Source organism: Pseudomonas sp. LB3P58 (assembly GCF_054897895.1).
Window position 1 is genome coordinate 5786898 of the sequence record NZ_JBUBVE010000001.1, and the last position, 57173, is coordinate 5844070.

At 59.9% G+C, this 57173-nt stretch carries 54 protein-coding genes (2 of these 54 cut by a window edge); 34 read left to right on the forward strand and 20 right to left on the reverse strand.

The window, feature by feature from the left end; genetic code table 11:
- Window positions 1-181: the 5' portion of a glutathione S-transferase family protein gene (locus tag ACYZTZ_RS27025; protein WP_462000191.1), read on the reverse strand. The gene continues 479 nt to the left of window position 1, outside the view; 181 of the gene's 660 nt are visible here — the first part of the coding sequence; it begins with the start codon at window positions 179-181; its stop codon lies off the left edge, out of view.
- 124 nt (window positions 182-305) lie between these two features.
- On the opposite strand from ACYZTZ_RS27025, the gene ACYZTZ_RS27030 reads away from it, so the two are divergent.
- From ACYZTZ_RS27030 to ACYZTZ_RS27040, 3 genes are all read left to right on the forward strand, one after another.
- Window positions 306-602: a hypothetical protein gene (locus ACYZTZ_RS27030; protein WP_046045090.1), complete on the forward strand. Its 297-nt coding sequence runs from the start codon at window positions 306-308 to the stop codon at window positions 600-602.
- A gap of 215 nt (window positions 603-817) precedes the next feature.
- Entirely contained in the window at window positions 818-1063 is a 246-nt protein-coding gene (locus tag ACYZTZ_RS27035; RefSeq protein WP_008150272.1) for a TIGR02647 family protein, read from the forward strand.
- Window positions 1064-1268: 205 nt separating this feature from the next.
- Window positions 1269-4115 carry a class I adenylate cyclase gene (locus ACYZTZ_RS27040; protein ID WP_462000192.1) on the forward strand — a complete coding sequence of 949 codons (2847 nt, stop codon included), beginning with the start codon at window positions 1269-1271 and terminating at the stop codon, window positions 4113-4115.
- Between the two features lie 5 nt (window positions 4116-4120).
- Here ACYZTZ_RS27040 and rnk read toward each other — a convergent pair whose 3' ends face one another.
- From rnk to cyaY, 3 genes are all read right to left on the reverse strand, one after another.
- A complete protein-coding gene (gene rnk / locus ACYZTZ_RS27045; RefSeq protein WP_046045088.1) occupies window positions 4121-4531 on the reverse strand; it encodes a nucleoside diphosphate kinase regulator in 411 nt (136 codons plus the stop codon).
- 126 nt (window positions 4532-4657) lie between these two features.
- Window positions 4658-4882, reverse strand: coding sequence for a DUF1289 domain-containing protein (locus ACYZTZ_RS27050; protein WP_082555745.1), 225 nt, complete (start codon window positions 4880-4882; stop codon window positions 4658-4660).
- Window positions 4883-4886: 4 nt separating this feature from the next.
- Window positions 4887-5219, reverse strand: a complete 333-nt coding sequence (gene cyaY, locus ACYZTZ_RS27055) for an iron donor protein CyaY (RefSeq protein WP_046045086.1) — start codon at window positions 5217-5219, stop codon at window positions 4887-4889.
- A gap of 239 nt (window positions 5220-5458) precedes the next feature.
- On the opposite strand from cyaY, the gene lptM reads away from it, so the two are divergent.
- The 6 genes from lptM to ACYZTZ_RS27085 are packed head-to-tail and all read left to right on the forward strand — an operon-like array spanning window position 5459 to window position 10075.
- A complete protein-coding gene (gene lptM, locus ACYZTZ_RS27060; protein ID WP_046045085.1) occupies window positions 5459-5641 on the forward strand; it encodes an LPS translocon maturation chaperone LptM in 183 nt (60 codons plus the stop codon).
- 9 nt (window positions 5642-5650) lie between these two features.
- The gene (gene lysA, locus ACYZTZ_RS27065) at window positions 5651-6898 is read left to right on the forward strand and encodes a diaminopimelate decarboxylase (protein ID WP_461962080.1); all 1248 of its coding nucleotides are present in this window, start codon (window positions 5651-5653) and stop codon (window positions 6896-6898) included.
- Between the two features lie 4 nt (window positions 6899-6902).
- Window positions 6903-7733, forward strand: coding sequence for a diaminopimelate epimerase (gene dapF / locus ACYZTZ_RS27070; RefSeq protein WP_046045083.1), 831 nt, complete (start codon window positions 6903-6905; stop codon window positions 7731-7733).
- A gap of 13 nt (window positions 7734-7746) precedes the next feature.
- Window positions 7747-8472 (forward strand): DUF484 family protein, encoded by a 726-nt coding sequence (locus ACYZTZ_RS27075; protein ID WP_046045082.1) that lies wholly within the window; start codon window positions 7747-7749, stop codon window positions 8470-8472.
- A gap of 2 nt (window positions 8473-8474) precedes the next feature.
- Window positions 8475-9374: a tyrosine recombinase XerC gene (gene xerC, locus ACYZTZ_RS27080; RefSeq protein ID WP_008150257.1), complete on the forward strand. Its 900-nt coding sequence runs from the start codon at window positions 8475-8477 to the stop codon at window positions 9372-9374.
- Entirely contained in the window at window positions 9371-10075 is a 705-nt protein-coding gene (locus ACYZTZ_RS27085; RefSeq protein WP_056738731.1) for an HAD family hydrolase, read from the forward strand. The genes xerC and ACYZTZ_RS27085 overlap by 4 nt, the downstream gene beginning before the upstream one ends.
- Window positions 10076-10276: 201 nt before the next feature.
- Here the strand turns inward: ACYZTZ_RS27085 and sutA are convergent, their stop codons facing one another.
- The 4 genes from sutA to glnK all read right to left on the reverse strand — a co-directional run bounded on the left by sutA (window position 10277) and on the right by glnK (window position 13055).
- Window positions 10277-10600 (reverse strand): transcriptional regulator SutA, encoded by a 324-nt coding sequence (sutA, locus tag ACYZTZ_RS27090; protein WP_046045079.1) that lies wholly within the window; start codon window positions 10598-10600, stop codon window positions 10277-10279.
- Between the two features lie 102 nt (window positions 10601-10702).
- Window positions 10703-11128 (reverse strand): secondary thiamine-phosphate synthase enzyme YjbQ, encoded by a 426-nt coding sequence (locus tag ACYZTZ_RS27095; RefSeq protein ID WP_008030499.1) that lies wholly within the window; start codon window positions 11126-11128, stop codon window positions 10703-10705.
- 215 nt (window positions 11129-11343) lie between these two features.
- Window positions 11344-12681, reverse strand: coding sequence for an ammonium transporter (locus ACYZTZ_RS27100; RefSeq protein ID WP_462000193.1), 1338 nt, complete (start codon window positions 12679-12681; stop codon window positions 11344-11346).
- Between the two features lie 35 nt (window positions 12682-12716).
- Window positions 12717-13055 carry a P-II family nitrogen regulator gene (glnK, locus tag ACYZTZ_RS27105; protein ID WP_002555808.1) on the reverse strand — a complete coding sequence of 113 codons (339 nt, stop codon included), beginning with the start codon at window positions 13053-13055 and terminating at the stop codon, window positions 12717-12719.
- A 418-nt stretch (window positions 13056-13473) separates the two neighbouring features.
- On the opposite strand from glnK, the gene ACYZTZ_RS27110 reads away from it, so the two are divergent.
- The 7 genes from ACYZTZ_RS27110 (at window position 13474) to ACYZTZ_RS27140 (ending at window position 18466) form a co-directional block, all read left to right on the forward strand.
- Window positions 13474-13734, forward strand: coding sequence for an accessory factor UbiK family protein (locus ACYZTZ_RS27110; protein ID WP_283182164.1), 261 nt, complete (start codon window positions 13474-13476; stop codon window positions 13732-13734).
- A 439-nt stretch (window positions 13735-14173) separates the two neighbouring features.
- On the forward strand, window positions 14174-14695 hold the full coding sequence (locus tag ACYZTZ_RS27115) for a BRO-N domain-containing protein (protein ID WP_462000194.1): 522 nt from the start codon (window positions 14174-14176) through the stop codon (window positions 14693-14695).
- Between the two features lie 282 nt (window positions 14696-14977).
- Complete coding sequence (locus ACYZTZ_RS27120) at window positions 14978-15436, forward strand: N-acetyltransferase (RefSeq protein WP_462000195.1); 459 nt, start codon at window positions 14978-14980, stop codon at window positions 15434-15436.
- 34 nt (window positions 15437-15470) lie between these two features.
- The gene (locus ACYZTZ_RS27125; RefSeq protein ID WP_462000196.1) at window positions 15471-15641 is read left to right on the forward strand and encodes a hypothetical protein; all 171 of its coding nucleotides are present in this window, start codon (window positions 15471-15473) and stop codon (window positions 15639-15641) included.
- A gap of 402 nt (window positions 15642-16043) precedes the next feature.
- On the forward strand, window positions 16044-17537 hold the full coding sequence (locus tag ACYZTZ_RS27130; protein ID WP_462000197.1) for a YifB family Mg chelatase-like AAA ATPase: 1494 nt from the start codon (window positions 16044-16046) through the stop codon (window positions 17535-17537).
- 61 nt (window positions 17538-17598) lie between these two features.
- Window positions 17599-18177 (forward strand): hypothetical protein, encoded by a 579-nt coding sequence (locus ACYZTZ_RS27135; RefSeq protein ID WP_462000198.1) that lies wholly within the window; start codon window positions 17599-17601, stop codon window positions 18175-18177.
- Complete coding sequence (locus ACYZTZ_RS27140) at window positions 18164-18466, forward strand: hypothetical protein (RefSeq protein WP_462000199.1); 303 nt, start codon at window positions 18164-18166, stop codon at window positions 18464-18466. The genes ACYZTZ_RS27135 and ACYZTZ_RS27140 overlap by 14 nt, the downstream gene beginning before the upstream one ends.
- 76 nt (window positions 18467-18542) lie before the next feature.
- Here the strand turns inward: ACYZTZ_RS27140 and ACYZTZ_RS27145 are convergent, their stop codons facing one another.
- Window positions 18543-19757, reverse strand: coding sequence for an aldose 1-epimerase family protein (locus ACYZTZ_RS27145; RefSeq protein ID WP_462000200.1), 1215 nt, complete (start codon window positions 19755-19757; stop codon window positions 18543-18545).
- 266 nt (window positions 19758-20023) lie between these two features.
- Here ACYZTZ_RS27145 and ACYZTZ_RS27150 point away from each other — a divergent pair, with 266 nt between their 5' ends.
- Genes ACYZTZ_RS27150 through ACYZTZ_RS27200 form a run of 11 tightly spaced genes read left to right on the forward strand, consistent with a single transcriptional unit; the run spans window position 20024 to window position 36459 of the window.
- On the forward strand, window positions 20024-21415 hold the full coding sequence (locus ACYZTZ_RS27150) for an SrfA family protein (protein WP_462000201.1): 1392 nt from the start codon (window positions 20024-20026) through the stop codon (window positions 21413-21415).
- Between the two features lie 17 nt (window positions 21416-21432).
- Window positions 21433-24498 (forward strand): virulence factor SrfB, encoded by a 3066-nt coding sequence (locus tag ACYZTZ_RS27155; protein WP_462000202.1) that lies wholly within the window; start codon window positions 21433-21435, stop codon window positions 24496-24498.
- Window positions 24495-27206 carry a putative virulence factor gene (locus ACYZTZ_RS27160; protein ID WP_462000203.1) on the forward strand — a complete coding sequence of 904 codons (2712 nt, stop codon included), beginning with the start codon at window positions 24495-24497 and terminating at the stop codon, window positions 27204-27206. Before ACYZTZ_RS27155 ends, ACYZTZ_RS27160 begins: the two co-directional genes overlap by 4 nt.
- Before the next feature lie 3 nt (window positions 27207-27209).
- Complete coding sequence (locus ACYZTZ_RS27165; protein ID WP_462000204.1) at window positions 27210-28232, forward strand: hypothetical protein; 1023 nt, start codon at window positions 27210-27212, stop codon at window positions 28230-28232.
- Window positions 28232-30223, forward strand: a complete 1992-nt coding sequence (locus ACYZTZ_RS27170) for a vWA domain-containing protein (RefSeq protein WP_462000205.1) — start codon at window positions 28232-28234, stop codon at window positions 30221-30223. The genes ACYZTZ_RS27165 and ACYZTZ_RS27170 overlap by 1 nt, the downstream gene beginning before the upstream one ends.
- A gap of 10 nt (window positions 30224-30233) precedes the next feature.
- Window positions 30234-30935, forward strand: coding sequence for an ABC transporter ATP-binding protein (locus ACYZTZ_RS27175; protein WP_095126942.1), 702 nt, complete (start codon window positions 30234-30236; stop codon window positions 30933-30935).
- Entirely contained in the window at window positions 30919-32142 is a 1224-nt protein-coding gene (locus ACYZTZ_RS27180) for an ABC transporter permease (RefSeq protein WP_462000206.1), read from the forward strand. Before ACYZTZ_RS27175 ends, ACYZTZ_RS27180 begins: the two co-directional genes overlap by 17 nt.
- Window positions 32132-33676: an SUMF1/EgtB/PvdO family nonheme iron enzyme gene (locus tag ACYZTZ_RS27185; protein WP_462000207.1), complete on the forward strand. Its 1545-nt coding sequence runs from the start codon at window positions 32132-32134 to the stop codon at window positions 33674-33676. Before ACYZTZ_RS27180 ends, ACYZTZ_RS27185 begins: the two co-directional genes overlap by 11 nt.
- 34 nt (window positions 33677-33710) lie before the next feature.
- On the forward strand, window positions 33711-34445 hold the full coding sequence (locus ACYZTZ_RS27190; RefSeq protein WP_462000208.1) for a hypothetical protein: 735 nt from the start codon (window positions 33711-33713) through the stop codon (window positions 34443-34445).
- 4 nt (window positions 34446-34449) lie between these two features.
- Window positions 34450-34953, forward strand: a complete 504-nt coding sequence (locus ACYZTZ_RS27195; RefSeq protein ID WP_462000209.1) for a hypothetical protein — start codon at window positions 34450-34452, stop codon at window positions 34951-34953.
- Window positions 34954-35010: 57 nt separating this feature from the next.
- Complete coding sequence (locus tag ACYZTZ_RS27200; RefSeq protein ID WP_462000210.1) at window positions 35011-36459, forward strand: vWA domain-containing protein; 1449 nt, start codon at window positions 35011-35013, stop codon at window positions 36457-36459.
- A 142-nt stretch (window positions 36460-36601) separates the two neighbouring features.
- On the opposite strand, the gene ACYZTZ_RS27205 is transcribed toward ACYZTZ_RS27200, so the two are convergent.
- Together ACYZTZ_RS27205 and ACYZTZ_RS27210 are read right to left on the reverse strand one after the other, a co-directional pair.
- The gene (locus tag ACYZTZ_RS27205; protein WP_462000211.1) at window positions 36602-38578 is read right to left on the reverse strand and encodes a methyl-accepting chemotaxis protein; all 1977 of its coding nucleotides are present in this window, start codon (window positions 38576-38578) and stop codon (window positions 36602-36604) included.
- 180 nt (window positions 38579-38758) lie between these two features.
- Complete coding sequence (locus ACYZTZ_RS27210) at window positions 38759-39679, reverse strand: LysR substrate-binding domain-containing protein (RefSeq protein WP_462000212.1); 921 nt, start codon at window positions 39677-39679, stop codon at window positions 38759-38761.
- 159 nt (window positions 39680-39838) lie between these two features.
- Between ACYZTZ_RS27210 and ACYZTZ_RS27215 the strand changes: the two genes are divergently transcribed.
- The gene (locus ACYZTZ_RS27215) at window positions 39839-41236 is read left to right on the forward strand and encodes a NorM family multidrug efflux MATE transporter (protein WP_462000213.1); all 1398 of its coding nucleotides are present in this window, start codon (window positions 39839-39841) and stop codon (window positions 41234-41236) included.
- A gap of 123 nt (window positions 41237-41359) precedes the next feature.
- Here the strand turns inward: ACYZTZ_RS27215 and ACYZTZ_RS27220 are convergent, their stop codons facing one another.
- Window positions 41360-43033, reverse strand: coding sequence for a putative bifunctional diguanylate cyclase/phosphodiesterase (locus ACYZTZ_RS27220; protein ID WP_462000214.1), 1674 nt, complete (start codon window positions 43031-43033; stop codon window positions 41360-41362).
- 262 nt (window positions 43034-43295) lie between these two features.
- On the opposite strand from ACYZTZ_RS27220, the gene rep reads away from it, so the two are divergent.
- Together rep and ACYZTZ_RS27230 are read left to right on the forward strand one after the other, a co-directional pair.
- Window positions 43296-45305 (forward strand): DNA helicase Rep, encoded by a 2010-nt coding sequence (rep, locus tag ACYZTZ_RS27225; RefSeq protein WP_056738697.1) that lies wholly within the window; start codon window positions 43296-43298, stop codon window positions 45303-45305.
- A gap of 56 nt (window positions 45306-45361) precedes the next feature.
- A complete protein-coding gene (locus ACYZTZ_RS27230; protein WP_020799401.1) occupies window positions 45362-45934 on the forward strand; it encodes a xanthine phosphoribosyltransferase in 573 nt (190 codons plus the stop codon).
- A gap of 128 nt (window positions 45935-46062) precedes the next feature.
- Here ACYZTZ_RS27230 and ACYZTZ_RS27235 read toward each other — a convergent pair whose 3' ends face one another.
- From ACYZTZ_RS27235 to dadA, 6 genes are all read right to left on the reverse strand, one after another.
- Window positions 46063-47985, reverse strand: coding sequence for an acetyl-CoA hydrolase/transferase C-terminal domain-containing protein (locus tag ACYZTZ_RS27235; protein WP_462000215.1), 1923 nt, complete (start codon window positions 47983-47985; stop codon window positions 46063-46065).
- Between the two features lie 134 nt (window positions 47986-48119).
- Window positions 48120-48536, reverse strand: coding sequence for a c-type cytochrome (locus ACYZTZ_RS27240; protein WP_033053381.1), 417 nt, complete (start codon window positions 48534-48536; stop codon window positions 48120-48122).
- Between the two features lie 181 nt (window positions 48537-48717).
- Window positions 48718-49266, reverse strand: a complete 549-nt coding sequence (locus tag ACYZTZ_RS27245; RefSeq protein WP_008150195.1) for a cupin domain-containing protein — start codon at window positions 49264-49266, stop codon at window positions 48718-48720.
- A gap of 127 nt (window positions 49267-49393) precedes the next feature.
- The gene (gene alr, locus ACYZTZ_RS27250; RefSeq protein WP_129440017.1) at window positions 49394-50467 is read right to left on the reverse strand and encodes an alanine racemase; all 1074 of its coding nucleotides are present in this window, start codon (window positions 50465-50467) and stop codon (window positions 49394-49396) included.
- 96 nt (window positions 50468-50563) lie between these two features.
- Window positions 50564-50917 carry a RidA family protein gene (locus tag ACYZTZ_RS27255; RefSeq protein WP_429511588.1) on the reverse strand — a complete coding sequence of 118 codons (354 nt, stop codon included), beginning with the start codon at window positions 50915-50917 and terminating at the stop codon, window positions 50564-50566.
- Window positions 50889-52193, reverse strand: a complete 1305-nt coding sequence (gene dadA / locus ACYZTZ_RS27260; protein ID WP_046053837.1) for a D-amino acid dehydrogenase — start codon at window positions 52191-52193, stop codon at window positions 50889-50891. The genes ACYZTZ_RS27255 and dadA overlap by 29 nt, the downstream gene beginning before the upstream one ends.
- 157 nt (window positions 52194-52350) lie before the next feature.
- Between dadA and ACYZTZ_RS27265 the strand changes: the two genes are divergently transcribed.
- Window positions 52351-52839 (forward strand): Lrp/AsnC ligand binding domain-containing protein, encoded by a 489-nt coding sequence (locus ACYZTZ_RS27265; RefSeq protein WP_003206849.1) that lies wholly within the window; start codon window positions 52351-52353, stop codon window positions 52837-52839.
- A 137-nt stretch (window positions 52840-52976) separates the two neighbouring features.
- Here the strand turns inward: ACYZTZ_RS27265 and ACYZTZ_RS27270 are convergent, their stop codons facing one another.
- Window positions 52977-53330 carry a YkgJ family cysteine cluster protein gene (locus ACYZTZ_RS27270; RefSeq protein WP_007947437.1) on the reverse strand — a complete coding sequence of 118 codons (354 nt, stop codon included), beginning with the start codon at window positions 53328-53330 and terminating at the stop codon, window positions 52977-52979.
- Window positions 53331-53477: 147 nt separating this feature from the next.
- Between ACYZTZ_RS27270 and ACYZTZ_RS27275 the strand changes: the two genes are divergently transcribed.
- Complete coding sequence (locus ACYZTZ_RS27275; RefSeq protein ID WP_462000216.1) at window positions 53478-54791, forward strand: NAD(P)/FAD-dependent oxidoreductase; 1314 nt, start codon at window positions 53478-53480, stop codon at window positions 54789-54791.
- 159 nt (window positions 54792-54950) lie between these two features.
- Here the strand turns inward: ACYZTZ_RS27275 and ACYZTZ_RS27280 are convergent, their stop codons facing one another.
- Window positions 54951-55196, reverse strand: a complete 246-nt coding sequence (locus tag ACYZTZ_RS27280) for a DUF1127 domain-containing protein (protein WP_415772229.1) — start codon at window positions 55194-55196, stop codon at window positions 54951-54953.
- A 179-nt stretch (window positions 55197-55375) separates the two neighbouring features.
- Between ACYZTZ_RS27280 and ACYZTZ_RS27285 the strand changes: the two genes are divergently transcribed.
- A complete protein-coding gene (locus ACYZTZ_RS27285; RefSeq protein ID WP_462000217.1) occupies window positions 55376-56809 on the forward strand; it encodes an aminotransferase-like domain-containing protein in 1434 nt (477 codons plus the stop codon).
- A 60-nt stretch (window positions 56810-56869) separates the two neighbouring features.
- Window positions 56870-57173 carry the start of a phospholipase D family protein gene (locus ACYZTZ_RS27290; protein ID WP_462000218.1) on the forward strand. It continues 1265 nt past the right edge of the window, so the window shows 304 of its 1569 coding nt (coding positions 1-304); it begins with the start codon at window positions 56870-56872; the stop codon falls past the right edge of the window.

Genomic DNA, 57173 nt, shown 5'->3' on the forward strand with positions numbered 1-57173 from the left:
CGTTGATGAAACCCTGTTCGACGCCCAGCACCGGTATCTTCCCACGCGGGCTGATGGCTAATGCCTCGGGGCTCGGCCCCGGGTAAAACAGTACCTCTTCAAACGGCAGTCCCTTCTCGAGCAGCGCCAGCTTGACCATGTTGTAGTAGTTGCTGACGGAGAATCCATAAAGCTTGAGCATCACATAGCCTCCAGGCCGTGCGGGGTTGGCAGGTGCCTTTTATAGAACGCCGCGACGTTTCTTGCCAGCAGCATCACAGCGTTGAATGCAGGTAAACTGGCCGCCTTAACTTGAGGAGCCTGCCATGAGCGAGCCAACCCCCGGCATCAACAACGACGACATCGACGAAGAAGAGTTCGCCGAAAACACCCTGGTCGAAGCCATCGAAAACCAGATCGAAAGCGACAACCCGCCTGCCGCCAAGGCGACCTTCAACAAGCTGACCCTGGTGGGTTACGAGCGTGAAGAAATCCTCAATCTGATGGCCCACGTTCTGGCGGTGGAAATCGACGCGATCCTCGAAGAAGACCGCGCGTTCAACACCGAATGGTACGAAGCTGCGTTGCGTGCATTGCCAGAGTTGCCGCCGGAAAAGAAATAAAATCAAAGATCGCACCTGTCGAAGGTTGCGATCTTTTTCATTTCAGACAACCGTTTCTCAGACCCTGACTACACTGTATCCACCCCGCTGCCGCACCACCCACCGGGGAATGCTTCCCAAGGTGAAAAAACCCTGTTGCGAGCACTGGACATGCCGCCCGAGTGGGATCACCTTAGGGACGCTGTCGTCCAATTCCTAGAAAGTCTGGAGTCCTTATGTCGCTTACCCCTGAGTTGGTTGCCGAACTGGAAATCCTCGCACTCTTCAACCTGGACAGTTCCCAGGAAGGTTTGAAAATTCATCAGACCGCTGCCCCGAAAGCCATTGCCGCCGCCCAACGCCTGTTCGACAAAGAACTGATCACTCAGCCCGATGGCGGTTATCTGACCAGCCTGGGTCGTGATGCAGCGCAAAATGTGCAAACCGTTCTGACCATTCTCAACGTCCGGGAAACTGCCTGAGCATTACCGTAGCGCCCACGGAAACCCCTGCTACGGGATTTCCGCGGGCACATTTCGTTACTTGCCCTGTTGCCTGCCGTCGCCCCGCGATAAAAATCTGACGCCAGAAAAACAAAATCAGCTTAAAAGTCCTGGAGCCGAGGCGCTAAACTGCCCTCATCCGCAGACACCCACGTCTGAGCCCCGCGAGCCGGTTTGAGCTGACATGACCCGCCACCATGAAATCCGCCCCGATCTGGACGAGGGAATCGACCGCAAGGTGCTCAGCCAGCTGCGCGCACGGTTTCTGAAGCTCAACGAAGGCCGTATGGCCCGCGCCATGGAAGGGTTGTCGACCCGCCAGCAAGCGGTGCTGACCCTGTTGCCGCTGTTTTTCCACGTCAATCATCCGCTGTTGCCGGGGTACGCTTCGGGCAGCACGCCGGCCGGGCTGTCGAATTACGAACCCGACGCCAACACGCTCGCCGAAGCCCAGCGCCTGACCCGCTCGTTTTCCTATAAGCCCCGCCATGGCAGCAATCCGCCGCGACCGATTCACGGCCTGTTCCTGATGGGCAGCCTCGGCACCCTCGCCCAGGCCGACCAGAGCGACATGGACGTGTGGGTCTGTCATGGGCCGGACTTGAGCGAAAGCGAGCTCGCCGAGCTGCGCAAAAAATGCCAGCTCCTCGAAGTCTGGGCCGCCAGCCAGGGCGCCGAGGCGCATTTCTTCCTGATCGACCCGACCCGTTTCGTACGCGGCGAACGTGATACGCAACTGAGTTCGGAAGACTGCGGCACCACCCAGCACTATCTGCTGCTGGACGAGTTTTATCGCACCGCGATCTGGCTGGCCGGACGCACACCCATCTGGTGGCTGGTGCCGGTCTATGAAGAAGCGAGCTACGACCGTTACACCCACACGCTGATGTCCAAGCGCTTCATCCGTGCCGACGAAACCCTGGACCTGGGGCATCTGGCCTATATCCCGCCTGGCGAATACATCGGTGCCGGACTCTGGCAGTTGTTCAAAGGTATCGAGTCGCCGTACAAATCGGTACTCAAACTGCTGCTGACCGAGGTCTATGCCAGCGAACACCCCAAGGTTCATTGCCTGAGCCTGCGCTTCAAGCAAGCGGTGTTTGCCAATCGGCTCGACCTTGATGAGCTGGACCCGTACGTCGTGGTCTACCGACGCATCGAGGAATACCTGACCGCCCGTGGCGAGCCGGAACGCCTGGAGCTGGTACGCCGGGCGTTGTACCTGAAGGTCAATCGCAAACTCACCGGCAGCAACAGTCGCACTCAGAGCTGGCAGCGTTCGTTGCTCAAACGCCTGGCCCACGAATGGCAGTGGGATCATCGTCAACTGGCCCTGCTCGATAGCCGCAGCCAGTGGAAAGTCCGTCAGGTCGGCTCTGAACGCAGGGCCTTGGTCAACGAGCTCAATTACAGCTATCGCTTCCTGACCCAGTTCGCCCGCAACGAACAGACCGTCAGCCTGATCAACAAGCGCGACCTCAACGTGCTGGGGCGACGGCTGTACGCGGCCTTCGAGCGCAAGGCCGACAAGGTCGAGTTCATCAACCCTGGCATCGCCCCGGATCTGGCCGAAGACACCCTCACGCTGGTGCATGCGCCGAACAAAAAAGAATCGGGTCAAACTCAGTGGGGTTTGTACAACGGCAGCCTGACGGCCCTCGAATGGGAGCATTTCGCACCGATCAAGCGCAGCCGTCAATTGCTGGAACTGCTGACCTGGTGCCACCGCAACGGCGTGATCGACAGCAGCACCCGCCTGGCCTTGCATCCCGGCAGCAGCGACCTGAGCGAGTTCGAACTGTTCAACCTGCTCGGCAGCCTGCAACAGAGCATTGTCCTGCCGCTGACGACCGTCGCCGAAGAGCCGTTACTGCGCGCCAGTGAGCCGAGCGAAGTGCTGATTTTGGTAAACGTCGGCGTCGATCCACTCAAGCACCACCGCGACCTGAACATCCTGATGACCACCGAGCGCACCGATTCCCTCAGTTACGCCGGCGTCCGGGAAAACCTGGTGCTGACCCTGGATCAGGTCACGCTCAATAGCTGGAACGAAGTGTTGGTCAGTCGCTTCGACGGCCCTCACGCGCTGCTCGACTGCGTGCGTGATTACCTCAACAACCTGCCCGGCGGGCTACAACAACCCACGTTGCGGGTTCGGTGCTTCTGCCACAACCGCGCACAGTTTATTGCCCGGCGGGTCGAAGAGATCCTCGACACCGCGCAGAACCTGCTGTTGAGCAAACTCAATCATCGCTACCTGATTCAGGTCCAGCAGCACTACCACGTGCTGGAGCTGGTGCCCGGCCAGGTCAATCATGTCGCCCTCGCCACGCTGCCGGCGCTAGTCGATTACCTGGGCGAAGAGCGGCCAAGCTACAGCCCGCTACACCTGGACCCGATGGCACTGGAAGACCACGATCTGGCGCTGGTCCTGCCGATGGGCCAGCCCGATTGCATTCAGGTGTTCTACCGGATCAACGAATACCACGCCGATCTGTACGTGCTGGATGAATTCAATGCCTTATGGCAGCAGCGCTTGCCCTACCACGACGAGCAAAGCCTGCTGGTGCCGCTGCAACGTTTCCTGCAATCGATCCAGTACCGGCGCGACGCCTTGCTGCCGATGGACGTCGCCCAGCCGCTGAGCCTGGACACCTTGTATTACCAACTGCTGCCCTCTGGTCCCGTGCGGGCGCGTCGGGTCGAAGCTCGGCCAGCGCCGCAAACCCCGGTCAACAAACCGTTCTACGACGTGCAGGCGATTGTCGGCAAAGCCGCACCGGGACAGGTGCAGGTCACGTTGTATTGCAATCAGCGGGAGTTTTCAGAGCTGGAACATGGCGACCAACTGTTCAGCGTGGTCGCCCGGGAAATCGTCGAGCAGCGCCGTGAAACCGAACGCTATCGCTGCTACATCACCGACCTGGATCTGTCGGGCCTGCTCGGTGATGGTCAGAGTTCAAGCATTTTGTATTTGCGCTACAAGGCTGACCTGGAACGCGCATTGAACGAGGCGCTCGAGCAGGTCTGAGGGGGTTATTCCGGAAAGTGGCCGCCCTCGGCCGGCTGCGATTCGACTTCCAGCAGGGTCAGTTTGAGCGTCTTGCCGCCCGGAGCCGGCCAGTCGATGTGCTGACCAACCTTAAGGCCGAGCAGCGCGCTGCCCACTGGCGCCAGAATGGAAATCTTGCCTTCGTCGGCATTGGCGTCTTTGGGGTAAACCAGCGTCAGGTGATAGTCCTTGCCGCTGCCTTCTTCGCGGCAATGCACACGGGAATTCATGGTCACGACATCGGCGGGTACTTCATCGTGACCGACCAGGGTATCGGCGCGGTCCAGTTCGGTTTGCAGCGCGATAACGCCCGGCAGCGTGTCATCCAGGCTGTCGATCAGGCGTTCCAGACGTTGCACGTCCAGACGGGTAAGGGTGATTGAAGGTGCGGTCATGATTTGGGCAGACTCCTTTCTTCTGCACAGAAAAAGCAAAACCCCGCCAGAAAAAGGCGGGGTTTTCACGAGCCTCGATGGGTTGAGGCGTTTCTCGACACTATCACAGCTCAATAAATATACAAGTCAGGCCCCGCCGACCTGTTTGCGCTGTGCAGCCTGGGCGCAGATCACCCGCCGCCGATCGTCATCGGCCGAGCGCCATTCGCGGATGTCTTCGACATGGCGAAAACACCCAAGGCAGACCTTCTGCTCATCCAGCCGACACACACCGCTGCACGGCGAAGCCACCGCCGGGCTGACATTGCTGTAGAGCGGTTTTGGCGGACGAACGGGCGCAGGCTGGGTCACGATTTCACAGACCTTCGAAATCGAGCTCGGCGTCAGCTTGCTGCTTGACGATGCGCTCAAGCATTTCGCCCAGCTGTTCTTCGCTCTTGTCGCACATCCAGCGCTCGCTCTCTTCGTCGTAATCGAAGTGGAAACCACCGGAAACGGCCGCCAGCCACAGCTGCCGCAGCGGCTCCTGACGACTGAAGATCAACTGGCTGCCGTTTTCGAACTTGACGGTGAGCACACCGGCCGAGCTCTCCAGATCGATATCCAGGTCACACTCGTCAAAAATATCTTCCAGCGTCTGCTGGGTGGCATCGACCAGGTCGTGGAAACGGGCTTCAGTCAAACTCATTGCGGGAACCTCAAAAAGTGTCTACTCACGCTCAAGCGCCGCAAGATACGGGCGAGCCCCGGTGATTGCAAAGGATAACGATCAAGGGCCCGATAGCGTTACGAAATATCCACGTACGGCGCAGGATAAGTTACCGCGCTACGGTTCAAGCCCCGCCGGACGGGAGCCCCGTCGCATAGGCAAGCTGCCGGGTGGCCGGTATACTCCGGCGCAATTAATGCATTTTCAAGGATTTCGCCATGAAGCGCCTGATCTCTTCCCTTGCTGCGCTCGCTTCGCTCGCCGCTTTTGTCAGCTTATTATCGGCCTGTGGTCAAAAAGGCCCGCTGTACCTGCCTGACGATTCCCAGGATCCTGCCGAGCAAGCTCAGTCCTCGCAAAAGAGCCCGTCGAAAGCACACAAGCACGACGTCTACCAATAAGGGAACGCCATGGACGCTTTTAACTACCGTGACGGCGAGCTGTTCGCGGAAGGTGTTGCCCTGTCCGCCATCGCCGAACGCTTTGGCACACCGACCTACGTCTACTCCCGTGCGCACATCGAAGCCCAGTACCTGGCTTACGCCGATGCGCTGGCCGGCATGCCGCACCTGGTCTGCTTTGCGGTCAAGGCCAACTCCAACCTGGGCGTTCTGAATGTCCTGGCGCGTTTGGGCGCCGGTTTCGACATCGTCTCCCGTGGCGAGCTGGAACGCGTACTGGCCGCTGGCGGCAGCGCCGACAAGATCGTCTTCTCCGGTGTCGGCAAGACCCGTGACGACATGCGTCGTGCCCTGGAAGTCGGCGTGCACTGCTTCAACGTCGAATCCACCGATGAGCTGGAACGCCTGCAAGTGGTCGCCGCCGAGCTGGGCGTTCGCGCGCCGATCTCGCTGCGCGTGAACCCGGATGTCGACGCCGGCACTCACCCGTACATTTCCACCGGTCTTAAAGAGAACAAGTTCGGCATCGCCATCGCTGACGCCGAAGACGTGTACATCCGCGCCGCCCAACTGCCAAACCTGGAAGTGGTCGGTGTCGACTGCCACATCGGTTCGCAACTGACCACCCTGCCACCCTTCATCGACGCCCTCGACCGCCTGCTGGGCCTGGTCGACCGCCTCGGCGACTGCGGCATTTACCTGCGCCACATCGATCTCGGTGGTGGTTTGGGCGTGCGTTATCGCGATGAAGAGCCGCCATTGGCTGCCGACTACATCAAAGCCGTGCGCGAGCGTCTCGACGGTCGTGACCTGGCGCTGGTGTTCGAGCCGGGCCGCTTCATCGTCGCCAACGCCGGCGTGCTGCTGACCCAGGTCGAGTACCTCAAGCACACCGAACACAAAGACTTCGCCATCGTCGACGCGGCCATGAACGACCTGATCCGCCCGGCGCTGTACCAGGCCTGGATGGACGTCACCGCCGTGCGCCCGCGCACTTCCGCTGCCCGTGCCTACGACATCGTCGGGCCGATCTGCGAGACCGGCGACTTCCTGGCCAAGGATCGTGAGTTGGCCCTGGAAGAAGGCGACCTGCTGGCCGTGCATTCGGCCGGTGCCTACGGGTTTGTCATGAGTTCCAACTACAACACCCGCGGCCGTGCCGCTGAAGTGTTGGTGGACGGTGATCAGGCATTTGAAGTGCGTCGCCGTGAGACGGTAGCCGAGTTGTTTGCTGGCGAAAGCCTGCTGCCGGAGTAAACCCATGCTGCTGCGTTTTACCAAGATGCACGGCCTGGGCAATGACTTCATGGTCCTTGACCTGGTCAGCCAGCATGCGCACATCCTGCCCAAACACGCCAAGCAATGGGGCGATCGGCATACGGGTATCGGTTTCGACCAGTTGCTGATCGTCGAAGCGCCCAGCAACCCGGACGTGGATTTCCGCTACCGGATCTTCAACGCCGACGGCTCCGAAGTGGAACAGTGCGGCAACGGTGCGCGCTGTTTCGCTCGCTTCGTGCTCGACAAGCGCCTCACCGCGAAGCGGCAGATCCGCGTCGAGACCAAAAGCGGCATCATCGAACTGGATATCCGCAGCGACGGGCAGATCGGTGTCAACATGGGCGCACCGCGCCTGGTGCCGGCCGAGATTCCATTTGAAGCACCGGAGCAGGCCACGAGCTATCAGGTTGACGTCGACGGCACCCTGGTCGACCTGGCCGCCGTGTCCATGGGCAACCCCCATGCCGTGCTGCGGGTCAGCGACATCAACAATGCACCGGTGCATGAACTGGGGCCGAAAATCGAAAACCATCCGCGCTTCCCGGCGCGGGTCAATGTCGGTTTTCTCCAGGTCATCGACCGGAGCCGCGCGCAGCTGCGCGTCTGGGAACGCGGGACCGGGGAAACCCAGGCTTGCGGAACCGGCGCCTGCGCTGCCGCAGTGGCCGCGATCAGCCAGGGGTGGATGGATTCGCCGCTTTTGATCGACCTGCCCGGCGGGCGTCTGTCCATTGAATGGGCAGGCCCTGGCCAACCGGTCATGATGACTGGCCCGGCAGTGCGCGTTTATGAAGGACAAGTGCGTCTTTGAGAGAGTCGAATCCATGAAAGATAAGCCCCAGGTTCCCGCCCTACAGCCCGACGAATCCCCTTCCGAAAGCCTTGAGGCGGCGGCGATTGCCGCGTACCTGGAGGCTCATCCGGATTTCTTCGTCGAACATGAAGAACTGCTCGCAACCTTGCGCATTCCGCACCAGCGCGGCGACACCATTTCGCTGGTCGAACGCCAGATGAGCATCCTGCGCGACCGCAATATCGAGCTGCGTCATCGCCTCTCGCACTTGATGGACGTGGCCCGCGACAACGACCGCCTCTTCGACAAGACCCGCCGCCTGATTCTCGCGCTGATGGACGCCACCAGCCTGGAAGATGTGGTGATCAGTGTCGAAGACAGTCTGCGCCAGGACTTCCAGGTGCCCTTCGTCAGCCTGATCCTGCTGGGTGACAACCCGATGCCGGTCGGCCGTTGGGTCACGCATGCCGACGCGCAAACAGCCATCGGCGGCTTGCTCTCGGAAGACAAAAGCGTCAGCGGCAGCCTGCGTGAACACGAACTGGACTTCCTGTTTGGCGAAGAACAGCGCAAGCAGATCGGTTCCACCGCCGTCGTCGCCATCAGCTACCAAGGCATCCACGGCGTCCTGGCCATCGCCAGCCGTGACCCGCAGCACTACAAGAGCTCGGTGGGCACGCTGTTCCTCAGCTACATCGCCGAAGTCATGGGCCGCGTGCTGCCACGGGTCAACACCTCCCTGCGCTCGGTACGCTGATGATGGAACGGCAACTGGACGCTTACTGCGAACACTTGCGCAGTGAGCGGCAGGTGTCGCCTCACACGCTGTACGCCTACCGCCGTGACCTCGACAAAGTGCTGGGCTGGTGCGTCAAACAGAACATCAGCAGTTGGGCGGCCCTGGACATCCAGCGTCTGCGCAGCCTGATCGCTCGCCTGCACTCACAGGGCCAATCTTCACGCAGCCTGGCGCGGCTGCTGTCGGCGGTGCGCGGGCTCTATCACTATCTGAACCGCGAAGGCCTCTGCGACCACGACCCGGCCAACGGCCTGGCGCCGCCCAAGGGCGAACGACGGCTGCCAAAAACCCTCGACACCGACCGTGCGCTGCAACTGCTTGAGGGCGCGGTGGAGGATGATTTCCTGGCGCGTCGGGATCAAGCAATCCTGGAGCTGTTCTATTCCTCGGGTTTGCGGTTGTCGGAACTGACCGGACTCAATCTGGATCAGCTGGATCTGGCTGACGGTATGGTTCAAGTGCTCGGCAAGGGCAGCAAGACCCGACTGCTGCCGGTCGGCAAAAAAGCTCGAGAAGCACTTGAGTTGTGGCTGCCGCTGCGGGCCATGACCAACCCTGCGGACGACGCGGTGTTTGTCAGCCAGCAAGGCCGGCGCCTCGGCCCACGGGCGATTCAGGTGAGGGTTAAAGCCGCTGGCGAGCGCGAACTGGGGCAGAACCTGCATCCGCACATGCTGCGGCACTCCTTCGCCAGCCATTTGCTGGAGTCGTCCCAGGATTTGCGGGCGGTTCAGGAGTTGCTCGGCCACTCGGACATCAAAACCACCCAGATCTACACCCACCTTGACTTCCAGCATTTGGCGACGGTTTACGACAGCGCCCATCCACGGGCCAAACGCATCAAAGGCGATGAGTCATGAGAATTCAATTAATCACCTTCGACCTCGACGACACCCTGTGGGATACCGCCCCGGTGATCGTCAGCGCCGAAGCCGTATTGCGTGAATGGCTGACCGAGCATGCACCGAATCTGGGCGCAGTGCCGGTGGAGCATTTGTGGGCGATTCGCGAACGGATCCTGAGCAGTGAGCCGGGCCTCAAGCACCGCATCAGCGCCCTGCGCCGCCGAGTCTTGTTCCATGCGCTGGAAGAGGCCGGTTACGACCATGATCAGGCCTCAGACCTGGCCGATCAGAGCTTTGAAGTGTTTCTGCATGCGCGGCATCAGCTGGAAATCTTCCCGGAGGTGCAACCGACCCTGGAGACGCTGGCCAATCACTACGCCCTCGGCGTGGTCACCAATGGCAACGCCGATGTGCGTCGGTTAGGGCTGGCGGATTACTTCAAGTTTGCCTTGTGCGCCGAAGACATCGGCATCGGCAAACCGGATGCGCGACTGTTTCATGAGGCGTTGCAGCGTGGTGGTGCGACGGCCGAGACGGCCGTGCATATCGGCGATCATCCGGGTGACGACATTGCCGGCGCCCAGCAGGCGGGATTGCGGGCGATCTGGTTTAACCCGGCGGGCAAGGTTTGGGAAGCCGAGAAGGCACCGGATGCCGAAATTCGCAGCCTGAGCGAGTTGCCGGCGTTGTTGGCCCTGTGGAACGCCCAACACTAACCCTTAGATCACCGATATTCCCCTTGTGGGAGTGAGCCTGCTCGCGATAGCGGAGTGACATTCAGTATTTATATTGCCTGACACACCGCTATCGCGAGCAGGCTCACTCCCACAGGGGATCGACACAGGCCCAAGGCTTTTGTTCCACCCATGAAAAAGCCCGCAGCGACGGCGGGCTTTTTCAGCAAGCAAGTAGCAGGCTCAGATAGGCCGGCTGCCGTACTTGTTGTCAGGCTTCTTGGGCGGATCGGCGACCACATTGGCCTCCACTTCCTGCACCTTGCCGCCCTTGGCCAGGAACTCTTCCATGGCCCGCGCCAGAGCATCACGCTCCTTGTTTTTCGCTTCGACGCTCGGCAGCTCATCGACCGATACCGCTGCCTTGGCTTTGCCTTTGGCGGTCGGAACGGGCGCTTCACCGCCATCGTCGTCAGCAACGTCTTCCGCTGCTGTTTCCAGACCTTCTTCGGTTTCGTCGTCGTCGCCTACTTCGAGGTCGTCGTTTTCCAGATCATCGTCGCTCATGTTCTACCTCATGACTTGCGAAAAGCAGATTAGTTATAGCCCAGCTTCGCCGTCTGTCGAAGGCCGCCGGAAAAAATTCTACAACCGCTGGCAACCAGCGGTTTATGCCTCTTCACCGTGCACGGTGGCGAGGACTTTACGGGCACCGCCAAAATCACGGTGCTCGCCCAGATAAACGCCTTGCCAGGTCCCCAGCGCCAGTCGGCCTGCCGAAATCGGCAAACTGAGCTGACAGCCAAGCACGCTGGCCTTGAAGTGCGCCGGGAGGTCGTCCAGGCCTTCGTCGTTATGCTCATAGCCGTCTGTTCCTTGTGGGATCAGACGATTGAAAAATCGTTCGAAGTCGCGACGTACCGCCGGATCGGCGTTCTCGTTGATGGTCAACGACGCCGAGGTATGCTGCAGCCACAAATGCAACAGACCGACCCGACATGCCTTGAGTTCAGGCAGGCCGGCGAGTAACTCGTCCGTTACCAGATGAAAGCCCCGGGGCCTCGCCCGCAGGGTAATCAGAGTCTGTTGCCACATACAGTTCTCCGCACGTTCGGGGCGCATTCTAGCGCGCTCTGGGAAAAAACAAAGGCCCTAATATTCCTTCTATCATGTAAGCCATTGGCCGCAGAAAAACGCCCGTCGTAAACGCCACTAAACGTGTACGAAAAAACCTTTCAGCAGTTCCTTCACTGACAAACTCCAGACAAAAAAATGCCCGGCAAGCCGGGCAAGTTTTTTTGTGCGCGTACTTACAAGTTGTAGCCGCGTTCGTTGTGAAGTGCCAGATCGATGCCGACGGCCTCTTCTTCTTCAGTGATACGCAGACCCATGACAGCGTCCAGCACCTTGAGGATGATGAAGGTGACGATCGCGGTGTAGATCACCGTGAAGCCCACGCCTTTGCACTGAATCCAGACTTGTGCGGCGATGTCGGTGACGGTGCCGAAGCCACCCAGCGACGGTGCAGCGAAGACACCGGTCAGGATCGCGCCGAGGATACCGCCGATACCGTGCACGCCGAAGGCGTCCAGGGAGTCGTCATAGCCGAGTTTGCGTTTCAGGGTGGTGGCGCAGAAGAAGCACACCACGCCGGCTGCCAGACCGATGGCCAGAGCGCCCATCGGGCCCACGGTGCCAGCGGCTGGCGTGATTGCAACCAGACCGGCCACAACACCCGAAGCGATACCCAGGGCACTTGGTTTGCCGTGAGTGATCCACTCGGCGAACATCCAGCCCAATGCAGCGGCAGCGGTTGCGATCTGGGTCACCAGCATCGCCATACCGGCCGTGCCGTTGGCCGCAGCGGCGGAACCGGCGTTGAAGCCGAACCAACCTACCCACAGCATCGCGGCGCCCATCAGGGTGTAACCGAGGTTGTGCGGCGCCATCGGGGTGGTCGGGAAACCTTTGCGCTTGCCCAGTACCAGGCACGCAATCAGACCGGCCACACCGGCGTTGATGTGCACCACGGTGCCGCCGGCGAAGTCCAGCACGCCCCAGTCCCACAACAGGCCGCCGTTACCGGACCAGACCATGTGCGCGATGGGTGCATAAACCAGGGTGAACCAGACGCCCATGAAGATCAGCATGGCGGAGAACTTCATCCGCTCGGCGAAGGCACCGACGATCAGCGCAGGGGTGATGATGGCGAAGGTCATCTGGAAGGTGACGAACACCGCTTCAGGGAACAGCGCCGCAGGGCCGGTCAGGCTCGCTGGCGTAACACCGGCGAGGAACGCCTTGCCCATGCCACCGAAGAACGAGTTGAAGTTGATGACGCCCTGTTCCATCCCGGTGGTGTCGAACGCGATGCTGTAGCCATAAATGACCCACAGGATGCTGATCAGACCGGTAATGGCAAAGCACTGCATCATCACGGAAAGAATGTTTTTGGAGCGAACCATGCCGCCGTAGAACAGCGCGAGACCGGGAATGGTCATGAACAGCACGAGGGCTGTCGAGGTCATCATCCAGGCAGTGTCGCCGGAATTGAGGACTGGGGCCGCCACTTCGTCTGCCGCCATAGCCAGGCTGGGCATTACGAGGGACAACAGGGCTCCTAGCCCTGCGAATTTACGCAGAGTCATATTGTTTTCTCCTGGGGCGTTGGGTTTGTGGCGGCTTAGATTGCGTCGGTATCGGTTTCGCCGGTACGGATGCGAATCGCCTGTTCCAGATTGACCACGAAGATCTTGCCGTCCCCGATCTTGCCGGTGTTGGCAGCCTTGGTTATCGCCTCGATAACCCGGTCAAGATCCTTGTCGTCAATGGCGACATCGATCTTCACCTTTGGCAGGAAATCGACCACGTATTCCGCGCCGCGATACAGCTCGGTGTGACCCTTCTGCCGACCGAAGCCTTTGACTTCAGTAACGGTAATGCCCTGCACGCCGATCTCGGACAGCGACTCGCGTACGTCGTCCAGTTTGAACGGCTTGATGATGGCAGTGACTAGCTTCATGAAAACTCTCTCCCGAATTGGTGGACTTGCCCCAGGAAAACAAACCCGACTCAAGTCTAAGCGCAGTGCCTGGCTTTGTAACGCATCGTCGGCCTTACCTGCCCGTCCGACGCCTGCTAACCACTCCGCACGAAACACTTCCCCCGTTCCGCTTGGCGCACTGCATTCGTCACAGCGACTGCATCAGTGCATGGGTCACTACCGACTAAGCAGAAAGCTTGCCATCTCGCCAAAACCCACTGATTTCAAGCCTTTGGCCGCTGCTGCAAGCTGCTTCGCGCAAATGGCCCGACGGATACGCACAACAACAGTGCGCGGCCGCCCGTCACCATGCGCGAAAAGCGTGCACCCCTGACCGCGAGATTGACTATAGACACTGCGTGATACACTGCCCGCCATTGTTGACAGGACATTTCCCATGCTCGCGCCCAAAGACTTCCTCGATGCCCTGAGCGGCACCGCCTCCCGCCTCTTCAGCGGCGATACCCCACTGCCGAAAAGCGAAATCGAAAGCCAGTTCAAGGCTCTGTTGCAGAGCGGCTTCAGCAAGCTGGACCTGGTGAGCCGGGAAGAGTTTGATAGTCAGATGGTCGTGCTGGCACGGACGCGGGCACGGCTGGAAAGTCTTGAGGCGAAGGTTGCGGAGCTTGAAGCGAAGCTAAATCCACCGGTCGAGTAACACCACAGATCCCACGGTGAAACCCAATCCACTGTGGGAGCGAGCCTGCTCGCGATAAGGTCGGAACGACCTTCAGATTCAACTGTAGGAGCTGCCGAAGGCTGCGATCTTTTGATCTTTTAGCGCTCAAAAATCCCGGCAACGTCCTACAAAGATCACCACCACCGTCCGATAGCGCCGTGACGCCCAGGTTCCTAAGCTCACCCTCTGCTGAATGTTCAGCACTGGGTTTGGCGACCCGGATAGCATCTAAACGCATCGCGACCACGTTCGAACCAGGGAATTATCCCCATCTCGAATTATGGTGGCTATGCGTGGGAGACCTTCGGGTCTGCCGGTTTCCGGATGCACCGGTTCGCCAACCCGCGCATAGCTGCCACCCTTTTCGTTTGGCGACGATCAGAGGCAGTTTCCTTCATTCGCATCCGGGAGCTGCACCATGGAAGAAAACTATCTAATCCCTCACGTCTTCATCCGCCACAAACTCCACCTTCACGCGCTTTTGATCGAAAACCAGCCTTGGTTCAGCGCCCGAGACTTAGGCCGTCTGCTTCGTCTTTTCCTCGACGAACGCGCCGTCCGCAAACTCGATCCCGATCAACACCAAACATTACGAATGCTCATCCACGGCAGCATCGAAAACACCCTGCTGATCAGCGAATCCGGCGTCTACGCGTTACTGGTCTATCACTACTGCCCGGAATACCGAGGCCTGCGCGAATGGCTGACCCACGACGTGGTCCCAGCCCTGAGAGACGCCCAGCAACCCACCTCAACCGAACGCCCAATACTGAGCCTGCTGAACTGGCCGGAAATGTCGCTGAGTTTGCTGCACTGGAATAACCAACCGTGGATTCGGTTACAGGATGTGCCACACGTACTACCTGATCAGGAGGAGTCAAAACGTACGGTCAATGCGCCTTGGTGGAAGCGTGCTTCGCGGATGCTGCAATCGTTTTAACACCCAAATGCACCTTCTATTGACTACGTTTGCTGCGCGCCAAACGTAGTCCTTTCCATAACCAAACCCAATTCCACACGCTGTGCTTCTGACGTCCTTCATTCATCTAAGTACGGTCCTACAGTAGCCCGCTCCTGCGCCTGATTACGTGACCATGTCCGCGTCCGTTACCTTCTTCGCCTCGATTTCAACAGTACAAAAGCGATGAGAAGAAAAGGAAAAGGCACGGAACTCCGCATTCAAATATTCAAGTCTGATGCTCGAGATCTTACTTGCGAAGCCATGTCCTATGATCCTGACATTCGTGCCGCAGGAATCAACGTCTCAGCACTCAGGCTCGATCCGATCACCCTGGCTGCCATCAACTCCTGTCATCTGTGGGAAGAAGTGATCCCGTACCCGTGGGAATGCATCCCGGAATGGAAGCGAAAGGATGCAAGGGGACTGGATCTGGCCATCTGGTATGAAGAAGAGCTCTGTGGCTTGTGCTATGCGACTCCGCGTGAAAGCACTATCTGCATAAAAATTGTGCTTTTACAGGGACATACAAGAAACACCCACCCTTTGCGGGGCTGGATCGCTCCAATTGCATTGAGGGCTACGGAATTTTATGCGCGGATGCTGGGCTGCGATGAGATTGAGGTACAAGAACCTGACCCAGGCGCCATCTCCTACTATCAAAAACTTGGATTCGTTTTTGACAAAACCAACCGCCTTGTCTTTTCACTAGACGACCAATAAGATCAATCCACTCATCCAGGCACGCGAGGTGTCTATGAAACGCAAAAAGCAAAAAGCGAAGCCGTTAATGATCGCTGAGTACCATGCCGAGGCGCTCCGTTTAGCGGGAAACGTTTCTACCAGCCAACATCGCTTTTTTAAAGTGGCGGCAACGTATGGCAAAGAACTTGAACCTGATGGCTTGCTTGCAGGTGCACGAGTCTGATTAGACTCCCCGTCGTTGTTGTTAACGCCGACCATCAGCAGATCCTTATTGACGCTTGCCCGGATGATCAAATTTGAATAGGCTTCCCGTCGTGGGTGTATCTGTTGAGGAAACACAGGCTTCGGCCTCACCGAAGCCTGCAAATAAAAAACCGTCTCCTCAAGGCGGTTTTTTTTCGCCTTCAATTTAGCTTTCGCCGATGTCCTTCATTGTTCCAGGCAACGTCCTACAAAAACCTCATCCCGCGACTGATTACGTCGGTACTCCACACTCGCTTACGCTTCACCAACTAGAAAGACACTCGCAACATCCTGCGAAAGTTTGGTGCCTGTGCCGTCACGCGACCCGACTACTCTTCAAAAAACCGCAGGAAGCGGTTCTCTGTCAGCTCAAGGAACGACCATGTCTCTCTCCATCGTTCACAGCCGTGCCCAGATTGGCGTGGATGCGCCCGCCGTTACCGTCGAAGTCCATTTGGCCAACGGGTTGCCATCGCTGACCATGGTCGGTTTGCCCGAAGCAGCAGTGAAGGAAAGCAAAGACCGGGTTCGAAGTGCGATCATCAATTCGGGCCTGCAATTCCCTGCGCGGCGCATCACGCTGAATCTTGCCCCGGCGGATTTGCCGAAGGACGGCGGACGATTTGATCTGGCGATTGCCTTGGGGATTCTGTCGGCCAGCGTGCAGGTGCCGACCTTGACGCTGGATGATGTGGAATGTCTGGGAGAGCTGGCCCTGTCAGGCGCTGTACGAGCTGTGCGTGGCGTATTGCCGGCGGCGCTGGCGGCGCGCAAGGCCGGGCGATCGCTAATGGTGCCGCGGGCAAATGCTGAAGAAGCTTGCCTTGCCTCGGGACTTAAGGTGATCGCGGTGGATCATTTACTGGAGGCGGTCGCGCACTTTAATGGGCACACACCTGTCGAGCCTTACATTTCCAATGGTTTGCTCTACGCCAGCAAACCCTATCCCGACCTCAATGAAGTGCAGGGGCAACTCTCAGCCAAGCGTGCTTTGCTGATTGCGGCGGCAGGGGCACATAACCTGCTGTTCAGTGGGCCGCCGGGGACTGGGAAAACGTTGTTGGCGAGCCGTCTTCCGGGATTGTTACCGCCGCTGGCTGAAAATGAGGCGCTGGAGGTCGCGGCGATCCAGTCAGTTTCCAGTTGCGTGCCGTTGAGCCACTGGCCACAACGACCTTTCCGCCAGCCCCACCACTCCGCGTCCGGGGCCGCATTGGTCGGCGGCGGCTCAAAACCGCAGCCCGGCGAAATCACCCTCGCCCACCATGGCGTTCTGTTCCTCGATGAACTCCCGGAATTCGATCGCAAGGTGTTGGAAGTCTTAAGGGAGCCCCTGGAGTCCGGCCACATCGTGATTTCCCGCGCCAAGGATCGAGTGAGGTTTCCGGCCCGCTTTCAGTTAGTGGCCGCGATGAACCCGTGCCCCTGTGGATATCTTGGCGAACCCAGTGGCAAATGCAGTTGTACGCCGGACATGGTCCAGCGCTACCGCAACAAACTGTCGGGGCCGTTGCTGGACCGAATCGACCTGCACCTGACCGTCGCCCGGGAAGCCACGGCGTTGAACCCTGCGCGCAAACCCGGTGACGACACCGCCACCGCCGCATTACTGGTCGCCGACGCACGAGAGCGACAACAAAAACGCCAGGGCTGCGCGAACGCTTTCCTTGATCTGCCGGGCCTGCGCCAACACTGCAAGTTATCCACAACCGATGAGACCTGGCTGGAAACGGCCTGTGAGCGATTGACCTTGTCGCTGAGAGCAGCCCACCGCCTACTAAAGGTTGCCCGTACGTTGGCAGACCTTGAACAACTCGATGCAATTACCCGCGAACACTTGGCAGAAGCGTTGCAATATCGACCTGCCTCAGCGTAACCGATGGCTATTCGCACAATTCATTCATGCAGATCACTTTCAGAGAGAGCATCAGTAATACATGGAGTTATTAAAAAGTCATTGGATCAGATTCGTCTATTGCTTGATAAGCATTGCCATCGTTTGGACGGCGCTGCTGCAGCAAAAAATCGTTGTCGGCTCTCCGACATCCCTGAATAATTTTTCCTACGTTGGCACGGTGATAACCATCGTCGCGCTCATCATTTCAATATCTGAAGTTTTGCACAGTGTTCGTTACTCACGGAGCATCAGCGCAGAAGCCAACAGAGTGCTCAAGGACGCTAAAGCTGTAGAGGGCGCCTCAGCCGTAAGCGAATGCCTTGCGACGCTCAATGAGACAGCAGGTTATGTGGATACCGAAAACTATCAATTGGCGCTGAAGTGCTATCAGCATTTCAGGATTCTATTTGCCAAAATACCTGGCACAGGTCAGGAGTTTGAAAGGATTGACAATATCCTTGGAGAAACTGAAACCGCGATCAGAAAAGGAATTTTCACGTCAGCAAGCGCTCGGCTTGAGAAATCGACCCGAATATTTATTCATCACAATCTCGAAAACATCAAAGAGAACCTTGAAAAGGTTAACCCGGCCAGAGGGCGACAATATGTTACCGCCTAAATTTCTCGATTTTGTCAAAACGCTTACAGCGAGAACGGAGCAAGGCGAATTCTCCTGGAGTTATGATGACAATAACTCGCTTGTGAAACTCAAAGAAAAAGCCTTTTCCCTTTCATTACGTTACAGCTTCAACTCCGATGAAAAATATGCGGAGTACGTCATCTATTACTTCGATGATATCGAAGACAAGGAGTACCGGTTTTATACCAATCAAACCTGGAATGACTTCGATTTCATCCGGCGATTGTTTGATGCCGCACAAGCCTCAAAAATGAGACTTCCCTTTTGACCCATCAATGAGCAGTGAACACCACAGGCAGCATCACTGCTCATCTAGCATCTGTCGATCGATAGAGAAAGGCCGCTTACTCCTTGGCCAAATCCACCAACGGCGCCTGCCGAACCTCAGTTTCCCGCCCACCTTGAATATCACTCACCGTCTTCAACGCCTTTTCCACAGCCCCTTTATCCGCCAGCAAGCTGTAGCTGATCTGGAACTGCTTCTGCTCCTTGGCAGCAATCGTTGGCACCAGATTCAGTGGCCGCTGATACCGGCGGTTGTAAGAAAAACTCGTCCCCGGCTCCAACCCGGTCACATACCCCTGCCCTTGTGTGTCCGTGTTTTTCCACAGGGAGAACACCGGCAACTGTTGAGTATTGAAACCCACCGAAACCCCAAGGCTGCCGGCCTTGTTATGCAGCACGGTCAACGTGTCACCCTTGGCATCGCCATAAGGCACAACGTTGTAAACCGTCTCGTCATAGTCCTTGGTCGGTGCGCGGTAGGTTTGCCAGTCCGGCAGATCCACTTTTGCCTTGTCATTGAACGGCGAGACCTGTTTCACCGGTGCAACAAAGCGTGCGCCCTGCTCCAGGAATGGGGTGCTGAAGTTGCTGTGGTACAGCGCTTGGTATTCCTTCGGATAATCGCCGTTGTTGGTCAGGGTGTCGTTGAGGGCAAACGCTACGCTGCCGGGCTCGGTGACCAGTTCGGTCGCGACGGAAAAGTCGACTTTCTTGAACGCCTGCTCTTTCAGTTCGCCACGCAGGCTGATGGCGTAAGGCGCTTTTTCATCGATGTGCAACGTGACTTTGCTGGCCGGGATGTTGGCGGCGCGGCCGTGGAGCGTCAGCAGTTCACCGTTATCCATGCCGGGGTGACCAACCCACTCGTAGCCGCAGCGGGCGACCAGTTCGTTAAAGCCCTCAAGCCAGCCCAGCCCGCCGCGACCGTTGAGTTCGATGAAGGACGGATTGACCACGTCCTTGACCGGCGAATCCCAACCCATGCGCACATTACCGACCGACGCCTGGAGGACGTTCATCCCGCGGGTCGGCACCACCGAGAGTTTCATCGTGCCGTTATCGATGTCGACGATGCTGACGCCCTCCTGCCGACCGCCGTGCAAGGTGCGCAGGGTCACGGAGAAGGGTTTGCCGGTTTTTACCCCCAGTTGTTGGCTGGTGATCTGCCAGTTTTGGGAAGCTTTGTCGCTGTCGAGCAGGACGTAATCCCAGGCCATGGCATGGGAAGCAGCGGACAGCGCGCCAAAGGCAACGATGAGTTTGAGCGGATTCATGGGTAAGCCTTTCTTGGAGTTGTGTATTTTTTATAGCGCTGATGAAACGATTCAGCAAGCTTAAAAAGCGTACACCCGAGCCATCCCAAGCGAATTTAAATTGACCCCATGCAACCTCCGCACGCTTACGCTAGTCTCATACGGTTTTGGACCTCCGGCTGATTGACGGCGACATCATTATGACATTAAGGTCGCCCGCTAATTGCAGGAGCAAGAACAGACACCTTTGTCTGTCATTTTTGCGCAACAGAACATATGGAGTTTGAATGCGCGGGGCACTATTACGCAGCGGTAAGAGCGGGTCATTCACTGCCCTGGGCGAAACAGGTCAACCGGTCTACCGGGCAGCCCTGCAATTGCGCGAAGCCATTCGCCGAAAGAATCCTGAAATGGTCGATCATCTGGCCATCCCTCAAAGCGATGAACTCGGTAACCAGATCGACTGGTACAGCGGCCTCGACGGCGATGTGATCCCGTGGAGCAGCGCGACCGAAGAAGAACGCGCCCCTGCCCGCCGCCAACTCGAAGCGCTGAAGACCGCGCTCGAGGAGTTGAGCCAGCGTTTCCTGGGCACTGATTCCGGCGAACAGCAGCAAGGCGACAAAGCCGTGTTCGGCAAGCTGCTCAAGCGCGTGATTCATTTCCCCGACGAGAATTTCGTCTACCTGGTGCAAGGCAAGCCGGTGCTGACCTTTTGGGGTTTCGAGCATGCCGGTACCGGCAATCGCGATCCCCTGCACTGCCTCTATCAAGTTCCGCCCGCGTTCACGCTGCCCCCCGTGGCCGAAGCCGCGCCTGTAGTTGCGCCCGTCGTGCCGGTGGTTGCTCGTCCGTGGTGGCGTCGCTGGTGGTGGCTGTTGCTGCTGCCGTTCCTGCTGCTGCTTTTGTGGCTGTTGCTGGGTCTGCGTGGTTGCGTCCCGATTCCGTTGGTGGCGGTAGACCTGCTGCCTGAGGGCATCGTGCCGGTGGAAAAACAACTGGAAGAGCCGAAACTGACTGGCAATGTCACGACGTTGAACGGCGTTCCGGTGACGAGCACCGTTGTAGGCTCTACCACAGGAAGCGGCACCGGTACCGCCGTGACCGGAACCCAGGGCGTGGAAGCGCCGGGCGTCGAGGGCAACGAGGCTGATGCAGCGCCCGCCGACGTGACCCAAGACCCCGCCAAAGACCCGGCAGCAGACCCGACAGCCGAATCACCAACCGCGCCACCCGAAAACAAAACCACGCCACCGGATATCACATCGCCCGAGGCAGAAAAACCCGCCGCCACCGCAAAACCCGGCCCTCCCCTGAGCATTCCGCCAAACGCCGCCGACGGTGCCGCCAAGTTCCTCGACGGTCAGTTCCGCGCCGGTGCCGGTATTCAGGATCGCCGAACCGGCAAACCCCTGCGTCTGGAATACCAGCTCAAGGACGGCAAGGGCGAAGTCACCGTACACCAGGCCGACGGCACCAAATGCAGCGGGCCGGTGAGCGCTACTATGAAGGGTGGCAGCCTGGCCATCGACAGTCAGGGCCAGGCCGTCTGCGCCGACGGCAGCACTTACGACATGCCCAAGGTCAACTGCCGCAAAGGGGCGACCACAGTCGCAGACTGCACCGGCGGTTACGGAAAAGAACAATTCCCCATGTCCATGCGGCACGTGGCCGAATAAAAACGGAATAACCCGACATGTTGCCTGAAGTCACCCAATTCGAAGACACCGTCACGCTGGTCAGCGACACCGGCATCCAGTTCATGGATTTCGCCCTGCGCCTGGATCCCCGCAAGGAACCGGCGGGTGAATTCGCGCCGATGATCAGCGGGCTGATCTGCCGCCTGTCGTACAACGAAGAGAAAGACTTCTTTTTCTACGAACCTGAACCGGAAAAGGTCGAAAAAGCCAAACCTGCGTTCAGCGTCGACATGAAAAGCAGCCTCGAGTTGCTCGACGGTATCTGGCTGCCGACCCCGTTTTTCCGCTTCATGCCGCCGCATCGTTTCGACGAAGGTCCGACCAACTGGTCGCGCATGCGCCTGGTGAAGTTGACGACACCCGACATTGACGGCAACACCCACCGCCTGACGATGGCCTTCGACAGCCGCGTCATGCCCAAGCGTGACGGCACCGCGTACCTGGCGCCAAACGAAGAAGACATCAGCTCCGGCGTGTCCTTCAAACTGGCGACGAAGGCCAGCGAAACCCGCTGGTTCCTCGCACAGCCGTGGGTCAACGAGTGGCTGCTGGAAGTGTTCAACGAGGGCAATGCCCACCGCTCGCGCGCAGAGCTGGACACCGACATCCGCGCCAACTATCACTTGGCGCACTACCTCAACCTGCTCAGTCTGTTGAGCAAGCCGTCCGCCGCCCAGCAGTCGACGGCCCGGGCGAAAGTTGAAATCCCCGAGCTGAAAGTGGTCGCCAACGACAGCAATGGCCTGGTCAAGCCGATTCCGGTGGACCTGGTGCTGGACGTCGGCAACTCGCGCACCTGCGGCATCCTGATCGAAAACCACGGTCAGGCCGGTTCCGGGTTGAAACAGAACTACGTGCTGGAACTGCGCGACCTGATCACCCCCGAACACACTTACAACCTGCCGTTCGAAAGCCGTGTGGAATTCGCCCAGGCGTACTTCGGCAAGGACCACTGCTCGGTCAAAAGCGGCCGGCACGATGCGTTCCAATGGGCGACGATTGCCCGCGTCGGCAATGAGGCCAGCCGTCTGGCCAGCCGTCGTCGCGGCACCGAAGGGTCCACTGGCCTGTCCAGCCCGAAACGTTATCTGTGGGACGAAAACGCTTACGGCCACGGCTGGCGCTTCAACTGCTCGTACATCAAGACCGACAGCGAGCCGTACGCCACCGCCGCACCGTTCTCGCACCTGATCAATGAAACCGGCGAGGCGCTTTACAGCCTCGAAGAAGACGATCGTCTGCCGGTGTTCATGCCGCGTTACTCGCGCAGCTCGCTGATGACCTTCATGCTCGCCGAAGTACTGGCCCAGGCGCTGTCGCAAATCAACAGCCCGGCCCAGCGTTCACGCCAGGGTCACACCCGCGTGCCGCGCCAGCTCAACAGCATCACCCTGACCGTGCCGCCGGGCATGCCGCAGGCCGAGCGCAGCATTCTCAACGAACGCATGTTGCAAGCCATCGGCCTGGTGTGGAAGAGCCTCGGCTGGCACGCCGGCGAGGAAGACCCGCATCAGGATCAGGCCGTCAGCCCGCGTACGCCGATCCCAAGTATCCGCGTGGAATGGGACGAAGCCTCTTGCGGCCAGCTGGTGTACCTGTACACCGAGGTCAACGAGAATTTCGCCGGTCACCCGGAAGAGTTTTTTGACACCATCGCCCGGCCAGACAAGACCGACCGCGAACGCATCACCCTGGCAACCATCGACATCGGCGGCGGTACCACGGACCTGGTGATCACTGACTATCGCCTCGACCGCGCCGGCAACACCGGCAGCGGCAGCAACGTGCACATCGTGCCCGAGCAGCGTTTTCGCGATGGCTTCAAAGTGGCCGGCGATGACATCCTGCTGGACGTGATTCAGGACTTCATCCTGCCGAGCTTCGAAAAAGCCTTGCAGAACGCCGGCGTGAAAGCCCCGGATTCGCTGATGTCTCGGTTGTGCGGCGATGAGTCGGTCAGCGCCCAGGACATGATTCTGCGCCAGCAATTGAACCTGCAAGTGTTCGCACCGCTGGGCCTGGCGCTGCTCAAGGCGTACGAGCATTACGATCCGCAAGTGCCGCAAGAAGTCACCCCGCAAAGCTACCGCCAATTGCTCGGTGACAACGCGATCAGCCAGACCGTGCTCGACTACGTCAACGCCGCCGTGCGCCGCGATGTCGGCGGTCAGAGCGGTTTCGACCTGTATGACGCGCCGATCAGTTTCGACCTGCAGAAGCTTCACGCCGCGTTCCTCAACGACCAGATCAACATCACCAAGATTCTCGGTGCGCTGTGTGAAGTGGTCGCGCATTACCCGTGCGACGTTCTGCTGCTGACCGGCCGCCCTTCGCGCTTGCCCGGCATCCAGGCGTTCATTCGCAAGGTGCTGCCGCTGCCGCCGGGGCGCATTCTGGCGCTGCAAAACTACCGCACTGGCGGCTGGTACCCGTTCCACAAGAACGGCCGGATCGACGACCCGAAAAGCACCGCGTCGGTGGGCGCCATGCTCTGCCTGTTGTGCGCCAACCACAGCGTGCCGAACTTCTACTTCCGTGCTTCGGCGCTCAAGCCGTATTCGACCGTCAAGCACATCGGCGTCATCGACCTGAACAACGTGATCAAGGATGCCGACGTGCTGTACCGCGACATCCAGTCCGAAGACTACAAAATCAAGCTGCCGGAAATCGGCGTTGGCGATGCCGCCGACACGCCACAGCTGGAAATGCGCGGCGATCTGCGCCTCGGTTTCCGTCAGTTGGCCGCCGACCGCTGGGCCGCCTCGCCGCTGTATACCTTGCGGTTCACCAAGGCCGGTCGGGAGAAGTTTTCCCGGGCGATCGGTGAAAACGGCAGCGCGCCGCTGCTCAAGGTGCGGTTCGAGGTCAAACCGGCGGACAAGTACACACGCAAGCAGGATCTGGTCAGCGACCGCCTCTCGGTTCGCGACATCGAATCCAACAGTAACAACGTCAACTTCAACCCGCGCAGCGACCTCGAGCTGGAACTCAACACCATGCTCGACGCCGGCCTGAGCGAGACCAAGTACTGGCTCGACAGTGGAAGTGTGAAACGCAAATGAATGATCTGACCCCCGATCAAACTCAGCTCTCTGCCAGTTGGGCCGCTGTTTATAAAGGTGCCGGTCAGGCGCTGGACTGGATTGGCCAGACGCGCGGCAACGCGCCGCGCCTGGACAGCGAAGCCGACAACCTGAACATCCGCCTGCACCGTGCCCGCAACCTGGCTCAAAGCCTCGGTCGCGTGGCCTGCACGCCAATGACCATCGGCTTTTTCGGCTTGTCCCAGGCCGGCAAGTCCTACCTGATTTCAGCCCTCGCTGCGGGTCAGAACGGCAAACTGGAAACCGACTTCGGTGGCCAGCGCCTGGACTTCATCAAGCACATCAACCCGGTGGGTGGCGGCAAGGAAGCCACCGGCCTGGTGACGCGCTTCAGCCGTCGGGCGACGGAGAGTCAGGACAATGACTTTCCGGTAGAGCTCACGCTGTTCAAGGAAATCGAGCTGGCGAAGATTCTGGCCAACTCCTGGTTCAAGGATTTCGACCTTGAGCGCATTTCCTACGAGATCGACGAAGAACGCATCCTGCGCGTGCTGAAACCGTTCGAAGGTCGGGAAACCGGGCCGCTGCAACCGGGCGTCAACGCCGACGATCTGGTGTCGCTGTGGGATTACCTGCGGGACAACTTCCGCAACTCGGTGAAGAAGCTCGAACACCTTTATTGGCCCACTGCGTTGCAACTGGCGCCACGGCTGAATTTCCAGGAGCGTGCCGAGCTGTTTTCAATCCTGTGGGGTGAGCAAAGCGAACTGACGCGCGTGTACCAGCAACTGGCCGGCGCGCTGCACAAGCTGGGCCTGCCCGAGACCGTGTTCGCCCCGCTGCATGCCTTGGTGAGTTTCGAAAACGACACCTACAGCCAGCGCGACAGCATCATGAACGTCGACATCCTCGAGCGCTTCGGCAGCCCGCTGGACTTGCCGATCGACGTGCGGCCACAGGTCGACGGACGCCTGCAAAACAGTCAGGGCATTGCGGTTGCGCAATTGGCGGCGCTGACTGCCGAAATGACCTTCGGCCTGATCGAAGCCCCGGCGGACGACATCGTCAATCAAGTCGACTTGCTGGACTTCCCCGGTTATCGCGGGCGCAAGAAACTGCACGAGATCGCCGACTCCAACGACCCGCAATCCGCCACCAAGGACAACTCCGTTTCGCAGCTGATCCTGCGTGGTAAGGTCGCCTACCTGTTCGAACGCTACACCGATAACCAGGAAATGAACGCGCTGGTGGTCTGCACCGGTTCGACCAAGCAGAGCGACGTCAACGACGTAGGCCCGGTACTGACCCGCTGGATCGAAAAGACCCAAGGCGCCGACTCGGCCGCTCGCAGCAAGCGCGACACCGGTCTGATCTGGGCGCTGACCATGCTCGACCTGCGCATCACCAACTCCCTGAGCCTGACGCCTGATCAGTACGACGAGAGCTGGAACGGCATGGTCAAGCTGACCATGCTGGAGCGCTTCGGCAGCCTGAGCTGGATGAGCGACTGGGCCGGCACACCGTTCCAGAACACCTTCCTGGTGCGCAAACCGCGCATGGACGCGGCGTTCATCGAGCAAGACGCGACCGGTGCGGAAACCGGCCTCAATGCCAGCTACCAGGAGCGAGTCGACGCCTTGGGTACAAGCTTTGCCGGCAACGACCTGGTGTGCAAACACATCCACGATCCTGCCAACGCCTGGAAAGAAATGCTGCGCAACGATGACGGTGGCATCAGCCACTTCAGCGGCAGTTTCAAAGGCGTGGCCAATATCGAATTCAAATTGCAGCGCATCCGCGAGCAATTGAGCGAATGCCTCGAAGGCCTGACCACTCATGGTCTGAGTACCTGGTACCACGCCGACGGCGACGGTGCCGCTGCCGCCAAGAAAGCCCAGGCGCAGATGATTCTGACCGGCCTGGGCCGTCGCCCGGCAGTGCTCGGCGAGCTGATCGATCAACTCGACATGCCGAGCGAAGAAGTCCGCGACCTGTACCTCAGTGGCGTGTACGAAACTGATGACGAGCCAGCCGCGAACGATGAGCCAGTCGCCCCGACACCGAGCCAGAGCCTGTATGGCAACGACGCCGGTTTCGATTTCGATTTTGGTGACGACACGAGCCCTGACACGCCGGTCAGCAGCAACACCGGCACCCCGGCGCCCGAACTGCAAAGCAACGAACACCGATTCGCCAAAGCGGCATTCAAGGCCTGGATTGCGCACCTGCGTGAACTGACCACCCGGCAAAGCCTGCTCAACCTCCTGGGGTTGGAAAAAGCATTGCTGGAAGCGGTGGTCGACGAACTGATCACCGCCGGCTATCGCCAGGACTTGCCGGGGCAACTGAGCCGCGCGGTGCTCAAGCGCGCACAAAGTGGCGCGCGGCGCGATCAACTGGTCGAGCGCCAGGTCCTGGAAGTGCAACGGGTGCTGCGCGATTTCGTGTCGTGGTTCGGCTACCTGCAGAAGCCGGTAAGCGAGCGTCCGAACAGTCGCGCCGGAGCCAAGGCGCCGCTGTTCTCGTTCTACACCGACATCAGTCCCGGACAAGTGCCCGTGCTGCCGGCGCAACCGGCGAATCAGGCGCAGCGGTATCTCGGCGACTGGCTCTCGGGCCTGGCCTACATCACGCAGGACAACGCCGGCCATGGTGCCGGGCGCGAAATCACCCCTGAACAGAACGAACGGCTGGGCCAAGTGCTCACAGCCTTCACAGCGAGATAAGCAATGCCAATTCGTGTCGACCTGCTCGCGTTAGAGCCCAATGTGCCTGGCCAGGCCCGCCTCACTGTGAAGAAATGGCAGGGTAGCGAGGAACAGCTGGAGTTTTCCATTCAGCGTAACCAGGACGGTTTTTACCTCCAGGACCACAAGGCCTGGAGCAACAATCCATTCTGGTTCAAGGTCTCGCGTTTCAACGTCACGGCCAGCGGCGAAGGCCTGGAAGCGCAGGTCGGCCCGGACGTAGTCGACCCGCTGCTGGAAGGCGGCGCCAACTCGCAATTCCAGATTGAACTACGCGAACAGAGCCAAGGGCATGCAGACAAAGGCGTGGTTCGGCCCGGCGTTGGTGTGCTGCCGTCCACGGCCGGCGGCCAGACGCGCTCGACCTACGGCGGCGCCGATCTGACGGCGCCGAGTGCACCGGCACCGGAAATCCCGGAGCTGCCAGAACTGGTCCTGTCCACCGCCGAGCCAGAAGTAGAATTGGAGTCGGTGCTCACCGAGCCCGACTACACGCCGCCTCCCGCACCGGTGAAGAAAAGCAACAAAGGCCTGATCGGCCTGTTGATTGTCGTGTTGTTGCTGCTGGCAGCGGGCGGCGGATTCTGGTTCTACAAACGCATCCCGGCGCCTGCCCCGGTGGCCGCAACCCCTGCCGGCGCACCGGCCGGCGCTGACACTCAAGCCTGCACCCTCGAGAGCATGAACAGCCTGCCTGAATTGACCTTCGTCCAGACCTGCATCAAGGCTGCGCCCGACAGTGCCAAGTTGCTGGAAATCATCAACCAGGCCAAGGCCGGCAAACACTGCGGCGTCGCCCAACGACTGTACGCCAACCGTGCCCAGGCCGGTGACGCGCTGATCGCCAACGCTTATGCCCGCGAATACGATCCTAAATACCTGAAGGCCAGCGAGTGCTTCCCGGTCGCGGACAACGCCACCGCCGCCTATTGGTACGAAACGATCCTCACCCAGGACCCGAACAACGCCGAAGCCAAGCAGCGTTTCGAGGAGTTGCAGAAGTGATGCGCTCTCCCCTGAGTCGATTCCTGTTGAGCGGCGCCGCCCTGTTGGCGCTGTGCATTAGCCCGCTGTCCCAGGCCGATGACAAGCCGCTGATCCAGGCCGGTAAAAAGACCCTGTTCCAACGCGTGCTGACCACGCCGGGCTGCAAGATCAGCCCGACAGCGGGCGGTGCAGCAGGCGATGCGCAACCGGTCTTCAGCCGTTTCTATGTGTACGAACGCGCTCAAGCGGCAAACGCCGAATGGCTGAAAGTCGGCCCCGACAGCTACGGCAAAACCATTGGCTGGCTGCCTGCCAGCTGCACCACCGACTGGAAGATGCAGCTGACACTTGCCTTCACCAACCCGGCCAACCGCGACCGGTTGCTGTTCTTCAAGGACCGCGCCACCGTCGAAGGCATCCTCGATGCGCCGGACCCGGTGAGCAAAGTCGCGCCGCTGCGGGCCACGCTGAAAAAGGGCCAACAAGCACCGGGCGTACTGGCTGAAGAACCTGAATACTTCGTCGACCTGCAAAAGCAGTTCTACCTGCTGCCGGTGCTCAGTGGCGAAGAAGTCATGACCGAAAGCGGTTTCCGCACGCGCCTGCTCAACGTCGCGTCGGTCAGCAAACCGGATGACAAGAATGCCAAGGGCGGTGCTGCGAACAGCGCTGCCGGCGGCAAGGCAGCCGAGGACAAAACCGCCAACCAACTGAAAGAATTCAGTGCGGCGGTGGTGTTTGTCATCGACTCGACGATCTCGATGGACCCGTACATCGACCGCACCCGCGAGGCGATCCGCAAGGTTTATCAGCGGATCGAAGCGCAGAACCTCGGCAAGCAGGTCAAGTTCGGCCTCGTGGCTTTCCGCTCCAACACCCAGGCGGTGCCGGGGCTGGAATACACCACCAAGATGTACGCCGACCCTACCAAGGTGAAAGACAGCGCCGACTTTTTCGCCAAGATCGCCGACCTCAAACAGGCCACCGTGTCGAGCAGCAGCTTCGATGAGGACGCCTTTGCCGGCGTCATGGACAGCATCGACAAGGTCGACTGGAGCCAGTTCGGCGCGCGCTACGTGGTGCTGATCACCGACGCGGGCGCCATCGAAGGCGACGACAAGCTGTCGAAGACCGGATTGAGCGCCGCGCAGGTGCGTATGGAAGCCGCCAACCCGGGCGTGGCGATTTACACCCTGCACTTGAAAACCCCGGCCGGGGCCAAGGACCACGCCAAGGCCGAGGCGCAGTACCAGAACCTGTCGACCTACCCGGGCACCAACACCTCGCTGTACTACCCGGTGAACGCTGGCGATATTCATGAATTCGGGCGCAAGGTCGACGCACTGGCCGCCGCGATCACCTCTCAGGTGAAAGCCGCCTACATGGGTGAAGACGCCATCGGCAGTGCGGCGAACGCCAAACAGGACCCGGCCGAGAAGAAAATGCTCGAAGACGCGGCGCTGATCGGCCACGCCATGCAACTCGCCTATCTCGGCGAGAAGACCAACAGCAAGGCCCCGCCGGTGTTCAAGGCGTGGATCACCGACCGCGACCTGATCAAGCAGAACATCCCGACCACCGATGTGCGGGTGCTGCTGACCAAGTCCCAGCTCAGCGACTTGAGCGACGTGATGAAGCAGATCCTCGACGCCGCCAACGAAGGCCTGATTTCGCCGACGGAAATGTTCGATCGCCTGCGTTCGGTCGCTGCGACCATGGGCGCCGACCCGAATCAGCTCAAGCAGAACAGCAAAGCCAAACTGGCGGACATGGGTGTGCTCGGCGAGTACCTCGAAGACCTGCCGTATCAGAGCGAAGTATTGAACCTGGACGAAGAAACCTGGAAGAGCTGGGATGGCCTGGCGCAGGAGAAATTCATCCGCACGCTCAATACCAAGCTGCGGCACTACCAGCGTTACAACGCTGACGTCGACCGCTGGGTTGCTTTAGCCAAGGACAGCGATGCGCGGGACAACGTGTACCCCGTGCCACTCGAAATGATGCCTTAACGAGACGCTGATGCTCGATATCAAAAACTTGCTGGTGCGCCGTGGTGAAGGCGCGCTGGCCCATCACGTGCGCCTGCCGCATTTGCAGGTCGGTGCCGGAGAAATCCTCGCCATCACCGGCGAAAGTGGCAGCGGCAAAAGCACGCTGCTCGAAGCCATCGGCCTGTTGCTGGCGCCGGTCGAGCTCGAGCGCTTTCGGTTGGGCGCAACCCACGATCAGGACATCGCCCAACTGCTTGCCAGCGATGACCAGCCAGCCTTGGCGGCGGTGCGCTCCCGGCATTTGGGCTTCATTTTGCAGAGTGGCGGCTTGCTGCCGTTTCTGAGCGTGCGCGACAACATCAGCCTGCCGCGCCGCTTGCTCGGGATGTCGGTGAAGAGCGAGCACATCGACCACGCCGTTGACGTGTTGCGCCTGCAAGGATTGCTGGATAAACAACCTCAGGCCTTGTCGATCGGCGAACGCCAGCGCGTTGCCTGTGTGCGCGCCATTGCCCATGAACCGCTGCTGTTGTTGGCCGACGAGCCGACCGCCGCGCTCGACCCTCACAGCGCCCGGCGTTTGTTCGAGTTGCTGCTGAGCCTGGTGTCGAACATGGGCCTGAGTGCGCTCGTCGTGTCCCATGACTGGGCCCTGCTGAAGGATTTCGGCTTGCCGCGCCTCGGCGCTATCAGCCGCCAGGGAGAGACACTGTTTGAACCGATGGACTGATCGCTTGCGCCTGCTGGGCTCACTGGCGCTGCAAGACCTCTGGCACGACCGCAAGGTCTCGCTGTGCATCGCCGCCTCCCTGGTAGCGGTGATCGCGCCGTTGCTGCTGCTGTTCGGGCTCAAGCACGGGGTGGTCAGCCAGTTGCAGGACGAACTGCTGCGCGACCCGCGCAACCTTGAAGTGAAGATGCTCAGCAACGGCAACTACGACACGGCCTGGATCGAGCGTTTGCGCCTGCGTCCCGAGACCGGTTTTGCCCTCGGCCAGACGCGCTCGCTGAATACCCAGGCAGACCTGCTGATCGGCATGCAACGGTTTGTCGAAGGTGCAGAAATCATCGCCACGGAACCTGGCGACCCACAACTGGATCTGCCGTCGCTCAACCCGGTCGGCAATCAAGTGATCCTCAGCGCCAGCGCAGCGCAACGCTTGCAGGCCAAGGCCGGCGATAGTGTGCAACTGCGGGCCTTGCGCCGTCTGGAAGGTGTCAATGAACGCGGCGAAATGACGCTGACGGTGCTGGCGGTGCTCGACGGCGCCCGCTTCGGCCGCGCGGCCGGGTTTGTCGCCCCGCCGCTGCTGCTGGATCTGGAGCGCTTTCGCGACGGCTATCAGATCAGTGCGTTCGGCGTTGACACCGGCAAGCCTCTGGGCAATCTGCAACCGCTGTATGCCCGCGCCCGCGTGTATGCACGCGACATCGATCAAGTCGCGCCGCTGGAGCACTGGCTCAACGAACAACACATCGAAACGTCGAGCCGGCTGGCCGATATCGATAACGTCAAAGCCATCAACCATGTGCTGGGGCTGATCTTCGGCGTGATCGCCGTGGCGGCGCTGATTGGCTGCGTGGCATCGATGGTCGGCGCGTTCCTGGCCAACATCGACCGCAAACGCAAAAGCCTCGCGGTCCTGCGTCTGTTAGGTTTCAAGCGCCGGGCCGTCGGCGGTTTCGTGGTCCTGCAAGCGCTGTTACTGAGCCTGGCCGGCTACGTTGGCGGGCTGGGGTTTTATGCCGTCGGCAGCCATTTGTTCGACTACCTGCTCGGCAGCAGCCAGGCCACCGGCACCTTCGTTTGCCACATCACTGTCTGGCATGGCTTTGCCGCCCTGCTCCTGACCTTTCTGGTCGCTGCACTGGTGGCCGTGATCGGCGCCCTGCGAGCCATCAACATCCAACCTGCGGAGAGTCTGCGTGAGCTATAAACGTTTTGGCTTGCTGTTGCCCCTGAGCCTCGGCTATGTACTCGACGCCTCGGCAGCGGGCTGGGAAGAGAAGTTTTACAACCCGATGCCGGACGCCGCCGACGTGGTGCTGCCGATGCCCTGCGAAGGCTCGATGGTATTTCGCAAAGTGTTCATCCCCGTGGCAGGGCCGCTCGACGACTATCCGATCAACATCGGTCAGGACGGCGCGGAATACGGCTACGTCGAACAGACCCGCCCGACCTTTATCGCTGGCAGTTTTACCGGGGCCAAGAACAACAAGTCCCGCTACTACCTGATGGCCAAGTACGAGATGAGTCAGCTGCAATACGCCGCACTGACCGAAGCAACCTGCCCCACCGCAGCCACCAAACTGCGCGTGCCGCAAACGGCGGTGAGTTGGGTGCAAGCCATCGAAGCCGCCGACAAGTACAACCTGTGGCTGCGCAAAAACGCCGCCGACAAGTTGCCCAAGGAGGACGGCGCACAGGGCTTCCTGCGCCTGCCGACTGAAGTCGAGTGGGAGTTCGCCGCACGCGGCGGGCTGGAAGTCGGTGCCGCGGAATTCCGCGACACGCACTACCCGATGCCGGACGGCATCAACGCTTACGAGTGGTTCGCCGGGGCGCAATCGTCCAACGGCAAAGTGCAGTTGTCCGGTCTGCAGAAGCCCAATCCGCTGGGTCTGCATGACATGCTCGGCAACGTCGACGAAATGATGTTCGAGCCGTTTCGCCTGAACAAACTCGACCGCCAGCACGGCCAGGCCGGCGGCTACGTCGTGCGTGGCGGCAACTACTTGACCGCTCAGGCCGACCTGCGAACTGCGTTGCGCAAGGAAGAGCCGTATTACAACGCCGACGGTCAGGTGAAAAACAAAACCACCGGCCTGCGCCTGGTCATGGTCTCTCCGACCCTCACCTCTCGCGAACGGGTCGCCAGCATCGAAAGCAGCTGGAAGAAACTCGGCACTGGCAGCAAGGAAACCGAATCCGCCGACAAAGGCACCGTGCAATCCCTGAACAGCCTGGCCTCGGGCGTCGAAGACAAAGCGCTCAAGGAAAAGCTTCAGGCCTTGGAAAACCAACTGCGCGCCAGCAACCAGCAGCAGGAAGAAACCCGCGACCAGGCGATTCGCGCCAGCCTCAATCTGGGCGCATTCTTGTGCACCAAGATGCTAGACGACGGCCAGTACTTGGACTTCCTGCAAAAGAACTACAAGCTTAACTGCGAAAGCGCGGACAAAGACGCCAGTTGCGACATGCGCAAAGGCAAGCTCGACGAGCAGAAGGATCGCCTGCACAAACTCAGCCGTTACTACGCCAGCAGCCTGGTGGAATCGGCGACCTTGTACGGCCAGCCATTGCTTGAAACGCAGGTCCCGGTAATGGAAGAAATCATCACCCGCAACAAACAGCTGCAAGACCTCAAACCTTACTTGCGCACCCACTGGGCCAATCAAAAGGCGTTCCTGCAAAAGCAGAAAATCGACACTGAAGCCTGGCTGAACAGCTGCAAAACCGTTACTCAATAACAACATGTCAACACCGTCACCGAGGAGTTTCACCATGTCGCGCAGCCTTTGGACTCGCTTCAAGCTACAGATCGCTTTCGTACTCGCCGGCAGCCTGCTGCTGACCGGTTGCGCCAACACCGGTAGCTCCATGCTCGGCGACAGCGACGGGACCGACCCGCGCCTGACCCAAGGTCAAGACGCAGAGTTCTTCAGCAAGTCCGGCTATCAGGCCTGCGCCATGGGCGCAGGTGTCGGCATCCTCGCTTGCGCGCTGTCCAACAGCAACAACAAAGCCGTGTGCGCCGTCGCCGCCGGTATTACCGCGTGCGGCGTGGCCATGGGTGCGAACTACTACCTGGATCAGCGTCGCAGCGAATACGCCGACACCTCCACCCGCTTGGCTAAAATGAACAGCGACGTCGAACAAGACACCCAGAACGTGATCGCCCGTACCGCGACCGCTCAGCAAGTGATCAATGATGATCAGGCAAAAATCGCCCGGATCAAAAAGGACATCGCCAACAAGAAAGTCGACAAGTCCCAGGCCCAGGAGCAAATCGCCGAGATCGATTCGAACATCGCGCGCCTGCGTAAAGACCTCGGCAACATGCGCATCAAAGTCACCGAGTACACCAAAGTGGCAGACGCCGAGCGTGCACAAGGCGCCGCCGGCGCCGAGATCAAGCAAGTTGACAAGAACATTATGAAAATGAACCAGAAAGTCGCTGCCCTGCAGAAGGAAGTCGACGGTCTGTACAGCCAACGCTCCGCAATCACCCTGGGATAAGCACATGACGCTACGACAACTGGCGGTCCTCACCGCCGTCCTGGCCTTGAGCGGTTGCGCGACCAAGCCGGGCGAATGCGATGCAACCAATCGCGACAGCAGCATGCTGACCAAAATGAACTGCGACTACTCCGGTGGCTACAGCGATCAGGTCAAGCAGAAGGAACTGACCCTGAGCGAGTCCCGTCAGCAAAACGCAATGTTCCGTCAGGTGTACGAGAACATTCAGGCCCAGCAGCTCAGCACCAAAACCGACCTGGCCAGCCAGCAGAAAGCCCAGGCGGCGCTGAATCAGTCGCTGGGACAATTGCTAAGCTCGCTCAAGGCTCGACGTGGCAACGAAAGCGGTGTGCAGAAGCAGATCGCCGGTCTCGAGCAGCAGCTCAAGGCTTCAAAAGCGCCAACGGCCAAGTCAACGCCAGCGACGCTGGCGGCCAAGCAGGAAGAGCTGAAGGCATTGCAGAAGAAGGTCAATCAGCTGCAATTCAGCCTCGGCTACGAAGAGTAACTTTTCACCCCGCAGGCCTCCCGATGGAGGCCTGCACCTTTTTCAGGAATCGTCGTCATGCAGCGGGTCATCAGGGATGCGCAAGCCACACCGGAGGGGATGAGTGCGCTGCAAGCCAAAGTCGCCCTCATCCAGAAACACTTTCCGCCGACCGTCGCCAGCCTGTTTGCCATCCCGCGGATGGGCAGCGGCGACGTGCTGGAATGGTGGACCGAACTGGGTGGCCAACCCACGCCCTACGCCGACCTCAACGAGGACGCGCAACGACGTTTGCTGGAAACCTATGAAGTGCGTCAGACGTCCCTCGGACAGCTGGCGGATGAACTGCAAAAACGCGGTCAACCGACGGAAGCGCAAGACCTGCGCAGCCTGCTCGGCACGCCGGAGCTGGACAAACTCTACAGCCTCAACGGTGAGCCGTTGGTGGTGCGCTGGAACCTGCGTCCGCCCAAACCGATCGTGCCGCCGGTGGTTCCAGTGGTGCCGGTTGTTCCGCCGTCGCGCCGTGGCTGGTGGATCGCGGCGGCCTTGCTTGCGCTGCTGTTGCTGCTTCTGGCGCTGTGGCTCTGGTGGTTCCTGCACCGTGAACCGGTTGTCGTGGTTCCGCCTGTAGCGCCGGTAGCGCCAGTGGTGACGCCCGTCGAGAAACCGGTTGAGCCTGTTCCCGAGCCAGTTCCCGAGCCTGCTGTGGAACCGGAACCGGAACCTGTTCCGGAACCAGAACCGGTGCCCGAACCAAAACCAGTGCCGCCACCCAAGCCCGTCCCACCACCAAAACCGGTCGTGGCCGCGCCGCCACCACCACCGCCGCCACCACCAGCCCCGACGCTGGACAACTACGCGTGCCGTAAAAAAGCGCCGGATGCCGTGCCCCCGCAATTTGTGGTGGTACTCGACACCTCGGGCTCGATGGACTTGAACATCAGGTCGGTGAAATCCGATGAGGACTGGTTCTTCGGCAATGAGATGAACAAGTACCTGGACCCGAACCGCACCATGCAGATCTTCGCCAAGCCCAGCCGCATGGACGTCGCCAAGGACTCGCTGGCCGGCATGATCAATGGGCTGGACCCGAAGATCGACACGCGCCTGATCACCTTCGCCGGTTGCGAAAGAACACCGGACCAGGGCGTGTTCAAGTTTGGCGATCGTCAGCGGCTGATCAACGGGATTCGCGGTCTGGTGCCCAACGATGGCACACCACTGGCCGACAGCCTGGCCTACGCCGCCAGCAAGGTCGACGGGCGCAATAACGATGCGGTGATCGTGATGTTCGTCGACGGTGAAGACGGTTGCCAGAAAGACGCTTGCGCGGTGTCCCGCCGAATCGCCAGGGAACAACCGCGCCTGCGGGTCAACGTGGTGAAAATCGGCGCCGGTGGCCCGTCCCGCTGCATCGCCGAAAACACCGGTGGCCGGGTTTACAACAGCACCAATGCGGCTGAGCTGGGTAGCCAGTTGAAACAGGCGACAAAGGAAGTGTCCAGCAATGCCAAGTGCAACTAGCTGTGGGCCTATCCTAAATTGAGGTGACCCCATCGCGAGCAGGCTCACTCCTACACTGGATTTGTTGTGAACACAGAACTTGTGAACACCAAAGATCAACTGTAGGAGTGAGCCTGCTCGCGATAGCTATTTCAGCGGCGCCTCAACGAAACCGGTCAACCTCATGCCGCAAGTCCGCCGCGAGCTTCTCCAGCTCTTTGGCCGTCACCGCAAGGTTCGACACCACCTCACGCTGCTCACTGTTCGCCAGGGCAATGCTTTGCAGGTTGCTGCTAAGCAACGTCGCGGTACTACTTTGTTCCTGAGTCGCGGTGGTGATCGCCGCAAATTGCTGACCCGCCGAACGACTCTGCTCATCGATCCGTGCCAGGGCACTGGCGACGTTGGCGTTGCGCGACAAACCTTCCTGCATCAACACGTTGCCCTGCTCCATGGTGCTGATGGCGTTGCCGGTTTCCTGCTGGATGCTTTGAATCATTCCGGAAATTTCATCTGTCGCCTGGCGGGTGCGAGAAGCCAGGTTGCGAACCTCATCGGCTACCACGGCAAAACCACGACCCTGCTCACCGGCACGAGCGGCTTCGATGGCGGCGTTGAGCGCCAGCAGGTTGGTTTGATCGGCAATCGAGGTAATCACACCGACAATGCCGCCGATTTCCTGGGAGCGCTGACCCAAGGTATTGATCACCGTCGCCGTGCTGTTCAGCGCGCCAGCGATTTGCTCCAGGGACGAGGACGCTTCGTCCATCGACGTACGACCGATCTGGGTTTGCTGTGCGTTTTCCTGGGCCAGACGCTGAGTGCTGCCCATGTTGTCGGCAATGTTCAGGGAGGTGGCGCTGAACTCTTCCACGGCGCCGGCCATGCTGGTGATTTCGCCCGACTGCTGCTCCATCCCTTCATAGGCGCCACTGGACAGACCGGACAAGGCCTGGGCACGGCTGTTGACCTCTTGCGAGGCCTTGCGGATGTGCTCGACCATGGTCGACAGCGCTTGGCTCATCTGGTTGAACGCGCGGGCCAGCTGACCGATTTCGTCGTTGCTCGACACGTTCAGCCGCACGCTCAAATCACCGGCGCCCAAAGCTTCGGCCTGACGCACCAGATCACCCAAAGGCGCAAGTTTGCTGCGTAGCAACCAAACCGCCGCCCCCACAGCGATCAGCATCGCCAGCAGACTGCCAATCGCCAATTGAATGCCGACACTCCAGGTCACGGCACGGATTTCGGTTTTCGGCATGCTCGCCACGACCGACCATGGGCCGCCTTCAAACGGTACGGCAATGCTGTAGAAATCTTCGGACTTGTCGCTCCAGAACTCGCCCTTGCCCGGCGTTTTCGCCAAGCCAACGATGGTCGGAGTCGCCTGATCCAGCGCTTGTACGCCCGCGATCGGCACCAGCCATTTGCTCTGTTCATCCAGCAGCGCCAGGGAACCGGTTTGGCCGATACGGAAGCGCTTGAGGTTGGCGAACTGCGCGTTCTGCGCGTCGGTGTAATCAAATCCTACGAACAGCACGGCAATCACCTTACCGCCGCTGTCACGTACGGGGGTGTACTGAGTCATGTAGGAGCGTTCGAACAACAAGGCGCGACCGACGTAGGCCTGCCCCGCCATCAAGCGGGCATAGGCCGGGTTCGCGTGATCGAGCAGCGTGCCGATGGCCCGGCTGCCGTCCTGTTTGCTCAGGGACGTGCTGACCCGAATGAAGTCTTCGCCGCTGCGCACAAACACCGTCGCAACGCCGGCGGTCATTTGCTTGAACTCGTCCACTTCCTTGAAATTGTTGTTCAGCACTTCGCTGCCCAGGTGCAGGCCCGGCGTCTGCGCGCCCGCTACCGCCACCGGTTCATCCGGGTGCACGCTCAAACCGGCGCTGAAGCGCTTCTCGAACAGACCGCTCAGGCGCTGGGTGCTTTCACGCAACGTGCCGTGAAAGGTACTCAACTGATCGGCCAGCAACCGGGCTTCACTGGCCAGGTGCTCTTCGCGGGTGGCGAGGTTGGCTCTGTCCAGCGAGCGCAGGGCGAACACGGTACTGCCGCTGATGACAATCGCCAGTATCACGGCAAGCGCAAGACCAAGCTGTGAGGCGATCCGGGCACGAGGTTGAGACATGACAGCTCCTGGCCGAGCGACCGGATCATCCTGATCACGACGCACACTCAGCAAAATTTCTAATGGGAATTACGTCGAACCTGCACGAAGGTTCCACCTGCATTTTCGGCGGAAAATCTGAATACTTGAGTAATTAACCGGGATATGGCTCAAGGCCGCCATTGCGGAGGCTCTATCGATTCAGCCCAAGTGTTGAACATCGGGCAATTCCATTGCTCGGGCTTCGCTTTGCAGGAAGTCGCTGAGCCTGCGCAAACGTTCACCGCCGGGGCGGGTTTTCGGCCAGACCAGGTAATATTTCTCACCGCTGGCGACGGCCGTCGGCCACGGCAGACTCAGACGTCCCTGAGCCACATCTTCCGCCACCATCAGCAGATCGCCCATGGACACGCCATAACCTCGGGCGGCGGCGATCATGCCCAGCTCCAGCGTGTCGAACACCTGCCCGCCCTTGAGCGACACCTGATCCGACAGCCCCATGCGCTCCAGCCAACTGCGCCAGTCGCGACGATCCGGCGTCGGGTGCAGCAGTTCGGCATTGGCCAGCCGTGCGACATCCCACGGTTGATCCTGCAGAAGATTCGGCGCACCGACTGGAATCAGTTCTTCCGGGAACAGGAAACTCGCCTCCCAGTCCGGCGGAAAATGCCCGTTGCTGAGGATGACGGCACAGTCGAATGGTTCATGGTTGAAGTCCACCGAGTCGACGTCCATCCAGGCGCTGGTCAATTGCACCTCATTGCCTGGTTGCAGGTGCCGAAAGCGGCTGAGCCGTGCCAGCAGCCAGCGCATGGTCAGGGTCGACGGCGCTTTCATGCGCAGGATGTCATCTTCGGCACGCAAGGTATTGCAGGCCCGCTCCAGGGCGGTGAAGCCTTCGCGAATGCCGGGCAGGATCAACCGCGCCGACTCGGTCAATTGCAGATTGCGCCCACTGCGGTGAAACAGCCGACAGGCAAAATGCTCTTCGAGTGTACGAATGTGCCGACTGACCGCGCTTTGGGTGATCGATAATTCTTCGGCCGCACGGGTAAACGAACTGTGCCGCGCCGCCGCTTCGAATGCGCGCAGGGCATACAAGGGAGGAAGACGACGGGACATTCGGAAAGCTCCTATAGCGGGATTCGGCCACCCTAGCAGAAACTCTCCAGCATGAGTTTGAATCATGCAACCCATCCTTTTTATCCCTTTGTGCAAACCCCGTAGAGCGCCGAGAATCGACGCTTTCCTGTCCCTCTTTAATTATCGAGCGTGATGACCATGCAGCATCCAGCACGTACCGAACTCTGGGCCATCCTGCGGCTGGCGGGGCCGTTGATTGCCTCGCAGTTGGCGCACATGCTGATGGTCCTCACCGACACCTTGATGATGGCGCGCCTGAGTCCAGAGGCGCTGGCCGGTGGCGGTCTGGGCGCAGCGACATACTCGTTCGTGTCGATTTTCTGCATTGGCGTGATCGCCGCGGTCGGCACCCTCGTGGCTATTCGTCAGGGTGCCGGCGACATCGTCGGCGCCACCAGGCTGACCCAGGCCGGGTTATGGCTGGCGTGGTTGATGGCGTTGGTGGCCGGGCTGCTGCTGTGGAACCTCAAACCGGTGTTGCTGCTGTTCGGCCAGACCGAAACCAACGTCCACGCAGCCGGGCAGTTCCTGCTGATCCTGCCGTTCGCCCTGCCCGGCTACCTGAGTTTCATGGCCTTGCGCGGCTTCACCAGTGCCATCGGCCGCGCGACGCCGGTGATGGTCATCAGCCTCGGCGGCACCGTGGCTAACTTCCTGCTCAATTACGCATTGATTACCGGCATGTTCGGCCTGCCAAAACTGGGGTTGATGGGCATCGGGCTGGTTACCGCTGTTGTCGCCAACTGCATGGCGCTGGCGCTGGCCTGGCACATCCGTCGGCATCCGGCCTACGACGCTTATCCCTTGCGTCAGGGCCTGTCGCGACCTAACCGTCAATACCTCAAGGAACTGTGGCGCCTGGGCCTGCCGATTGGTGGCACCTACGCGGTGGAAGTCGGACTGTTTGCGTTCGCCGCGCTGTGCATGGGCACCATGGGCAGTACGCAAATGGGCGCACACCAGATTGCCCTACAAATCGTCTCAGTGGCGTTCATGGTTCCGGCGGGGATTTCCTATGCGATCACCATGCGCATCGGGCAGCACTACGGCGCCGGGCAGCTGCTGAATGCACGGCTGGCCGGACGGGTCGGCATCGCCTTTGGCGCGGCGGCGATGCTTGCCTTCGCCATGGTCTTCTGGTTGCTGCCGCATCAGTTGATCGGTTTGTTCCTGGACCACAACGACCCGGCGTTTCGTGACGTGATCAACCTGGCCGTGAGCCTGTTGGCGGTCGCCGCGTGGTTCGAACTGTTCGACGGCACGCAAACCATCGCCATGGGCTGCATTCGCGGGCTCAAGGATGCCAAGACCACGTTCCTGGTGGGGTTGGGATGTTATTGGCTGATTGGCGCGCCAGCCGCCTGGTGGATGGCCTTCCATTTGAATTGGGGGCCGACGGGTGTCTGGTGGGGATTGGCGCTGGGGTTAGCGTGTGCCGCGGTGAGTTTGACGTTGGCGTTTGAGTGGAAGATGAAGCGGATGATTCGGCGGGAGCCTGCGCCGCAGAATAGTTTCCCGGTCGCCCAGCCTGACTGAGAACCCCTGTGGGAGCGGGCTTGCTCGCGAAAGCGGTGTGTCAGTCGAAATTGATGTTGACTGACACGGCCTCTTCGCGAGCAAGTCGAATCGTCGCACCGCCGCTCCCACATTGGTTCGGCGTTAACTCACGACTTCCAATGCGGGCTGCTGATTGCTGCCAAAGGTCAAATACTCAACCAACTCCGCCAGCGGCAACGGCTTGCTGATCAAATACCCTTGCACCTGATCGCAGCCAAACCCGCGCAACAGATCCAGTTGCTCCGGCGTTTCTACGCCCTCGGCGACCACTTCAAGATTGAGGTTGTGTGCCAGATTGATCATCGCGTGCACCAGCTTGCGATTCTCTTCCCGTTCTTCCATGCCGCCGACAAAGCTCTTGTCGACCTTCAACAACGCAATCGGCAGGCTGTTGAGGTGTACGAAGGACGAGAACCCGGTGCCGAAGTCATCCAGCGAGAAGCGCACCCCAAGGCGTCCGAGGGCGTCCATGGTTTGCTTGACCAGATCGCTGCGGCGCATCACCGCGGTTTCAGTCAGTTCGAATTCCAGCCATTGCGCCTCGACGCCGCGCTCGGCAATCAACCGACTCAGTGTCGAGAGCAACTGGCTGTCCTGAAACTGCCGGAACGACAGGTTGATTGCCATGTGCAACGCCGGCAAACCCCGTTCGCGCAACGCTTGCATGTCACGCAGGGCGCGGGAAATCACCCAGTAACCGAGTGGCACGATCAAACCGCTCTGCTCGGCCAGCGGCACGAATTCGCTCGGTGGCAGCAAGCCGCGCTCGCCATGACGCCAGCGCACCAAGGCTTCGAGGCCAACGATCTGCCCGTCCTCAAGGTTCAGGCGAGGCTGGTAATGCAGTTCCAGTTCATCCCGGCGCAACGCCCGGCGCAGCTCGCTTTCGAGGTCGGCCATGCTGCGGGCATTGCGATTGATGCGTTCGTTAAAGATGTGAAAGGTACAGCCCTGAGTACTTTTGGCCTGCTGCATGGCGATGTGTGCGTGCCACATCAGCGGGTCGGCGCCGGCCTGGGCCCGGGCGTGGGCGATGCCCAGGCTGGAACCGATCAACAGGCTTTCGCCGTCGACCCAGTAAGGCTCGGCCAACGCTTCGGTAATGCGCTCGGCCATCCATTCGGCGCGCTGAGGCGCGCGGCGGGTGTCGATCAGCAGGGCGAACTCATCACTGCCCAGTCGAGCCAGTTGATCACCGGCCTCAAGCTGGCTTTTCAGCCGCGCGACCACTTGCAGGATCAACCGGTCACCGGCCTGGTGGCCGAGGGCGTCGTTGGCGTGACGGAAGTTATCGAGGTCGAGGTGACCGAGGGCCAGGCCGCGGCCGTCGTTTTCCGCCAGGCGTGCCGCCAGCAAGGTCTGGAAACCCTGGCGATTGGCGATACCGGTCAGCGGGTCTTGCTCGGCCAGGCGCTGCAGGGTGTTTTCCAGCACGCCCCGCTCGCGCACATGCCGCAGGCACCGGCGCAACATGCCGGGATCGAGATGATCGCGTACCAGCCAGTCACTCACCCCATCGGGCGGTGACAGCGGCTCATGTTCGAGCAGCAATACCGTCGGCAGGCTGCAACGGCCAGGTAGAGGTTGAAGCGCTGGAATCGTCAACAACACCGCGTTGCGGTTGTCATCGAACAGACTGCTGACCGACTCCCAGCTCGGCGCGCTGATCAGCACGGTCGAGCTCCCCATCGGAGCCAGACACTCGCGCAACAACGCTGCCCACGCTGGCTCTTCGGCCAGTAGCAGCAAACGCAAGGGTTCGACAGGCGTAGACAAGCTAGCTCCCTAGACTCTGCAAAGATGTAGGCGGCGGCATTATGCAGCGCCGATAACCAATGACCAAATGACACCGGTTAACAAACGCGGCTTTGTATCCGGAATTACGAACATTAGACGCAAACTCACCGCGCATCCTGCGTGAAAGTATCAAAACCGGCAAATATAGATAGCGTGCTGCGTCACAAGTCGGAGAGAGCAGCACAATTCGCTGAGCCTGTTAAAATGCCGGCCCATTTCGCAAACGACTCCCTGATTTCGTATGTCCCGACTCAATCCCCGGCAGCAAGAAGCCGTGAACTACGTCGGCGGCCCTCTATTGGTGCTCGCCGGTGCAGGCTCCGGCAAGACCAGCGTGATCACGCGCAAGATCGCCCACTTGATCCAGAATTGCGGCATTCGCGCCCAGTACATCGTCGCGATGACCTTTACCAACAAGGCCGCGCGCGAGATGAAGGAACGGGTCGGCACCCTGCTCAAGGGCGGCGAAGGCCGCGGCCTGACCGTCTGCACCTTCCACAATCTGGGCCTGAACATTATCCGCAAGGAACACGTGCGGCTGGGCTACAAGCCAGGTTTCTCGATCTTCGACGAAACCGATGTCAAAGCCTTGATGACCGACATCATGCAGAAGGAATACTCGGGCGACGACGGCGTCGACGAGATCAAGAACATGATCGGCTCGTGGAAAAACGACCTGATCCTGCCGCCCGAAGCCCTGGAAAACGCGCGCAACCCCAAGGAACAGACCGCCGCCATCGTCTACACCCACTATCAGCGCACGCTCAAGGCGTTCAACGCGGTGGACTTCGACGACCTGATCCTGCTGCCGGTGAAGCTGTTCCAGGAACACGCCGACATCCTCGAAAAATGGCAGAACAAAGTCCGCTACCTGCTGGTGGACGAATACCAGGACACCAACGCCAGCCAGTATTTGCTGGTGAAGCTGCTGATCGGCATACGCAACCAGTTCACCGTGGTGGGCGATGACGATCAGTCGATCTACGCCTGGCGCGGCGCCCGGCCGGAAAACCTGATGCTGCTCAAGGACGATTACCCGTCCCTGAAAGTGGTGATGCTGGAGCAAAACTACCGCTCCACCAGCCGCATCCTGCGGTGCGCCAACGTGCTGATCTCGAACAACCCGCACGAATTCGAAAAGCAGCTGTGGAGTGAGATGGGCCACGGCGACGAGATCCGCGTGATCCGTTGCCGCAACGAAGACGCCGAAGCCGAACGCGTGGCCGTGGAATTGCTGACCCTGCACTTGCGCACGGATCGGCCCTACAGCGATTTTGCGATCCTGTATCGCGGTAACTACCAGGCCAAGCTGATCGAGCTGAAGCTGCAACACCACCAGATTCCGTATCGGCTGTCCGGCGGCAACAGCTTTTTCGGACGTCAGGAAGTGAAAGACCTGATGGCCTACTTCCGCCTGATCGTGAACCCCGACGACGACAACGCCTTCCTGCGGGTGATCAACGTCCCACGCCGGGAAATCGGTTCGACTACGCTGGAAAAGCTCGGCAACTACGCCACCGAACGCAAAATCTCGATGTACGCCGCCACCGACGAAATCGGTCTGGGCGAGCATCTGGATACGCGCTTCACCGATCGACTGTCGCGCTTCAAGCGCTTCATGGACAAGGTCCGCGAGCAGTGCGCCGGCGAAGACCCGATCTCGGCGCTGCGCAGCATGGTCATGGACATCGACTACGAGAACTGGCTGCGCACCAACAGTTCCAGCGACAAGGCTGCCGACTACCGCATGGGTAACGTCTGGTTCTTGATCGAGGCGTTGAAGAACACCCTCGAAAAAGACGAAGAAGGCGAGATGACCGTCGAAGACGCCATCGGCAAACTCGTCCTGCGCGACATGCTGGAACGTCAGCAGGAAGAGGAAGACGGCGCCGAAGGTGTGCAGATGATGACCCTGCACGCCTCCAAGGGTCTGGAGTTTCCCTACGTGTTCATCATGGGCATGGAGGAGGAAATTCTCCCGCACCGTTCCAGTATCGAAGCCGACACCATCGAAGAAGAACGTCGGCTGGCCTACGTCGGAATTACCCGGGCGCGTCAGACCCTGGCCTTCACCTTCGCCGCCAAGCGTAAGCAATACGGCGAGATCATCGACTGCGCGCCGAGCCGCTTTCTTGATGAGCTGCCGCCGGACGACCTGGCCTGGGAAGGCACCGACGACACGCCCGTTGAAGTCAAAGCTGTTCGCGGCAATACCGCATTGGCGGATATACGCGCGATGTTAAAGCGCTAGAATCGACTACTTTTTAACCAGCCTTAGACGCATAGCCGTCCTTAGAGGAACGCTTCATGGAAGCACTGCACAAGAAAATTCGCGAAGAAGGCATCGTGCTTTCCGACCAGGTCCTGAAAGTCGACGCCTTTCTGAACCACCAGATCGACCCGGCCCTGATGAAGCTGATCGGCGACGAATTCGCCACGCTGTTCAAGGATTCGGGCATCACCAAGATCGTCACCATCGAAGCCTCGGGCATTGCCCCGGCGATCATGACCGGTCTGAACCTCGGCGTGCCGGTGATTTTTGCGCGCAAGCATCAGTCCCTGACCCTGACCGAAAACCTGCTGTCGGCGACCGTTTACTCGTTCACCAAGCAGACCGAAAGCACCGTGGCAATCTCCCCGCGTCACCTGACCAGCAGCGACCGCGTGCTGATCATCGATGACTTTTTGGCCAACGGTAAGGCGTCGCAAGCGCTGATCTCGATCATCAAACAGGCCGGCGCCACCGTCGCGGGTCTGGGTATCGTGATCGAGAAGTCGTTCCAGGGCGGCCGTGCGGAACTGGATGCCCAGGGTTATCGCGTTGAATCCCTGGCTCGCGTGCAGTCGCTGGCTGGCGGCGTCGTAACCTTCATCGAATAACGCCACACCGCAACACCCCCTGTAGGAGTGAGCCTGCTCGCGATTACGGTGTATCAGTCGACATTTTCGTTGGCTGATACACCGCAATCGCGAGCAGGCTCACTCCTACAGTTGTTTTCGGCTGGCTGTTACTGTGCGGTGGCTTTGAGGCCGGTGAGCAGCAACCGCTGAAACAAGTCCTCTTTCAACCCTTCCGGGTTGGTCAGCTGCATTCGTTCCAGATGTTCGGGAAACGATGAAGGTTCTGGCGCATCCAGCGCTGCCTTGCCCAGTTCCAGAATCTCCGTGAGCTTGAACTTGCTCTTCAACCAGTTCAGCGCCCGCAGCAGATCCTTCTCCTCGGCGGTGAAATCACAGCCCAACGGATACTCCGGAAACAACTGCGGATGCCGCGCCTGGATGGCCTGCAAGCGCTGCGGACTGTTGTCGGCGAACCGTGGATCGATACGGAAATGCTTCGGTAACTTGCCGACGGCCTGAGCTTGTTCGATCAACCCCGGCTGGAAACGTGAGTCGCTGATGTTCAGCAACGCTTCGATCACCGCCGCATCGGTCTTGCCCCGCAGATCGGCGATGCCGTACTCGGTGACCACGATGTCTCGCAGATGTCGCGGGATCGTGCAATGGCCGTACTCCCAGACGATGTTCGAACTGACCTCACCGCCCGACTCGCGCCAGCTGCGCAGGAGCAGCACCGAACGCGCCCCTTCCAGCGCATGTCCTTGCGCAACGAAGTTGTATTGCCCGCCGACACCGCTAAGTACTCGCCCGTCTTCAAGCTGATCCGATACGGCTGCGCCAAGCAGGGTCATCGTGAAGGCGGTGTTGATGAAGCGTGCATCAAGGCGCTGCAAGCGTTTGAGTTCTTCCTGTCCGTAGAGCTCGTTGATGTAGCTGATGCGCGTCATGTTGAACTCAAGCCGCTTGCTGTGCGGCAGCTCGCGCAGGCGCTCATAGAAACTGCGCGGCCCAAGGAAGAAACCGCCATGCACCGAGATGCCGTCAGTCTGCGCGGCTTCGTCCAGCGTGCCGGCATTCGCCTGTTGCTGGGTCGGCACATCCGGATAGACCTTGCGCCGCACGATCCCGGCGTCGGCCAGCACCAGCAAGCCGTTGACGAACATTTCACTGCAACCGTAAAGGCCTTTGGCGAAAGGTTCGACGCCGCCTTCGCGGTCGATGAGTTGCGCCCACTGGCTGAGATTCACGTCCGTCAGCAACGCCTTGTAACCGTCATTGTCGGCCTGCCGCGCCAGCAGCGCAGCGGTCAGCGCGTCGCCCACGGCACCGATGCCGATCTGCAAGGTGCCGCCGTCGCGCACCAGCGTGCTGGCGTGCAGCCCGATGAAGTGATCCTGGAAACCCACTGGCATGTTCGGCGTGGAGAACAGCGTGGTGCTGTCCTTCTCGTCGATCAGCAGGTCGAACGTGTCGATACCGATTTCGGCATCGCCGGGCATGTACGGTAAATCGTTGTGCACCTGGCCCACCAGCAGGATCGTCTCCCCCGCCGCCCGGCGTTTCGCGATCATGGGGAACAGGTCGAGGGTGATGTCCGGGTTGCAGCTCAGGCTCAGGCGGTCGGGATGTTCGCTGTGGCTCGCCACCAATTGCGCCACCAGGTTCAACCCGGCGGCGTTGATGTCTCGAGCGGCGTGGCTGTAATTGCTGCTGACGTAATCCTGCTGGGCCTGTGCGCTGTGGAGCAGGCTGCCGGGCTGCATGAAGAATTGCTGGACATGGATGTTGGACGGCAGGCTGTCGCGATGCAGGTCGCCCAGGAAATCCAGTTCCGGATAGTCGCCGAAAACCCGCTCGATGAAGGGCTCAAGAAAGCGCTTTTGCAAACCGTCGCCCAAGGAAGGACGGCCCAGGCACAGGGCGGTGTAAATCGTCAGCTGCCGTTCGGGCAACTGCGCGATGCGTTGAAACAGCGCGTTGACGAAATGGTTGGGTTTACCCAGACCGAGGGGCAGGCCCATGTGGATATGCGCCGGCAACCGTGCCAGGACCTCATCGACCGCTTGCTCGATAGAACACAGCTGCACCATCTGATCCTCCCTTACATTCCGTGAATTGGGGTTGGACCGAGCTTGCCGGGTCTTTGCTGCAATGGATAGCCTCGGGCGTAAATCGCAGGCACAAAAAAGCCGCTCGAAAGCGGCTTTTTGATGAAGATGAAGGCTTATTTCAGGCCGGACATCTTCTGGATGGCGCCTTTGAGTTCGGCGTCTGCGCAATCGGCGCAGGTGCCTTTTGGAGGCATTGCATTGAGGCCGGAGATTGCTTTCGCCAGCAAACCGTCAACACCGCCTTCCTTCTTGGCGCGCTCGCCCCAGGCTGCGGCATCACCGATTTTCGGCGCGCCCAACAGGCCGGTGCCGTGGCAAGCGTTGCAATGTTTGGCAATCACTTCGTCAGGAGTTTTGGCACCACCACCGCCGCCAGCAGAAGCAGCGACTTCCATCCCCTTGCACTCTTTACCCTGAACGCAAACCTGGCCGACTGGCTCAAGGCGTTTAGCAATATCGTCGTTGGTCGCAGCTTGTGCGCTGACTGCCCAAAGGGCCAATACGGTTGCTGGTACGGCCAGCATTTTCATAATTAGATTCACGCGTTCACCCTCAATGGTGGCTAGTCACGCCCACGGCCACGGTTCGCAGGCGGGCGCAAGTATAACGGTAAGCCCGCCACACTGAAACAACCCTAAAGTCGAAGGGGTCTTATGCGTGGCGGAAAAACAACTCGGGCACCTGCGCAATGTTGGCGGGACGCCTCTTTTCTTAGAAATTCGCTGGAGTCGCTGCGCTGATTAGTCGCGCTGGCGCATCGAACGGATTACGGAAACGGTGCGGTTTAGTACTCTCAAAGTAGTAGCTGTCGCCGGCTTCGAGCACAAAAGTTTCAAGCCCCACCACCAGTTCAAGTCGACCTTCGAGCAAAATCCCGGTTTCTTCGCCCTCATGGGTGAGCATCTCGTCACCGGTGTCGGCGCCTGGCGGGTAGATTTCGTTGAGGAACGCGATGGCCCGACTCGGATGAGCCCTGCCGACCAGTTTCATGGTCACTGCGCCATCGGAAATATCGATCAGCTCGTTGGCTTTGTAGACGATCTGAGTCGGTTTTTCCTGCAGGATCTCTTCGGAAAAGAACTCGACCATGGACATGGGAATCCCGCCCAGTACCTTCCTCAGCGAACTGATCGAGGGGCTGACGCTGTTCTTCTCGATCATCGAAATGGTGCTGTTGGTGACGCCCGCGCGCTTGGCGAGTTCACGCTGGGAAAGTCCTTTGAGCTTACGGATGGATTGCAGTCGTTCACCGACGTCCAATGCTGGAGCCTCCAGGGATTCAGGTTGTAAGGATATTGAGCGTTATCATGGCGACAGCGTTCAGTATTTACAACACTTGGACCTGAATCCTGTTCGGTGAAGCGACTTTCGGTCGGCGTGCTTTGACCTAAGCCCCGGAATAGAGCATTGGCACCCGGCGCAGGTTGCAGAAGATCTGGTAAGGAATCGTGCCCGCAGCCGCCGCCACGTCGCTGGCGAGAATGTTTTTGCCCCACAACTCGACGGTCGAACCGAGGCCGGCTTGCGGCACATCGGTCAGGTCGATGCAGAGCATGTCCATCGACACCCGGCCAATCAACTGGCTGCGCTGCCCGGCAACCATCACGGGCGTACCGGTCGGCGCCTGACGTGGGTAGCCGTCGGCGTAACCCATGGCCACCACGCCCACGCGCATCGGTTTCTGGGTGATGAATGTGGCGCCGTAACCGATCGGCTCGCCGGCTGGCAGTTCACGCACGCAAATCACTTTCGATTCGAGGGTCATCACCGGTTGCAGGCGGGACGCCACGGCGTTGGCTTCTTCAAACGGAGTCGCGCCGTAGAGCATGATGCCCGGGCGAACCCAATCACTTGGAATTTGCGGCCAGCCGAGCACTGCCGGCGAGTTGCGCAGGCTGACCTCGGCCGACAAGCCCTGGCGCGCCGCTTCGAACACCGCGACCTGCTCGGCACTGGCCTGACTGTGCAGCTCATCGGCCCGGGCGAAGTGGCTCATCAGAACAATCTTCGCCACCTTGCCGCTGGCCAGCAGCCGTTGATAGGCCGCCTGATAATCCTTTGGATGCAAGCCCACCCGATGCATGCCCGAATCGAGCTTGAGCCAGACCGTGATCGGCTTGCTCAGTGCGGCGTTCTCGATGGCTTCGAGCTGCCACAGCGAATGCACCACGCACCAGAAATCATGTTCGACGATCAGCGACAGCTCATCGGCCTCGAAAAAACCTTCCAGCAACAACACCGGCGCACGAATGCCTGCGGCTCGCAGCTCCAACGCTTCTTCGATGCAAGCCACGGCAAAACCGTCTGCTTCGGCTTCCAGCGCCTGGGCGCAACGCACCGCGCCATGACCGTAGGCATCGGCCTTGATCACCGCGAGGGCCTTGGCCCCCGTGACTTCACGGGCGATTTGGTAGTTGTGACGCAGGGCTTGAAGGTCGATCAGGGCACGGGCTGGACGCATGGCGGCAGACTTCTAGGCGGTCATGGGAAGAAAAACCGGCGCTGGCTGACGGCGTGAACCGCCAGTAGCACCGGGAGAGGGATTTTTCAGACGGGTTTATGGCAGAGCGGCGACAACCGACAGCTCAACCAGGATTTCCGGTTCGCACAACTTCGATTCAACGGTGGCACGGGCCGGTGCGACGCCTTTTGGCAGCCACTTGTCCCAGACCGCGTTCATGCCTTCAAAGTGTGCATCAATGTCTTTCAAGTAAATCGTCACCGACAGCAAACGATTCTTGTCGGTCCCGGCCAGATCCAGTAAACGCTCGATGTTGGCGAGCGTTTCACGGGTCTGCTGTTCAATCCCGGCGTTCATATCGTCGCCGACCTGCCCTGCCAGATACACGGTACCGCTGTGGACTACGATCTGGCTCATGCGCTCATTGGTGAGCTGGCGCTGGATTGACATGTTTTGCAGACTCCTGAAGTTTTTTTCCATAACGGGAAATATCGAGGCCTTCGGCGCTGATTTGCGGTGTTTTCTTCGCCATCAGATCGGCCAGCAAGCGACCGGAACCGCACGCCATGGTCCAACCAAGCGTGCCGTGACCCGTGTTCAAAAACAGATTGCTGAACGGCGTAGCACCCACGATCGGCGTGCCGTCCGGAGTGGTCGGACGCAGACCGGTCCAGAAACTCGCCTGGGCCAGATCGCCGCCCTGAGGATAGAGGTCGTTGACGATCATCTCCAGGGTTTCGCGCCGACGCGGGTTCAGTGACAGGTCAAAACCGGCTATTTCAGCCATGCCACCGACGCGAATGCGGTTGTCGAAACGGGTGATCGCGACCTTGTAGGTCTCGTCGAGAATAGTCGAAGTCGGGGCCATCGCCGGATTGGTGATCGGCACAGTCAAGGAATAACCCTTGAGCGGATACACCGGCGCCTTGATGCCCAGCGGCTTGAGCAGTTGCGGCGAGTAGCTGCCCAGCGCCAGCACGTAGCGATCAGCGGTTTCCAGCTTGCCGTCGATCCAGACACCATTGATGCGATCACCGGCGTAGTCGAGGCGTTGGATGTCCTGGTCGAAGCGGAATTCCACACCCAGTTTGGTCGCCATTTCGACCAGGCGGGTGGTGAACATCTGGCAGTCGCCAGTCTGGTCGTTCGGCAGGCGCAGGGCACCGGCGAGGATGTTGGTGACGCTGGCCAGCGCTGGCTCAACGCGGGCAATGCCGGCGCGGTCGAGCAGTTCGAACGGCACGCCGGACTCTTTCAGCACGGCGATGTCTTTCCAGGCGCCGTCGAGTTGAGCCTGGGTGCGGAACAGTTGCGTAGTACCGAGGCTGCGGCCTTCGTAGGCAATGCCAGTTTCGGCGCGCAATTCGTCGAGGCAGTCACGGCTGTACTCGGACAGGCGGACCATGCGCTCCTTGTTCACCGCATAACGGCTGGCGGTGCAGTTGCGCAGCATCTGCGCCATCCACAGGTATTGGTCGATGTCGGCGGTGGCCTTGATCGCCAGCGGTGCGTGGCGCTGCAACAGCCACTTGATGGCTTTAAGCGGAACACCCGGCGCAGCCCACGGCGAGGCATAACCCGGCGAAACCTGCCCGGCGTTGGCGAAACTGGTCTCCATGGCAGCAGCCGGCTGACGGTCCACGACCACCACTTCAAACCCGGCACGCGCCAGATAGTAAGCACTGGTGGTACCGATGACGCCGCTACCCAAGACCATAACGCGCATTTTCATATCCCTCATCGCGGCTTGCCGCTGACGTTCGTAGTTGTCGAGCATTGATGTGCGCAGTGTAAAAAAGATTAGGCAGTGCTTTTCACTATATAAGTGCCTATATTTGGCGAGAATTCTCGGCAAAAACGCTTTTCACGGAGGCGCATCCCCTATGCGTACCAACACTCAGACCAAACGTGAGCTGGACAAGATCGACCGCAACATCCTGCGGATCCTGCAAGCGGACGGGCGTATCTCCTTCACCGAGCTGGGGGAAAAGGTCGGGCTCTCGACCACGCCGTGTACCGAGCGGGTCCGGCGGCTGGAGCGCGAAGGGATCATCATGGGCTACAACGCCCGGCTCAATCCGCAGCATCTCAAGGGTAGTCTTCTGGTGTTCGTCGAGATCAGCCTCGACTACAAGTCCGGCGATACTTTCGAAGAGTTCCGACGCGCGGTGCTGAAACTGCCCCACGTGCTGGAGTGCCATTTGGTGTCAGGGGATTTCGACTATCTGGTGAAGGCGCGGATTTCCGAGATGGCCTCGTACCGCAAACTGCTGGGCGACATCCTGCTCAAGCTGCCGCATGTGCGCGAATCCAAGAGCTACATCGTGATGGAAGAGGTGAAAGAGAGCTTGAACCTGCCGATTCCGGATTGAAGTATGCGGCGTCTGTTCGGCCGCCTTCGCGAGCAGGCTCGCTCCCACAGTGATCTTCACTGGCCACAAATCTGTGTCTTACACAGATCCATTGTGGGAGCGAGCCTGCTCGCGAAGGCAGGCGACTCGGTCTTCCCTTAGACCAGGACCTGCCGCGTCGAAGCCATGTACTCATGAATCTGCTTCTCGACCCGCGGATGAATCAGCTCCACCGGCCCCCGCCCATTCGGGCACGGCAAGGTCTTGGTGGTGCCGAACAGCCGGCAGATCAGTGGCCGCTCGTCATACACGGTGCAGCCATTGGGTCCAAGATGAACACAATTGAGCTCATCCATCGCAGCGTCCTGCTCGGCCCGGGTCTTGCGCGGCAGGCGGGACATTTCTTCCGGTGAAGTGGTCACCGGCCCACAGCAGTCATGGCAGCCGGGCACGCACTCGAACGAGGGAATCTGCTGCCGAAGCGTGCGAATTTTCTGACTGTTGCAGCTCATCGAAGCGGTGACCAAAAGCGGAATAGAGCGGGATTCTGACGCAAAAGCCCCGATCCAGACAGCACCAACCGACCAGTGTTGCCCGTGTCCGAAGGTCCGGCTTATGCTCCGTCAAATTTTCTAAACACAAGAATCAGGAACACGCACATGAATGCCCGTGCTCAGCAACCGGCCCCGAACCACCAGCACCCTGCTTCTTACTACGCCGCCAGCAGCCTGCCGCAGCCCGATCATCCGGTGCTCACAGCTGACCTGGTGGCTGACGTGTGCGTGGTCGGTGGTGGATTCTCCGGGTTGAACACGGCGCTCGAACTGGCCGAACGCGGCTTCAGTGTGATCCTGCTCGAAGCCCACAAAATCGGTTGGGGCGCCAGTGGACGCAATGGCGGGCAGTTGATTCGAGGCGTCGGCCATGGCCTCGATCAGTTCGCTAACGTGATCGGTGCGGACGGCGTGCGTCAGATGAAACTCATGGGCCTGGAAGCGGTGGAAATCGTCCGACAGCGCGTCGAGCGTTTTCAGATCCCTTGCGACCTGACCTGGGGCTATTGCGACCTGGCGAACAAGCCCCGGGACCTCGAAGGTTTTACCGAAGACGCCGAAGAGCTGCGCAGTCTCGGTTACCGTTACGAAACCCGTCTGCTGCAAGCCAGTGAAATGCATTCCGTGGTGGGTTCCGACCGCTACGTTGGCGGATTGATCGACATGGGCTCGGGGCATCTGCACCCGCTGAACCTGGCACTGGGCGAAGCGGCGGCCGCGCAGCAGTTGGGGGTGAAGCTGTTCGAACAATCGGCAGTCACCCGCATCGATTATGGCCCCGAGGTCAAGGTCCATACCGCCCAGGGCTCGGTTCGCGCCAAGACGCTGGTGCTGGGCTGCAACGCCTACCTCAATGAACTCAATCCCGAACTCGGCGGCAAGGTGCTGCCCGCCGGCAGCTACATCATCGCCACCGAGCCCTTGAGCGAAGAACTGGCTCACTCGCTGCTGCCGCAGAACATGGCGGTGTGTGATCAACGGGTGGCACTGGATTACTACCGGCTCTCGGCGGACCGACGCTTGCTGTTTGGTGGCGCCTGCCATTATTCAGGTCGCGACCCGAAGGACATCGCCGCGTACATGCGGCCGAAGATGCTGGAGGTTTTCCCGCAACTGGCCGGGGTGAAGATCGACTATCAATGGGGCGGGATGATCGGCATTGGCGCTAATCGCCTGCCGCAGATCGGGCGGTTAAAGGATCAGCCGAATGTGTATTACGCCCAGGCTTATTCCGGTCATGGCGTGAATGCCACGCACCTCGCGGGGAAGTTGTTGGCTGAGGCTATCAGTGGTCAGCAGGGTGGTGGGTTTGATCTGTTTGCCAAGGTGCCGCACATCACGTTCCCTGGCGGTAAGCATTTGCGCTCGCCGTTGTTGGCGTTGGGAATGTTGTGGCATCGGCTTAAAGAATTGGTTTGAAAGATCAGTGGCGTTCTTTCGGACGCCTTCGCGAGCAAGTCGAATCGTCGCACCGCCGCTCCCACATTAGATTCTCAGTGAACACAGATTTTGTGTTCGGCAACGATCAAATGTGGGAGCGGGCTTGCTCGCGAATCGGTTCAAAGAACACCACAAGGCTCAGATCCGCCAGAACGGTTTAAGCCCCTCCTCCCGCGCCTGCTCCCGACTCAACCCGACATCCCTTAGCTGCTCAGTCGTGAGCTCCAGCAATGCCTTGCGCGTGTGCAGACGATGCCAGAACAGACCCCAGCGACCCAGGCCGGACGGTGCGTTGCGCATGACCGCCTCGCGTGCGCCGTTGATTTGCCCTGCCGCCAGTTCCTGACTGTGTAACGTCAGCCGCACATCGCTCAAGCCGTTCATTTTGATTGCTCCTGTTTACTTGGGTAGCCAGAGCTTTCATGATGCGCGGGAGGCGAAAAGCATTACAGATTCAACGAGACTGTATTAACCCCATACAGATTTTGCGTTTCAGCGTCTGAATCTTATATTTTCGACCCATCTGTACTGGTTAACCGAATCACCCACACCGAGACTGCGCCATGACCCTGTACGTCAACCTCGCCGAACTGCTCGGCACGCGTATCGAACAGGGCTTCTATCGCCCCGGTGACCGGCTGCCGTCAGTTCGGGCGTTGAGTGTTGAACACGGCGTCAGCCTGAGCACGGTGCAGCAGGCCTATCGCGTGCTGGAAGACAGCGGGTTGGCGACACCGAAACCCAAGTCGGGTTACTTCGTACCGGTGGGTCGCGAACTGCCGGAGCTTCCGGCCATTGGACGCCCGGCCCAGCGTCCGGTGGATATTTCCCAGTGGGATCAAGTGCTGGAACTGATCCGCGCAGTGCCACGCAAGGATGTGGTGCAACTGGGTCGCGGCATGCCGGACATCACCACGCCGACCATGAAACCGCTGCTGCGCAGCCTGGCGCGAATCAGCCGTCGGCAGGACATGCCCGGTCTGTATTACGACAACATCTACGGCACCCTCGAACTGCGCGAACAGATTGCCCGTCTGCTGCTCGATTCCGGTTGCCAATTGACGGCCCACGACCTGGTGATCACCACCGGTTGCCACGAAGCGCTGTCCACCAGCATCCGCGCCATCTGCGACCCGGGCGACATTGTCGCCGTGGACTCGCCAAGCTTTCACGGCGCCATGCAGACCCTCAAGGGCCTGGGCATGAAAGCCCTGGAAATCCCTACCGACCCGCTCACCGGGATCAGCCTCGATGCCCTCGAACTGGCCTTGGAACAATGGCCGATCAAGGCCATACAGTTGACCCCCAACTGCAACAACCCGCTGGGCTACATCATGCCGGAGTCACGCAAACGCGCGTTATTGACGCTCGCACAGCGTTTCGATGTGGCGATCATCGAGGATGATGTGTATGGCGAACTGGCTTACACCTACCCGCGCCCACGCACGATCAAATCCTTCGACGAAGATGGCCGCGTCCTGCTCTGCAGTTCCTTTTCCAAGACCCTGGCGCCGGGGCTGCGTATTGGCTGGGTGGCGCCGGGACGGTATCTGGAACGGGTGCTGCACATGAAATACATCAGCACCGGCTCTACCGCGCCGCAGCCGCAGATTGCCATCGCCGAATTCCTCAAAGCGGGGCACTTCGAGCCGCATTTGCGACGGATGCGTACGCAATACCAGCGCAATCGCGACGTGATGATCGATTGGGTCAGCCGCTATTTTCCGGCCGGTACCCGAGCCAGTCGCCCCCAGGGCAGCTTCATGCTCTGGGTCGAGCTGCCGGAGGGTTTCGACACCCTGAAACTGAATCGTGCGCTGCATGATCAAGGCGTACAGATTGCCGTCGGCAGTATCTTTTCCGCCTCGGGCAAGTACCGCAATTGCCTGCGGATGAACTACGCTGCCAAGCCAACGCCGCAAATTGAAGAAGCGGTGCGCAAGGTCGGCGCCGCGGCGATCAAACTGCTCGCGGAAACCGACTGCTTCACCGACTGACCTTTCTCGGGAATCCAGCGTCCATATGCCGACACCTGCCGCCAATCGGAACGATCCCACGTGAGAGTCAGACAGCCCCTGCTCGCTCTTCTGTTACTCGCCTCGCTCCTCGACGGCTGTGCGACGCTCAACGTTCCGCGCGAACCGAGCCAGGCGCTGCCTGCCAGTGACTCGGCGTTCGGTCGCTCGATTCAAGCTCAGGCGGACCCCCATCAGGGACAATCCGGCTTTCGCCTGCTCTCCGACAGCACCGAAGCCTTCACCGCCCGCGCCGAGCTGATCCGCAACGCCCAAAGCAGCCTGGATTTGCAGTACTACATCGTGCATGACGGCATCAGCACACGGATGCTGGTGGATGAACTGC

Bases quoted from the DNA above. Each gene is read 5' to 3' on its own strand.
- ACYZTZ_RS27255 (WP_429511588.1), bottom strand. From the start codon at position 50,917: ATGTCAATCCAGCGCCAGCTCACCAATGAGCGCATGAGCCAGATCGTA.
- ACYZTZ_RS27205 (WP_462000211.1), bottom strand. From the start codon at position 38,578: ATGTCTCAACCTCGTGCCCGGATCGCCTCACAGCTTGGTCTTGCGCTT.
- ACYZTZ_RS27270 (WP_007947437.1), bottom strand. From the start codon at position 53,330: ATGAGCTGCAACAGTCAGAAAATTCGCACGCTTCGGCAGCAGATTCCC.
- ACYZTZ_RS27150 (WP_462000201.1), top strand. From the start codon at position 20,024: ATGCGCGGGGCACTATTACGCAGCGGTAAGAGCGGGTCATTCACTGCC.
- ACYZTZ_RS27265 (WP_003206849.1), top strand. From the start codon at position 52,351: ATGCGTACCAACACTCAGACCAAACGTGAGCTGGACAAGATCGACCGC.
- ACYZTZ_RS27160 (WP_462000203.1), top strand. From the start codon at position 24,495: ATGAATGATCTGACCCCCGATCAAACTCAGCTCTCTGCCAGTTGGGCC.
- ACYZTZ_RS27085 (WP_056738731.1), top strand. From the start codon at position 9,371: ATGAGAATTCAATTAATCACCTTCGACCTCGACGACACCCTGTGGGAT.
- sutA (WP_046045079.1), bottom strand. From the start codon at position 10,600: ATGAGCGACGATGATCTGGAAAACGACGACCTCGAAGTAGGCGACGAC.
- xerC (WP_008150257.1), top strand. From the start codon at position 8,475: ATGGAACGGCAACTGGACGCTTACTGCGAACACTTGCGCAGTGAGCGG.
- alr (WP_129440017.1), bottom strand. From the start codon at position 50,467: ATGCGTCCAGCCCGTGCCCTGATCGACCTTCAAGCCCTGCGTCACAAC.
- ACYZTZ_RS27175 (WP_095126942.1), top strand. From the start codon at position 30,234: ATGCTCGATATCAAAAACTTGCTGGTGCGCCGTGGTGAAGGCGCGCTG.
- dadA (WP_046053837.1), bottom strand. From the start codon at position 52,193: ATGCGCGTTATGGTCTTGGGTAGCGGCGTCATCGGTACCACCAGTGCT.
- ACYZTZ_RS27165 (WP_462000204.1), top strand. From the start codon at position 27,210: ATGCCAATTCGTGTCGACCTGCTCGCGTTAGAGCCCAATGTGCCTGGC.
- ACYZTZ_RS27075 (WP_046045082.1), top strand. From the start codon at position 7,747: ATGAAAGATAAGCCCCAGGTTCCCGCCCTACAGCCCGACGAATCCCCT.
- ACYZTZ_RS27170 (WP_462000205.1), top strand. From the start codon at position 28,232: ATGCGCTCTCCCCTGAGTCGATTCCTGTTGAGCGGCGCCGCCCTGTTG.
- ACYZTZ_RS27155 (WP_462000202.1), top strand. From the start codon at position 21,433: ATGTTGCCTGAAGTCACCCAATTCGAAGACACCGTCACGCTGGTCAGC.
- ACYZTZ_RS27235 (WP_462000215.1), bottom strand. From the start codon at position 47,985: ATGGTGCAGCTGTGTTCTATCGAGCAAGCGGTCGATGAGGTCCTGGCA.
- ACYZTZ_RS27040 (WP_462000192.1), top strand. From the start codon at position 1,269: ATGACCCGCCACCATGAAATCCGCCCCGATCTGGACGAGGGAATCGAC.
- lysA (WP_461962080.1), top strand. From the start codon at position 5,651: ATGGACGCTTTTAACTACCGTGACGGCGAGCTGTTCGCGGAAGGTGTT.
- ACYZTZ_RS27200 (WP_462000210.1), top strand. From the start codon at position 35,011: ATGCAGCGGGTCATCAGGGATGCGCAAGCCACACCGGAGGGGATGAGT.
- ACYZTZ_RS27285 (WP_462000217.1), top strand. From the start codon at position 55,376: ATGACCCTGTACGTCAACCTCGCCGAACTGCTCGGCACGCGTATCGAA.
- ACYZTZ_RS27035 (WP_008150272.1), top strand. From the start codon at position 818: ATGTCGCTTACCCCTGAGTTGGTTGCCGAACTGGAAATCCTCGCACTC.
- ACYZTZ_RS27100 (WP_462000193.1), bottom strand. From the start codon at position 12,681: ATGACTCTGCGTAAATTCGCAGGGCTAGGAGCCCTGTTGTCCCTCGTA.
- glnK (WP_002555808.1), bottom strand. From the start codon at position 13,055: ATGAAGCTAGTCACTGCCATCATCAAGCCGTTCAAACTGGACGACGTA.
- ACYZTZ_RS27230 (WP_020799401.1), top strand. From the start codon at position 45,362: ATGGAAGCACTGCACAAGAAAATTCGCGAAGAAGGCATCGTGCTTTCC.
- ACYZTZ_RS27275 (WP_462000216.1), top strand. From the start codon at position 53,478: ATGAATGCCCGTGCTCAGCAACCGGCCCCGAACCACCAGCACCCTGCT.
- ACYZTZ_RS27095 (WP_008030499.1), bottom strand. From the start codon at position 11,128: ATGTGGCAACAGACTCTGATTACCCTGCGGGCGAGGCCCCGGGGCTTT.
- dapF (WP_046045083.1), top strand. From the start codon at position 6,903: ATGCTGCTGCGTTTTACCAAGATGCACGGCCTGGGCAATGACTTCATG.
- rnk (WP_046045088.1), bottom strand. From the start codon at position 4,531: ATGACCGCACCTTCAATCACCCTTACCCGTCTGGACGTGCAACGTCTG.
- ACYZTZ_RS27190 (WP_462000208.1), top strand. From the start codon at position 33,711: ATGTCGCGCAGCCTTTGGACTCGCTTCAAGCTACAGATCGCTTTCGTA.
- ACYZTZ_RS27130 (WP_462000197.1), top strand. From the start codon at position 16,044: ATGTCTCTCTCCATCGTTCACAGCCGTGCCCAGATTGGCGTGGATGCG.
- ACYZTZ_RS27125 (WP_462000196.1), top strand. From the start codon at position 15,471: ATGAAACGCAAAAAGCAAAAAGCGAAGCCGTTAATGATCGCTGAGTAC.
- ACYZTZ_RS27140 (WP_462000199.1), top strand. From the start codon at position 18,164: ATGTTACCGCCTAAATTTCTCGATTTTGTCAAAACGCTTACAGCGAGA.
- cyaY (WP_046045086.1), bottom strand. From the start codon at position 5,219: ATGAGTTTGACTGAAGCCCGTTTCCACGACCTGGTCGATGCCACCCAG.
- ACYZTZ_RS27120 (WP_462000195.1), top strand. From the start codon at position 14,978: ATGTCCTATGATCCTGACATTCGTGCCGCAGGAATCAACGTCTCAGCA.
- ACYZTZ_RS27115 (WP_462000194.1), top strand. From the start codon at position 14,174: ATGGAAGAAAACTATCTAATCCCTCACGTCTTCATCCGCCACAAACTC.
- rep (WP_056738697.1), top strand. From the start codon at position 43,296: ATGTCCCGACTCAATCCCCGGCAGCAAGAAGCCGTGAACTACGTCGGC.
- ACYZTZ_RS27215 (WP_462000213.1), top strand. From the start codon at position 39,839: ATGCAGCATCCAGCACGTACCGAACTCTGGGCCATCCTGCGGCTGGCG.
- lptM (WP_046045085.1), top strand. From the start codon at position 5,459: ATGAAGCGCCTGATCTCTTCCCTTGCTGCGCTCGCTTCGCTCGCCGCT.
- ACYZTZ_RS27280 (WP_415772229.1), bottom strand. From the start codon at position 55,196: ATGAACGGCTTGAGCGATGTGCGGCTGACGTTACACAGTCAGGAACTG.
- ACYZTZ_RS27195 (WP_462000209.1), top strand. From the start codon at position 34,450: ATGACGCTACGACAACTGGCGGTCCTCACCGCCGTCCTGGCCTTGAGC.
- ACYZTZ_RS27240 (WP_033053381.1), bottom strand. From the start codon at position 48,536: ATGAAAATGCTGGCCGTACCAGCAACCGTATTGGCCCTTTGGGCAGTC.
- ACYZTZ_RS27030 (WP_046045090.1), top strand. From the start codon at position 306: ATGAGCGAGCCAACCCCCGGCATCAACAACGACGACATCGACGAAGAA.
- ACYZTZ_RS27135 (WP_462000198.1), top strand. From the start codon at position 17,599: ATGGAGTTATTAAAAAGTCATTGGATCAGATTCGTCTATTGCTTGATA.
- ACYZTZ_RS27210 (WP_462000212.1), bottom strand. From the start codon at position 39,679: ATGTCCCGTCGTCTTCCTCCCTTGTATGCCCTGCGCGCATTCGAAGCG.
- ACYZTZ_RS27145 (WP_462000200.1), bottom strand. From the start codon at position 19,757: ATGAATCCGCTCAAACTCATCGTTGCCTTTGGCGCGCTGTCCGCTGCT.
- ACYZTZ_RS27110 (WP_283182164.1), top strand. From the start codon at position 13,474: ATGCTCGCGCCCAAAGACTTCCTCGATGCCCTGAGCGGCACCGCCTCC.